Origin of the sequence: Aeromonas sp. QDB23 (assembly GCF_027707745.1) — a bacterium.
GTDB lineage: Bacteria > Pseudomonadota > Gammaproteobacteria > Enterobacterales > Aeromonadaceae > Aeromonas > Aeromonas allosaccharophila.
This window is the reverse complement of record NZ_JAPCJA010000003.1, coordinates 113,286-164,023: the sequence shown is the minus strand read 5'-3', so window position 1 is coordinate 164,023 and position 50,738 is coordinate 113,286. Positions and strand designations below refer to the sequence as shown.

At 55.8% G+C, this 50,738-nt stretch carries 52 protein-coding genes, 1 other RNA gene and 1 riboswitch (1 of these 54 only partly in view); of the genes, 35 read left to right on the top strand and 18 right to left on the bottom strand.

What is annotated here, in order from left to right; all coding sequences use genetic code 11:
• Positions 1–190 precede the first annotated feature (190 nt).
• Positions 191–466, bottom strand: a complete 276-nt coding sequence (locus PG888_RS02760) for a hypothetical protein (RefSeq protein WP_052815731.1) — start codon at positions 464–466, stop codon at positions 191–193.
• A 358-nt stretch (positions 467–824) separates the two neighbouring features.
• Here PG888_RS02760 and PG888_RS02755 point away from each other — a divergent pair, with 358 nt between their 5' ends.
• From PG888_RS02755 to PG888_RS02725, 7 genes are all read left to right on the top strand, one after another.
• Positions 825–1,742, top strand: coding sequence for an IS5 family transposase (locus PG888_RS02755; RefSeq protein ID WP_270694302.1), 918 nt, complete (start codon positions 825–827; stop codon positions 1,740–1,742).
• A 198-nt stretch (positions 1,743–1,940) separates the two neighbouring features.
• Positions 1,941–3,851 (top strand): hypothetical protein, encoded by a 1,911-nt coding sequence (locus tag PG888_RS02750; RefSeq protein WP_236376859.1) that lies wholly within the window; start codon positions 1,941–1,943, stop codon positions 3,849–3,851.
• A gap of 1,023 nt (positions 3,852–4,874) precedes the next feature.
• Positions 4,875–5,282: an H-NS family histone-like protein gene (locus PG888_RS02745; protein ID WP_103859261.1), complete on the top strand. Its 408-nt coding sequence runs from the start codon at positions 4,875–4,877 to the stop codon at positions 5,280–5,282.
• Positions 5,283–5,423: 141 nt separating this feature from the next.
• A complete protein-coding gene (locus PG888_RS02740; protein WP_270694304.1) occupies positions 5,424–5,723 on the top strand; it encodes a hypothetical protein in 300 nt (99 codons plus the stop codon).
• A 433-nt stretch (positions 5,724–6,156) separates the two neighbouring features.
• Positions 6,157–6,573: a hypothetical protein gene (locus PG888_RS02735; protein ID WP_139127941.1), complete on the top strand. Its 417-nt coding sequence runs from the start codon at positions 6,157–6,159 to the stop codon at positions 6,571–6,573.
• A complete protein-coding gene (locus PG888_RS02730) occupies positions 6,570–7,919 on the top strand; it encodes a relaxase/mobilization nuclease domain-containing protein (protein ID WP_270694305.1) in 1,350 nt (449 codons plus the stop codon). Before PG888_RS02735 ends, PG888_RS02730 begins: the two co-directional genes overlap by 4 nt.
• Positions 7,920–7,941: 22 nt before the next feature.
• The gene (locus tag PG888_RS02725) at positions 7,942–8,652 is read left to right on the top strand and encodes a hypothetical protein (protein ID WP_270694306.1); all 711 of its coding nucleotides are present in this window, start codon (positions 7,942–7,944) and stop codon (positions 8,650–8,652) included.
• Positions 8,653–8,787: 135 nt separating this feature from the next.
• Here the strand turns inward: PG888_RS02725 and PG888_RS02720 are convergent, their stop codons facing one another.
• The 4 genes from PG888_RS02720 to PG888_RS02705 all read right to left on the bottom strand — a co-directional run bounded on the left by PG888_RS02720 (position 8,788) and on the right by PG888_RS02705 (position 11,473).
• Positions 8,788–9,507: a hypothetical protein gene (locus PG888_RS02720; RefSeq protein WP_236271813.1), complete on the bottom strand. Its 720-nt coding sequence runs from the start codon at positions 9,505–9,507 to the stop codon at positions 8,788–8,790.
• 269 nt (positions 9,508–9,776) lie between these two features.
• Positions 9,777–10,076 carry a cyclic-phosphate processing receiver domain-containing protein gene (locus tag PG888_RS02715; RefSeq protein WP_069785060.1) on the bottom strand — a complete coding sequence of 100 codons (300 nt, stop codon included), beginning with the start codon at positions 10,074–10,076 and terminating at the stop codon, positions 9,777–9,779.
• Positions 10,073–10,858 (bottom strand): SIR2 family NAD-dependent protein deacylase, encoded by a 786-nt coding sequence (locus PG888_RS02710; protein WP_010676212.1) that lies wholly within the window; start codon positions 10,856–10,858, stop codon positions 10,073–10,075. Before PG888_RS02710 ends, PG888_RS02715 begins: the two co-directional genes overlap by 4 nt.
• Positions 10,859–10,987: 129 nt before the next feature.
• Positions 10,988–11,473, bottom strand: a complete 486-nt coding sequence (locus PG888_RS02705) for a hypothetical protein (RefSeq protein WP_270694307.1) — start codon at positions 11,471–11,473, stop codon at positions 10,988–10,990.
• A 225-nt stretch (positions 11,474–11,698) separates the two neighbouring features.
• Between PG888_RS02705 and PG888_RS02700 the strand changes: the two genes are divergently transcribed.
• Positions 11,699–12,106, top strand: a complete 408-nt coding sequence (locus PG888_RS02700; RefSeq protein WP_181497492.1) for a hypothetical protein — start codon at positions 11,699–11,701, stop codon at positions 12,104–12,106.
• Here PG888_RS02700 and umuC read toward each other — a convergent pair.
• Complete coding sequence (gene umuC / locus PG888_RS02695; RefSeq protein WP_270694308.1) at positions 12,089–13,360, bottom strand: translesion error-prone DNA polymerase V subunit UmuC; 1,272 nt, start codon at positions 13,358–13,360, stop codon at positions 12,089–12,091. The genes PG888_RS02700 and umuC overlap by 18 nt on opposite strands.
• 3 nt (positions 13,361–13,363) lie before the next feature.
• Positions 13,364–13,786 carry a translesion error-prone DNA polymerase V autoproteolytic subunit gene (gene umuD, locus PG888_RS02690; protein ID WP_010676201.1) on the bottom strand — a complete coding sequence of 141 codons (423 nt, stop codon included), beginning with the start codon at positions 13,784–13,786 and terminating at the stop codon, positions 13,364–13,366.
• A 92-nt stretch (positions 13,787–13,878) separates the two neighbouring features.
• On the opposite strand from umuD, the gene vapB reads away from it, so the two are divergent.
• A complete protein-coding gene (vapB, locus tag PG888_RS02685) occupies positions 13,879–14,145 on the top strand; it encodes a type II toxin-antitoxin system VapB family antitoxin (protein ID WP_307772348.1) in 267 nt (88 codons plus the stop codon).
• A 705-nt stretch (positions 14,146–14,850) separates the two neighbouring features.
• On the opposite strand, the gene PG888_RS02680 is transcribed toward vapB, so the two are convergent.
• The 3 genes from PG888_RS02680 to smpB form a co-directional block, all read right to left on the bottom strand.
• Positions 14,851–16,101 (bottom strand): integrase domain-containing protein, encoded by a 1,251-nt coding sequence (locus tag PG888_RS02680; protein WP_270692786.1) that lies wholly within the window; start codon positions 16,099–16,101, stop codon positions 14,851–14,853.
• A gap of 172 nt (positions 16,102–16,273) precedes the next feature.
• Positions 16,274–16,633, bottom strand: a transfer-messenger RNA (tmRNA) gene (ssrA, locus tag PG888_RS02675).
• A gap of 164 nt (positions 16,634–16,797) precedes the next feature.
• A complete protein-coding gene (gene smpB, locus PG888_RS02670) occupies positions 16,798–17,286 on the bottom strand; it encodes an SsrA-binding protein SmpB (RefSeq protein ID WP_042062518.1) in 489 nt (162 codons plus the stop codon).
• A gap of 169 nt (positions 17,287–17,455) precedes the next feature.
• Here smpB and PG888_RS02665 point away from each other — a divergent pair, with 169 nt between their 5' ends.
• Together PG888_RS02665 and PG888_RS02660 are read left to right on the top strand one after the other, a co-directional pair.
• Complete coding sequence (locus PG888_RS02665) at positions 17,456–17,890, top strand: SRPBCC family protein (protein ID WP_042062520.1); 435 nt, start codon at positions 17,456–17,458, stop codon at positions 17,888–17,890.
• Positions 17,883–18,230: an RnfH family protein gene (locus PG888_RS02660; protein ID WP_182937886.1), complete on the top strand. Its 348-nt coding sequence runs from the start codon at positions 17,883–17,885 to the stop codon at positions 18,228–18,230. The genes PG888_RS02665 and PG888_RS02660 overlap by 8 nt, the downstream gene beginning before the upstream one ends.
• 97 nt (positions 18,231–18,327) lie before the next feature.
• Here the strand turns inward: PG888_RS02660 and PG888_RS02655 are convergent, their stop codons facing one another.
• Positions 18,328–19,602, bottom strand: coding sequence for an amidohydrolase (locus PG888_RS02655; protein ID WP_182937885.1), 1,275 nt, complete (start codon positions 19,600–19,602; stop codon positions 18,328–18,330).
• A 179-nt stretch (positions 19,603–19,781) separates the two neighbouring features.
• Positions 19,782–22,238: an acyl-CoA dehydrogenase FadE gene (gene fadE, locus PG888_RS02650; protein WP_182937884.1), complete on the bottom strand. Its 2,457-nt coding sequence runs from the start codon at positions 22,236–22,238 to the stop codon at positions 19,782–19,784.
• Positions 22,239–22,493: 255 nt separating this feature from the next.
• Between fadE and lpcA the strand changes: the two genes are divergently transcribed.
• From lpcA to PG888_RS02635, 3 genes are all read left to right on the top strand, one after another.
• Positions 22,494–23,072: a D-sedoheptulose 7-phosphate isomerase gene (gene lpcA / locus PG888_RS02645; RefSeq protein WP_005334485.1), complete on the top strand. Its 579-nt coding sequence runs from the start codon at positions 22,494–22,496 to the stop codon at positions 23,070–23,072.
• A gap of 164 nt (positions 23,073–23,236) precedes the next feature.
• Positions 23,237–24,046, top strand: a complete 810-nt coding sequence (locus tag PG888_RS02640) for a class II glutamine amidotransferase (RefSeq protein WP_182937883.1) — start codon at positions 23,237–23,239, stop codon at positions 24,044–24,046.
• A gap of 292 nt (positions 24,047–24,338) precedes the next feature.
• Positions 24,339–24,674: an Hpt domain-containing protein gene (locus tag PG888_RS02635; protein ID WP_042058094.1), complete on the top strand. Its 336-nt coding sequence runs from the start codon at positions 24,339–24,341 to the stop codon at positions 24,672–24,674.
• A gap of 39 nt (positions 24,675–24,713) precedes the next feature.
• Here the strand turns inward: PG888_RS02635 and PG888_RS02630 are convergent, their stop codons facing one another.
• Complete coding sequence (locus tag PG888_RS02630; protein WP_042058092.1) at positions 24,714–25,628, bottom strand: gluconeogenesis factor YvcK family protein; 915 nt, start codon at positions 25,626–25,628, stop codon at positions 24,714–24,716.
• 113 nt (positions 25,629–25,741) lie between these two features.
• On the opposite strand from PG888_RS02630, the gene PG888_RS02625 reads away from it, so the two are divergent.
• Positions 25,742–26,926 carry an FIST signal transduction protein gene (locus tag PG888_RS02625; protein WP_182937882.1) on the top strand — a complete coding sequence of 395 codons (1,185 nt, stop codon included), beginning with the start codon at positions 25,742–25,744 and terminating at the stop codon, positions 26,924–26,926.
• Between the two features lie 31 nt (positions 26,927–26,957).
• On the top strand, positions 26,958–29,054 hold the full coding sequence (locus PG888_RS02620) for a hybrid sensor histidine kinase/response regulator (RefSeq protein WP_182937881.1): 2,097 nt from the start codon (positions 26,958–26,960) through the stop codon (positions 29,052–29,054).
• 249 nt (positions 29,055–29,303) lie between these two features.
• Here the strand turns inward: PG888_RS02620 and PG888_RS02615 are convergent, their stop codons facing one another.
• The 3 genes from PG888_RS02615 to narQ all read right to left on the bottom strand — a co-directional run bounded on the left by PG888_RS02615 (position 29,304) and on the right by narQ (position 32,333).
• Positions 29,304–29,879: an LON peptidase substrate-binding domain-containing protein gene (locus tag PG888_RS02615; RefSeq protein WP_005334473.1), complete on the bottom strand. Its 576-nt coding sequence runs from the start codon at positions 29,877–29,879 to the stop codon at positions 29,304–29,306.
• 103 nt (positions 29,880–29,982) lie between these two features.
• Positions 29,983–30,621, bottom strand: a complete 639-nt coding sequence (gene narL / locus PG888_RS02610; protein ID WP_058052140.1) for a two-component system response regulator NarL — start codon at positions 30,619–30,621, stop codon at positions 29,983–29,985.
• The gene (narQ, locus tag PG888_RS02605) at positions 30,621–32,333 is read right to left on the bottom strand and encodes a nitrate/nitrite two-component system sensor histidine kinase NarQ (RefSeq protein ID WP_042655933.1); all 1,713 of its coding nucleotides are present in this window, start codon (positions 32,331–32,333) and stop codon (positions 30,621–30,623) included. Before narQ ends, narL begins: the two co-directional genes overlap by 1 nt.
• A gap of 78 nt (positions 32,334–32,411) precedes the next feature.
• Positions 32,412–32,565, top strand: a riboswitch (molybdenum cofactor riboswitch).
• Here narQ and moaA point away from each other — a divergent pair.
• The 17 genes from moaA to PG888_RS02520 all read left to right on the top strand — a co-directional run bounded on the left by moaA (position 32,553) and on the right by PG888_RS02520 (position 45,926).
• Positions 32,553–33,548, top strand: coding sequence for a GTP 3',8-cyclase MoaA (gene moaA / locus PG888_RS02600; protein ID WP_182937880.1), 996 nt, complete (start codon positions 32,553–32,555; stop codon positions 33,546–33,548). It overlaps the preceding riboswitch by 13 nt.
• 239 nt (positions 33,549–33,787) lie before the next feature.
• Positions 33,788–34,330: a ferredoxin-type protein NapF gene (gene napF, locus PG888_RS02595; RefSeq protein ID WP_182937879.1), complete on the top strand. Its 543-nt coding sequence runs from the start codon at positions 33,788–33,790 to the stop codon at positions 34,328–34,330.
• 29 nt (positions 34,331–34,359) lie between these two features.
• Positions 34,360–34,614 carry a chaperone NapD gene (locus tag PG888_RS02590; protein ID WP_031227438.1) on the top strand — a complete coding sequence of 85 codons (255 nt, stop codon included), beginning with the start codon at positions 34,360–34,362 and terminating at the stop codon, positions 34,612–34,614.
• Positions 34,615–34,716: 102 nt separating this feature from the next.
• The gene (gene napA, locus PG888_RS02585; RefSeq protein ID WP_182937878.1) at positions 34,717–37,206 is read left to right on the top strand and encodes a nitrate reductase catalytic subunit NapA; all 2,490 of its coding nucleotides are present in this window, start codon (positions 34,717–34,719) and stop codon (positions 37,204–37,206) included.
• A 16-nt stretch (positions 37,207–37,222) separates the two neighbouring features.
• Positions 37,223–37,960 carry a ferredoxin-type protein NapG gene (gene napG, locus PG888_RS02580; RefSeq protein WP_005353463.1) on the top strand — a complete coding sequence of 246 codons (738 nt, stop codon included), beginning with the start codon at positions 37,223–37,225 and terminating at the stop codon, positions 37,958–37,960.
• The gene (napH, locus tag PG888_RS02575) at positions 37,957–38,832 is read left to right on the top strand and encodes a quinol dehydrogenase ferredoxin subunit NapH (protein ID WP_182937877.1); all 876 of its coding nucleotides are present in this window, start codon (positions 37,957–37,959) and stop codon (positions 38,830–38,832) included. Before napG ends, napH begins: the two co-directional genes overlap by 4 nt.
• Entirely contained in the window at positions 38,832–39,287 is a 456-nt protein-coding gene (locus PG888_RS02570) for a nitrate reductase cytochrome c-type subunit (RefSeq protein WP_042058072.1), read from the top strand. The genes napH and PG888_RS02570 overlap by 1 nt, the downstream gene beginning before the upstream one ends.
• Positions 39,288–39,298: 11 nt before the next feature.
• On the top strand, positions 39,299–39,892 hold the full coding sequence (locus PG888_RS02565; RefSeq protein WP_042058070.1) for a cytochrome c3 family protein: 594 nt from the start codon (positions 39,299–39,301) through the stop codon (positions 39,890–39,892).
• A gap of 242 nt (positions 39,893–40,134) precedes the next feature.
• Positions 40,135–40,641 carry a molybdenum cofactor biosynthesis protein B gene (moaB, locus tag PG888_RS02560; RefSeq protein ID WP_075112564.1) on the top strand — a complete coding sequence of 169 codons (507 nt, stop codon included), beginning with the start codon at positions 40,135–40,137 and terminating at the stop codon, positions 40,639–40,641.
• 9 nt (positions 40,642–40,650) lie between these two features.
• The gene (moaC, locus tag PG888_RS02555; RefSeq protein WP_182937876.1) at positions 40,651–41,175 is read left to right on the top strand and encodes a cyclic pyranopterin monophosphate synthase MoaC; all 525 of its coding nucleotides are present in this window, start codon (positions 40,651–40,653) and stop codon (positions 41,173–41,175) included.
• On the top strand, positions 41,172–41,417 hold the full coding sequence (gene moaD, locus PG888_RS02550; RefSeq protein WP_042655941.1) for a molybdopterin synthase sulfur carrier subunit: 246 nt from the start codon (positions 41,172–41,174) through the stop codon (positions 41,415–41,417). The genes moaC and moaD overlap by 4 nt, the downstream gene beginning before the upstream one ends.
• Positions 41,418–41,419: 2 nt before the next feature.
• The gene (moaE, locus tag PG888_RS02545) at positions 41,420–41,893 is read left to right on the top strand and encodes a molybdopterin synthase catalytic subunit MoaE (protein ID WP_042655942.1); all 474 of its coding nucleotides are present in this window, start codon (positions 41,420–41,422) and stop codon (positions 41,891–41,893) included.
• A gap of 87 nt (positions 41,894–41,980) precedes the next feature.
• Entirely contained in the window at positions 41,981–42,709 is a 729-nt protein-coding gene (modA, locus tag PG888_RS02540; protein WP_042655943.1) for a molybdate ABC transporter substrate-binding protein, read from the top strand.
• 111 nt (positions 42,710–42,820) lie between these two features.
• Positions 42,821–43,501: a molybdate ABC transporter permease subunit gene (gene modB, locus PG888_RS02535; RefSeq protein ID WP_005361814.1), complete on the top strand. Its 681-nt coding sequence runs from the start codon at positions 42,821–42,823 to the stop codon at positions 43,499–43,501.
• Positions 43,498–44,583 carry a molybdenum ABC transporter ATP-binding protein gene (gene modC / locus PG888_RS02530; protein WP_182937875.1) on the top strand — a complete coding sequence of 362 codons (1,086 nt, stop codon included), beginning with the start codon at positions 43,498–43,500 and terminating at the stop codon, positions 44,581–44,583. The genes modB and modC overlap by 4 nt, the downstream gene beginning before the upstream one ends.
• Positions 44,584–44,674: 91 nt before the next feature.
• Complete coding sequence (locus tag PG888_RS02525; protein WP_182937874.1) at positions 44,675–45,451, top strand: alpha/beta fold hydrolase; 777 nt, start codon at positions 44,675–44,677, stop codon at positions 45,449–45,451.
• Positions 45,452–45,635: 184 nt separating this feature from the next.
• Positions 45,636–45,926 carry a Bor family protein gene (locus PG888_RS02520; RefSeq protein WP_182937873.1) on the top strand — a complete coding sequence of 97 codons (291 nt, stop codon included), beginning with the start codon at positions 45,636–45,638 and terminating at the stop codon, positions 45,924–45,926.
• A gap of 66 nt (positions 45,927–45,992) precedes the next feature.
• Here the strand turns inward: PG888_RS02520 and moeB are convergent, their stop codons facing one another.
• On the bottom strand, positions 45,993–46,748 hold the full coding sequence (gene moeB, locus PG888_RS02515; protein ID WP_182937872.1) for a molybdopterin-synthase adenylyltransferase MoeB: 756 nt from the start codon (positions 46,746–46,748) through the stop codon (positions 45,993–45,995).
• Positions 46,745–47,971: a molybdopterin molybdotransferase MoeA gene (moeA, locus tag PG888_RS02510; RefSeq protein WP_197970775.1), complete on the bottom strand. Its 1,227-nt coding sequence runs from the start codon at positions 47,969–47,971 to the stop codon at positions 46,745–46,747. Before moeA ends, moeB begins: the two co-directional genes overlap by 4 nt.
• 308 nt (positions 47,972–48,279) lie before the next feature.
• Between moeA and folE the strand changes: the two genes are divergently transcribed.
• Together folE and PG888_RS02500 are read left to right on the top strand one after the other, a co-directional pair.
• Positions 48,280–48,936, top strand: a complete 657-nt coding sequence (folE, locus tag PG888_RS02505; protein ID WP_075112573.1) for a GTP cyclohydrolase I FolE — start codon at positions 48,280–48,282, stop codon at positions 48,934–48,936.
• Positions 48,937–49,346: 410 nt separating this feature from the next.
• Positions 49,347–50,738, top strand: partial view of a methyl-accepting chemotaxis protein gene (locus PG888_RS02500; protein ID WP_182937870.1) — the 5' portion only. It continues 264 nt past the right edge of the window; the window shows 1,392 of its 1,656 coding nt (coding positions 1–1,392); its start codon is at positions 49,347–49,349; its stop codon lies beyond the right edge, outside the window.

Below are 50,738 nucleotides of genomic sequence, written 5' to 3'. Positions count from 1 at the left end.
ACACTACCGATAACGCCAATGCCTGATGGTTCTGATGAGCTGATCACCCCGTTGTCAGCTGACAATCGAGTTCGCTGAAGCCAGATTTCCATTTCACGATACCTATAATGCCAATGCCAGCGGGCCCTGATGAGTTGATCATTCCGTTGTCAGCCGACAATTGCTACGGTGTTCTGAGATCCATATTTAGTTAAACGGCAAACGAGATCTGAGATCCGTTTGGCATTTCAACATTGAGCTGTAGTTTTCCCCCAGCAGCCTCGACCCAGCGTTTAAGATCCATCAGTGTAACGTCCTGTACTGATGGTGTTTGATCGCAAATCATGGGTTCGGTGCCAGCCTGGGTCAGCATTTCACGCAGTTGGGTGAGATGAATCTCCAGTCGCATTTGCTCTGCTTTTTCCCTGGCCTGAGTGACAACGTCGGGCATTTCTGTGGTCAATATTTCGTCAAGCGTGCGTGCCATGGCTACCTCAAAAGAACATTCGATGGACTGGGTCCTGACAAAGTCATTTTGCGCTGAACGTAAGTGGCTAAGTTCCGAGCAATATGAATATGATCAGTATCACCTGTGTGGGCTGAGGTGTCTATGCAGGGGCTCCAATGGCGCTTTTTTGTGTTTGCTGCGGCTATGCCGCCAGCAGCTGTACCAGTAGTTGTGGGCTATGCATAAAACCGATATTTCGCTGCTTGATGGTGTGGGTCTGGGATTGTATGGCTACAGCGCTCCTGTTTTGCGAGCTCTATGGCCTTGTTGCTCAAATCGGGGAACTATCTGTCATCTCGGTGATCTGATCCTGTAGCGCAGTCTCCGAGAGCATCAGATGGGCAAGTCCAAGCACAAGATCAGCAACTGGCAGCAGTACAACCAAGCCTTGGTGCAACGCGGTTCGTTGACCATCTGGATGGACGAACAAGCCATTAAGCAGTGGCATTGCCTGGTCCACCATGGCCGCCGAGGGAGAGGTTTCCACTACAGTGACACCGCCATTGAGACGGCCCTGATGCTAAAAGGCTTGTTCAAGTTGCCGCTGCGGGCGCTAGAAGGCTTCATTAACTCGTTGTTCCAACTGATGGCGGTGCCTTTGCAGTCGCCGGACTATAGCTGTATCAGCAAGCGCACCAAGACCGTCGAGATCAAGTACCGCGTCCCCAGCCAAGGCCCGGTGGCTCACTTGGTCATTGATGCCACCGGCCACAAGGTCTATGGCGAAGGCGAATGGAAAATTCGCAAACACGGCAAGGAGAAGCGACGAGTGTGGCGCAAGCTCCACTTGGCGGTGGATGCCACAACCCATGCGGTCATCGCTGCCGAAGTCAGCCTGGAGACGGTGGCGGATAACGAGGTGTTACCGACGTTGCTCAACCCCTTACGACGCAAGATAAAACAGGTTAGCGCCGATGGTGCGTATGACACCAAGGCCTGTCATGCGCTACTGAAGAAGAAGGGGGCGAAAGCCACCATACCGCCGAGAAAAAATGCGGCACCGTGGGAGGAAGGCCATCCCCGCAACGAGGCGGTGACGGCGCTCAAGGCCGGTGAACTGAAGCAATGGAAGAAAGACTCCGGCTATCACCAGCGCTCGATAGCCGAGACCGCCATGTACCGGTTCAAGCAACTCATCGGGCCAACGCTGAGCCTGCGGAACTACAACGCCCAGGTGGGCGAAATCCTGGCTGGCGTGAAGGTGATGAACAAGCTGATAGGGCTTGGTATGCCTGTTCGCCAGCCAGTGAATTGAGTGGTATCAACGGGTTGGGGAACGGCCATCCAGCGACGGATTTGATCAACAACGCCGAAGCTCTATCTGACTATGGGTCAAATTTACTCTACTGCAAATGAGGTATGTGGCTGTTATTAATTACCAAATCCTATTGTGAGTTGCCTAGATACTTGGTATAGCATGACGTATTCACTAGGGTCTCTATGGGGTTGTTAAATGAACAATGTGAAAGATACCGAAGCCGAAAAGGAATGCGTAGATGGTCATGGCGCATTAATTCGAAGCGAAACATCTCTTCTATACAGTGAAAATATAAAGTTACAAGGTTCACAGGGGCATGGGTTTGCAGCAGAAAAAATAAATGACTTGGCTGACCATTTATTGATGAGGGATGCTCAGATTGTCGGTGATGATAACATGAAGGATGGGCCAGATCGGTTGGTTAATGGCACCTATTATCAAACTAAATACTACCAAACTCCCAGCGCAACGGTAAGTGCTGCTATCGAAAATAAACGTTGGCGGTACAGAAATCCTGATGGGAAGCCAATGTCGATTGAAGTACCAAGTGATCAATACGATAAAGCCAAATTACTGCTTAATGAGCGAATTTTGAATGGTGAGATTGAGGGGATTCCTCCTGGCTATGATGCGGATAGTTTGATTAAAAAAGGCCACTTCAGCTATGAACAGGCCAAGAAGGTCGTGAAATTCGGCACATTGGAAAGTCTTGCCTTCGACTCGGTGAATGGAATTATTACTTCCAGTTCAACGATGGGTATATCGGCCACCATGGCGTTTGCCAAAGAAATATGGGATGGCAAAGATTACAAGGCGGCATTAAGTTCAGCCATTGACGTCAGTTTAAGCGTCGGCGCAGATACCTATGTGAATTCACTGCTTGTGTCCCAGTTACAAAAGGCTGGAGCTGATAAATTATTTAAAGCTGGTGCAAATGCGATCACCAAGCAACTTGGTTCTGAACTGTCAGCCAAACTAATTAATTCAGTCAGTGGCAGTAGCCTGAGCGGTGCGGCCGCCAAAAATGCTGCCAGTAAGTACCTCCGAGGGACTGCTCTTGGTATTGCGGTCGGCGTGGGTTGGTCATCTAGAAAGCATTTCTCAGACCTGTTCAATGACCGTATATCTGGTGGTCAATTCAGCAAAAAAATAATCACTTCAGCGGGCGAGGCTGTGGGTGGGACGGCTGGTTTTATGTCTGGTGCCTCTACTGGAGCATCATTAGGAAGCGTTATTCCAGTAGTTGGGACGGTAATAGGTGGCGTACTTGGCGGGGTTGTTGGCTCTAGCCTAGGTAGCGGCATTATGCGCTTCCTCGTTTCTGGTGCTATCGACGGAATTGTCGATGATGATTCCCTTGCGCTTAGGCACTACATTCATGATGCTTTTACAGAAATCTGTGATGAGCATGGTCTAACTGATAATGAGGCAGCTCTTGTTTTTAAAAAATTCACTGAGTTAGATCAGAATATTGTGATCAAAGACCTCTATAAACGTCAGAAACAAAGTGAACGAGCGGCTATAAACTACGTCTATGAAATAATGCGGGTTAAAGTATTACAGCTGATACAGCAACGTGCTTTTATCCAAGATCCAATTTCTTTCGAACCCTCCGAATTGCCCACTTTGAATAATGAGCAGCCCTTATTAGTTAGCGACAGCAAGGCTGTAGAAGAAAAAAACTATAATCAGCCCAAAAAAATCATCGACTTTGATGACATATTCTACCCCTATGTTGAATATCTTAGTGAAGGTAAGAAGATTGTCCATGGTATGGACCTCATCGGCACAAAACAAGGAGAAAAGATGGGTGACAAAACCGGTTACTATAACTGTCAGATGCTTTTTGATACCACTTTGTTCAAGAGTGGTAGCTCAGGTTTTGCTGTGCTAGATAATGGTCTTATCTCATATGGACATGCAGGAAGCGATACTGAGGTTTGCTTCCAAGAAATTAAAAAGATAGAGCTCTCCTCTGCAAACTATGTTGATGTAACAATTAACACAGGAGAGGTAATAAGCATGAAGTTTATTCATTCCGAATACCGGAGTAAAATGAAGGTTGTTGTCGATTGCGTTCAGCAATACATCGAGCAGCTTAAATAATGAAACGGACTAAGTGTGTGCTCTAATTGAGCTCAATCTTGCCGAGAGCCTAACTATATAGGACTTCCCGGTAATACCGTGGAAAATCATAGTGTCACTACGGTTGGCCTCAAGTGAGAGTCATTGCTTGGGGCTACCTTGTGGTTCAACATCTCTTTCGGTGCGTATTCCGGCGAAGTGGCACAGCCATTCTGGCCAACGTAAACGCCTTGCTCCTTATCGCACTCACCTCATCCCATTTCTAACATTACCGGGGAACGGGTTCGAGATGAGCTGCTGATACAGACCGTTGTCAGCTGACAATGACTGATGTTGGTCTGCTGAGTTTGATTTCATTTCACCGCAAATGCACTGTTCGAGACCTAGAGGATCTCGATTGTCGTGCCACAACAGCATCATACGAGGGATGATTAGATCGTGGTAGTATTACAGCAGTGTCTCTCGGCAAGTCAGATAATACGTGCTCCACAACTCGCTAGCGGGTCGTCCATGCATTTTAATACCGATATCCAGTAACAACAGCTCCCACTGCCGTATATCGCGAAAAGCCATCTCACGAGCCTGTTCGATGCTATGGGTAGAATAGGCACGGAGCAATTTGTCTGATGTCGTCGAAAACAACCGTTCAAAAAACGTTAGATCTTTCGCAGCCATAACTTGTGAGCGCAATGTTTTAAGATGTATTTTATCCATTTGTGAATACCGAACTGCATCATCAATAAATGCATCACAAACCTCATATGGCATCTCATGGGACCTCCCATGAGTACTGAGGGCTACGATTAGCAGAATGATTGTCGTCATCACCAGGTCCCTGCCAGCATGAATAAACTAGTCTAGCAGTAACTAATGGAACCCGTTGAAGGTCGATCTCCGGTGAGAGGATTGCATACAGTACACATTGAACGAACAAACATACCCTCCCTGTGCAACTCAAATAATTTATCGAAAAATATTGGCACCAAACTACAGCTAGGAGATAATGCTAGGCGATAAACAAATAACTTTTTAGGCGTGATATCCATGAACGATTTTATCAAAACACTGCTGAATATTCGTAGTCTCCGGGCTGCTCTGCGTGAACTACCATTCGAACAGTTGGTCGAGATTAAGGCAAAATTTGATGAGGTGTTTACAGAGCGTGAGGCTGCTGAGCTCCGATATCAGGAAGAAAACGCCGAACGTCTGCGTAAGCTGGCGGAGTTCAGCGAGATGCTGAAAAACGCAGGGATTGACCCCAGCGAACTGGTTGGTAGTGCTGCTCCGTCGAAAGCTGACGGAATGGAAAAGTCCAAGCGAGCGCCGCGCCCCGCAAAGTACAAGTATCACGAAGATGGCCAGGAAAAAACCTGGACTGGTCAGGGCCGTATGCCGAAAGCCATCGCTGAGGGCGTTGCTAGCGGAAAGTCCTTAGAGGATTATCTGATCTAATCCACAATTATAGTGGTATTGAAAGCAGCCGTAAGGCTGCTTTTTTTATTCATTCTACTATAATAAATTTTGTTTAGGGTGGCATGAGACATTTTTGTTAATGCTATTCGTCCATTACTCTACATGTATCGCGAGTGTTCGATGAAAATAATGACCACAAAAGAGGTTGAGGTTATAGCTGATATTCAGTGTGACGTATGCCATAAAAGCACAACCCCACATATGAACCCAAATTTGTATAATCCTCAGTTTGGAGCCCTGACTGCAAAATGGGGTTATGGTTCGAAAAATGATGGTGCGGCATATGAGGTGCATCTACGTGAGGAGTGCTTTTTTACTGTGCTGAGTCAGATAAAAAATATGCGTAAAAATGATCATGCGGGTTATATTGATGATCAATCATTTGGGAGGGTTTTATCTCACAGTCTTGAGCTTATATGACATCATTGGTTCGGCTAGATCTAGAAAAGGTATGTCTGTCATAGGATGAGAGCATGCCTTTTTATATAACTTTAATCAGCCTATGTCATAGTTTTAATTTCACGGAAGAAAATTAAATTCACCATGTAAGTCTAGTTAATTTCATATTTTAAATATTAACTTTCGCCAATGCCATTGATAACATTAGTCGTTAAATTAATAATTTAGCTCAAAAAGTTGTTGATATTATATTTAGTGTTTGCAATACTATAATTAGAGTGAGCATTAAATATCACCGAATAATTTAGCTCATATCTGAATGTGACTTCGTATAAATTTATTGTATATTTTTTGAAAAAACTCTAAACCAGCTATGTTTTAATGTCTATTAAATAGGTTGGTTGGAAAAATAAAACGCATAACACTACTAATAATTATTATAAAGGTGCGCATAATGAACATAAAACCACGCTCAGGTAGGCCCCAAAAATCAGCTGACGAAAAACGCAGTTTAATACTCCGAATCTCATTTAATGCCGCTGAGCAACGAGTTTTAACTAAGCATAGTAAAACCTATGGTATTCCCAAAAAGTCTAGCCTGATTCGTTTTTTGGCTCTCAGGGAACCAGATAGTAATATCTCACCAGATTTTTCATATGATGATCGTGTGAGATTGCTAGAGGATCTATACAAAGTATCCTTGACTTTAAATGAAGTAATTTTATTCATTCAACAGATTGAAGCTGGCAATGATATCTCTAGCTATATTACTGACAGTAGTGAAGACTCGCGTTTGATGTTTTATTTATCATCTATCAATTCTAGGCTAGCTAGCTTTGAAAAAGCCCTCATTGGAGGGATTTTGAAATGAACTTTGAAAAGCATCGGAATAGCCAGAATTTCCAGTACAGACTGTCTTATATTTATCGTTCGATACAAATTGGTAAGAAGCGAAAGTCAAGGCCATCACAAGTTATTCATCTCGGTGGTGGTGTAATTAATATACCAAACGTTGAACGTAATCAAATAGGTGAAATCTCTGATTATGACATCGGGCCACTACTCACGGAGTTGAATATGCAGGCATCATTGTATGCAGGCACAGGAAACCAACTATGTGCACATTATTCACTGTCATTAAGCCCCAATGAATCATTAACGCCATTTCAATGTTTAGTTGCAGCTAGGTTGCTAATGATTGAACTGGGATATGGTAGCGATACTCGATGGACATCTGTTATACACCGCGATACAAGGTCTCTACATGTACATGTTGTGGCGTGTAGAGTCAAACTTGACAGAACTTTGGTTGATGATAGTAATGACTACGCTCGTGGAGTTGACGCTGCTCGGAAAATAGAAATTAAATTGGGATTGTCGATCTGTAAAAGCCCTGAAAATAATTTCGGTCATGAGTATAGCATAGTAAATATTAAAAATGGCCGTGGTAGAGGGAGCTTTCATGCTATGCATGATCCCGCCTGTATAATTAGGGATGCAATGGACGTGGTTTTTAAAAACCAGCCAAACAATATGACTGAATTTGTCACTGGGTTGCGTGAGCATAATGTAATGGTCAGGGTGAGGAGAGCAGATAATCACGAACCAAAAGGTATTTGTTATAGTATAGACGGTAAGAAATGGATATCAGGGTCTAAGGTTAAGAGATTGCGTGCTACTTGGTTTAAGCTGCTCGAGCAGGGCATTGAATATTCACCACGGCGAGATGATTTAAATTTTCAATTAGGTGAATCAAATCAATTAAGCGAGCTTAAGGTTATACTATTTACTGCATTGATTCGTTGTACTAAAAATCAATATGCCAAGATGAAAAAAGTGGTGCCGTCATTTGTGGATAAAAAAACATATTGTACATCGTCATTCTTTTTCCGGCTTCTAAGATTGGATTTTGTTTTGCTATCAATCGAAGAACCATCAGATAGTTTTATATCAAATGCACGATCACTGTTGAAAGACGTTTTGGCTACAATTTTTAGGAAAGGGCTGGAGGGAGTTCATGCAGGATCAAACGCATTGATTCCTGATGGATATGTCCCAGATATTAACTCAGGGAAAGATACTATTGATAAGCCAAACATGTTTTTCTTAGACAGAGACAAGCTTAAGAATGAAATTTTGACGAACAATGAATGGATTGCTGATTGGTATGGGGATCCCATATCACATGAACAAACTAAAGAAAAAAACATAAAATAACAATAATAATGAGAGGTGTGGCATGGCTAACATGAGGTTGAATGCAAATCTTAGAACAGTATCATTTAGCAAAACCGTGAGTGTACTGGAAGAGCTGGAGCTCAGTTCAGGTAAATGTGTTCGTAGGTATAGGGCTGTAAATGTTCACCTAGGTACAGTTGATGTGAATTCTGATTTTTCCCTTATAAAAGAGTTAACCGAGGCTGACGCAAAAAATGCAAAGCTTTGGGTCCAGGAGCAGCAACGACTGGTCCAGTATGCTTACATGGATAATCAGAAAAAAGGACTAATTGGCGGGTGTCCTGTTATCAAACGTAATAAGAGCGACGATGATAAGTATCGAGATCATTATGGGTATATTCCAGATTGCAGGGTTGGTGAATTTATTGGTGTAATCATCAATCAAATCCCACTGTCGTCACCCATACAATCTGTTGAGTCTAACAACTCGTTATATGAAAATATTATTGAGTTGAGAAAGAAAGGTCGTTTGTCTGACGTGTTTAAGGATATTTTTAATGCGCTAATTAAAATTCATAAAATAAATCCTTTCACAAAGAATGAATGGTTTTCTCTTTTCTTGGGGGAAAAAGATTGTTTTTACTTGATTACAGCGGCTTCTGGTTATAAACAAAGCATTTTTGAAAAAATGCTTCCACTTAATCACAGAGCAACAATATTGTCGCAGATAAATAAGACTCTGAAAAATCGAGTTACCAGCAAAACGTGTTGATAGAGGCTGATCCAGGCTTTTACCAGCGGTAATGAAATAACGATAGATATGACTGTACAGATATAGTGATAACCTGACACCGGCCTCAAACCGGTGTCATATTTCAAGTCGTCCTCGATTGATTATGATTGACAGTCATTTTATAGCTTTATAAATCTCGGACTTAATTCTATCTATTGCAGGTTGACATGCTGCACGACTAAATATTTTGTATGTTGACAAATGAGGGAGGCGTACAAGCAAGGAAACTTGATCCCCCCTTTCGTAACGCTGAATTTGGTATCTGACTCTCCCCCAGCCAATCTGTTCATTGATTTTATCAACCATCTGGAAACCATGCTTGGTTAAATGGCCATCTAGTTCATCAAATACGATTTTCGAAATCGCGATATAGAGTTTACAGTGGACCTGTTTTATACGCTCATCCCATATTTGACGTGCATGTTCAAGCCACTCATCCTTTCCTTTTAATGTATGCCAATTTCGTGAGCGAGCGGGAATATAGTTTGTCATCAGAGAGCCATCCATGAGCTGTTTGTATGATACACCCAGTTCATCGCCAATCATTGTATATAAGGCTCTCATCTGCTGTTGTAGCGGTGCTTCACCCTCCTCGCAGCCCTTCCAAGGTTCACTGTAGTATGCACATTCAGACTCCACTGAAATTGCATTGGTATCACATGGTCCACCACCTGGATTTATACCAAAGAATGCGACAGGATACTGAGGAGATAGCATGTTATCATACCTACAGAAAAGCAGGTCCCACCCCATATCATTCTTTAAGTTATCATATTTGTTTTGGATGAACGCAAACAGATTCTCTTTACACAAGAAATTGATATCCGTACTCATACATTGTCCATTACATCGTCAAAGTGGAAGTTAGATTGTCATTCTGAATTAAATAAAAGTCAACAAGATAGCGTTTTTACCATTTATGTTTTAAAAGGAAAATATCATTACTCGTACTTGTCGATTTTAGAAGCCTTTTTATTTTTCAGGGGGGGCTTTTAACTGTTGAAAGTTCATTGCAGATATCAATTCTTCCCCAAGTTCCAGAGGGCTTTATACATAGTGACATGATTTACTATCTCTGGAGTTTAGCCACAGCTCTGGACTTGTCATGTTGAATTCCCTAAAAAGCCATTTATGGCCATAATGCCCAGTCCCATTTTTATTCTTGCGGAGACATTTGCTGAATGAATATTAATTTGGGGAGGGATGAAGTTATTTGTCATTACCTCATTTTCTATCCAGAGAATCACGTCGTATCCGGTTCCTCTATCATCATCACCGAGGTCATGATCAAGACTAATTTCAGTCACCATCTCTGTTTTTAGCCATGCAATCGCCTCCTCCGGCCAAAAGACACGAACCCACCCTACCGGAGTTTTTCTTTCATCATCCAGATATAACTTCATGCCATTTTTTCCAGGTTCAGTTCCAATACGTGAGCAATCCCGCGATTGGCCCCATCAACAATCAACTCACCGGGAAACGGTAGTCTGGATGACAAACCAAGATCGGGATCGATGTAGTAGACACATGCGCCAGGGTTGATGTTTTGTAACAGAGAGCTCGCAGGCTCAACAAGCAAACTGGTGCCGACAACTACTACGGTATCAGCCTCGCAGAGCCAGCGACGAGCTTGTTGATATTCATAAATCTTTTCACCAAACAGCACGATATCTGGACGCAATTGAGAGCCAGTGGATGGGCTGCGATCACCGACCTTCACATCTTCATGCCAAGGCTGGCGATATTTTTTGCTACGGAAACCGATGGGGACCAAAAACTGGATTGAACCATGCAGATGAAGGACATCACGGCTACCTGCTCTCTCATGTAAGTCATCAATATTTTGGGTTATGACCCTAACAGTACATTTCTGTTGTAGCAGGGCTATCAGATAATGCGCTTGTGAGGGGGCGGCTTCTAACATGGTTTGACGCCGTTTGTTGTGAAAGTCCAAGAAGCCAGCCAGATCCGTACTCATGCTACTAGCGTGGGAATAGCGCCAGTTCTTATGATTACGCCAAATACCTTCACTTCTAAACGTGGGCACACCGCTTTCCGCTGACAAACCCGCCCCGGTAAAGAAGAGGATTGTGGGATGGTAGTGTTGGCCCGTTATCGCGGCTTGTACTTTTTTTTCTCTATGACGGCGCTGATGTCTTCGAGCACGGGAAGCTATTGGTTGCATACGACCACCTTTCGTTATGGCACGACCAGTCCACCCGATTGATTTGTTTCTGAACCAGGGCGGTTGGGGTCACACCTCATTGCTATGTTTCTGCTCACCTCATCGAGGTAAGAATGAGGGGAGCGGCAGTTACCAGTTGAGATCAAACAAGCTGCGACTAATGGATGTAATTGCACTAGCAGACCTGGCACTTTGTTTACTGATGGGCTCGCTATGCATGAAAAACCAGTAGCGGTACTCCTGAGCAAAATGGTCACTTGCCTGCAAAACCAGTTCCCGGTAATCGCGTCTTATGCGCTCCGTTATGACCCGCTGTTCATCCAGATGCAGATCTTTGAGGCCAAAGCCATGTTGTCGGACACACCAGTCGACAACACACAAAGCGGTTAACTGGTTGTATCGCCTAAACGGTCGGATTGAACTAATCAGATAAAACAGTTCAGCCCCTCTGGCAAAGATACAGGGATAGGCCTCCTCCCGGATTTGGTTTTGCTGCACGCGCATGATGGTCCAGTCCAAGATTTGAACCATACCCTGGGTGGTCATGGAGGGGGGGTGATCAATGGCACGACTGACGAAACGATGGATTTGCAGGACTTTTCTTGTGGAAATCATGGTTGCTTACTCACACATTATTTAGCGCAAAGCACACTCGTGTAAGGAAGGTTTAGAAGCCTTGAAATAAGGTTTGAGTAGTGGAAGCCCAGTGGGTGCACAAAATTTTTCATGCACTAGCGTGTGTTTTATGCAGGATTTGGAATGTATATACTGAGCGACTCGGGTTGTATTTTGAGGCAATCCCCGCCTCATACTGGGCCTTTATAGAGGATAGAGTGTGTAATGAGTAAACCATTTGGTTCCGGCAGCGTTACTGTGCAACCATCTCGTGGCCTGTGGCAGGCAAGCTACTTAGGGCAGAAAGTCACCTATAGCGAAGCGCGGTTTGGTGCAATGGCAGAGACCCTTGCTCACCGGGCTTTGTTAAAATTGCAGGCTGGAAACTTTGACCCTGTGTCCGACGATCTGCAATTTAAGCAGTCATGGCGAATGGTGGATGCTGCCAGGCAATTGGGGCTCTCATTGGGCCAACTGCGGCAGTGGATGCTAACTGGAATGCTCAACGGACATGTGATTAAACCACCAATGCGTGACGTGAAAGGCGTTGACCGAATCACCGGTTGCGAATTGATGATGGCGCAAGAGCGCCTTGCTGAGTGCAAATCCGGGTTGTCACTTTGCAATGGGTAATTCGTCTAATGCCGTGGTATAGCGGGGACTGAGTTTTTCACGCCTCATAATCCAATCACTGTTGTCTCTCCCACAAGATCCAAAATGAATTTTTCCTAATCGTCCCTGGTTGATTCGGTCGATCATCTGCATTAGGTCCTGACTGCGGGGCTTATGTTGATGATGGTCGAACAAATCACCCTGCTGGCTGCCGATAGGAGTGAAGTCGGCTAGCATCACGCCCCCTTTTTGGTAGCGGTGCCCATCCCGCCAGATACGAGAGAGCAGTGAGTGGATCACTCCCAGCAGCTCCCTGGTATCGTTGGTAGGCACAGCCAGCTTGGTGCTCACGTGGTTGCCGTAGTAGGGCTCTTTGTCATTGAAGGGGCTGGTACGAACGAATAGGGCGACATGGCGACAGCACATTCCCTCTGCCCGGAGTTTTTCAGCTGCACGTTCCATATATCCTGTGAGCGCTTGATGCATGGAATTCATGTGTGTGATCCGTTCACCGAATGATCGGGAGCAGATGATCTGCTGTTTGGCTTGTGTGTCCTGCTCCAGGTTGGCGCATGGATAGCCGCGTAGCTCTAGCACGGTTCGCTCAACAACGACCCCATAACGATGCCGTAGGTTTTTACCATCGACAGCGACTAGGTCCGCCACACTATTGATCCCGTGCGCTTCGAGCCTGGTGGTCAGTTTTCTACCTATTCCCCATATTTCCCCGACCGGAGTGATAGCCATCAAACGCGCTCGACGTGCCTCATCACGCAAATCAACCACTCCACCAGTCGCAGGCCACTTCTTCGCGGCGTAGTTTGCCAGCTTGGCGAGTGTTTTGGTTGGCCCGATCCCGACGCCGACTGTGAGTCCAGTCCATTGCTGTATTCGTTCACGGATCTGACGACCATATGCTGTTAGGTCTCCCGCCCATGATTCGTTCAGTTCAACAAACGCCTCATCAACACTGTACACCTCGACAGTTGGCACCATGCCTTCCAGCGTGGTCATTACGCGCTGTGACATATCACCATAGAGGGCGTAGTTGCTCGAGAACCAAACACCGCCTACGGCCTCGAAGAACTGACGGATCTGGAAGTAGGGAACACCCATCTTGATGCCAAGCGCCTTGGCTTCTGCCGAGCGAGCCACAACGCAGCCGTCGTTGTTCGATAGCACCACGATCGGGCGCCCCTTGAGGTCTGGCCTAAACAGGCGCTCGCAGGACGCATAGAAGTTGTTCACATCGACGAGGGCAATGGCGTTGGGCATGGTTTACCCCAGTTTGGTCTTGTGGAGCACATAGGTTACGACGCCAAAAATTTCTAGTTCCTGCCCGTCCAATAGATGGATTGGCTGGAAATCCGGATTGGCGGGTAGCAGGGCAGGGAACGGGCGTTCTTGCAGCTGTTTGACAGTGAATTCTCCATCAAGGCAGGCTAGAACGATAGCGCCGTGGCGGGCCTTGAGCGCCCTATCTACGATCAAAAGATCCCCGTCATTGATGCCCTTTTCCACCATGCTGTGGCCACTGGCCCTGACATAGAAGGTGGCAGCGGGATGCTCAATACAGATCTGGTTCAGATCTATGGTTTGCTCAATATAGTCCTGTGCTGGACTAGGAAAGCCGCAAACCACAGGGGACAGAAAAAGCGGCAGCTCTAGAGCGTCCGGGGTTGGATGTGGGATGGCGAACATGGTGGCTCACTGGTTACTGTTTTTATATACAGTATAGCCGTATTGCATAACGTGTGCATCCGGTGTCAGTTGACATACCGGGCCCATTAGCTATGTTCGGTTCACATGGTACTGTGTTCATAGGACGCGTGATGGAATCAACAGTTTTTAGGTGTGGTCGTGGCCAGGGGGTATACCTGCCCGAGGCAGTGGCCCTGCCAGATGAGGTCACGCATGTTGAGATCGTCGTGGTTGGTCGTACTCGCATAATCACACCTGTAGGTGAGTCCTGGGATAGGTGGTTTGATGAGCCTTGTATGAGCGCCGACTTCATGGCCGAACGTGAGCAGCCAACCGCCCAGGAGCGAGAGAAACTCTGAGGTCCAGCAGGGTAACTGAGTTGCGTAGCTGAGAGGGATTGTTTTTATATATATAGATAAAGCGTATCCCTCTCACCTGAAAAGGTGAATAGCTATGGCTATCATTCTCGCGTAGCGAGGATTGTTCATAGATCTGTCGGTACTCGCCCACCAGGCAGGATAGCTAAGTAGCCATTTTTTCAAGGTTGCACCACTGGTCGTGGTGCATGTGATCCAGTTATCTACCCGTGGTTTCCATTGGACCATTCATTGACTGTGTTTTGGTGGCACTAGAGCTGAGGTGCACAGCTGAGAGGGATTGTTTTTATATATATATAGATAAAGCGCACCCCTCTCACCTAACAGGTAACGATGTGGCTACATCATTCTCGCATAGCGAGGATTGTCCATAGATCTTTCGGCGCTGGCTCTCCCAGGTAGACAGGATAGCTCGATAGCAATTTTCAATGTTGCACCACTGGCGTGGTGCATCTGATCCAGTTATCTATCTGGCCAAGTATTCCACCGGGAGCTTGTCAAATGGGGTATTCCACTTGCTGCAATCCACGGACTACCTGGCACATGTCGAGCACTATCATGGCTGTGTCCCTGCATAGGAGCAACCTCAACACTGGCTGACGAAAACTGTACTAGGGAAGGTGCGAATAAGTCATATGGCACGAGAGCATTTACTGGTAACCCATTGATATTAAATGACTAAAATTTTCATTTTTTGTTCGTGGGATACTTGTTCGCACTTTCCCTAGCCTGTTCAATGTGGTTGCTCCACCACATCATCATTATCACTCGTTGCTCAAAGTAATCTGCACGATTATAGGCACGGCGGATCTCGTTCTCGTCTGCGTGAGACAGTGCTGCCTCGATGGCATCAGGGTTGAATCCCTGTTCGTTTAGAGTGGTGCTACCCAGCGAGCGCAAACCGTGGGCCACCAGTCGTCCGCCATAGCCCAGTCGCTTGAGGGCGGCATTCGCGCTCTGGTCGTTGATGTGGCCGAGTGGATCACGGTAGCCAGGGAACACGAAGGGGCGGTGGCCACTAATCGGTTTCATCCGTTCCAGCAGGGATATTGCTTGTGGTGTCAGAGGGACTCGGTGCGGACGTTCCTTCTTCATCCGATCTTCAGGGATGTTCCAGACTTTGGCATCGATATCGATCTCATCCCAGCGAGTACCTGCGGATTCGCCTGGGCGAACCAAGGTATGCAAGCTCCATTCAATTTGGCAGCGTGTTGTGAGGTCTAACCTCCCATTTGCAATGTCTGCCATCAGATGTGGCAACTCGGCTGGCTTGAGGGTCGGCATGTGCTTTTTGGTGGGTTTCTTGAATACCTTACGAATGGCAGAGCAAGGATTAGCCTGGAGAAGGCCATGATTGACGCTATAGTCGAGAATTTCGTTAATCCTCTGGCAGAGGCGACGTACAGTCTCATGTTTGCCATCTGCTTCAATTGGGCGAAGAATTTCAATAACTTTAGGCGCACGTATCTGGTCTATGGGCATTGAGCCAATGAAGGGCAACACATAGAGTTCAAGGGAGCGCCACGAATCGGTGGCATAGGCGTCTGTCACATTGTGGCGTTTCAATTCCAGCCATTTGCACGCCATGCGTTCGAACGTGTTGGCACTGGCTTCTCGCTTGGCTTGAGCTGTGGCGATCTGTTCTTCTTTATGGAGCTTGGGATCAATGCCTTGGGCCAGTAGGGTGCGGACTTCTCGCCGCCGCTCTCTAGCAGCGGCAAGGGAGACTTCTGGATAAGTACCAAATCCCATGTTGGTGCGCTTTTTATCGGCTGGTTTTTGGTACTTGAAAACCCATCTTTTCCCTCCGTTAGGCTTAACTCTCAGCTCTAACCCTTCCCCATCAGGCAAGGTTAACTCTTTGATGTCTGCTTTGGCTGTTTTCACTTTAGTGTCAGAAAGCCGGTTTGTTCCTGTCTTACGCGTCTTCTTGTCCATGCCGCCTCTTAGTACCACTGAATTTAGTACCATCGCCCTTGTGGTACTAGTAATGGTACTAAATGAGCTGGTTTCTGGCGACTTCCTCGGACTACTGAGGACAACAAAAAACCCGCAAAGCCTTTGGCAATGCGGGTTTCTGTACTTCTTCGTTCCCGGCCGGAACATGATTTGGTGGAGCTGGGGGGATTTGAACCCCCGTCCAAAATTACTACATCCTTGGTACTACATGCTTAGTCACTCTTTACATTCGCCAACCCGCTGCGGAGAGACACGCCACGAATTGACTAGCTCGATTGGTTTTAATGCTTCCGCCCCGAGCAGGACTTCCACACGATCCTGTGAAGGATGACCTTCCGATTCCCTAGGACACAGGCAAGCTAGGGTAGAAGGGCTCAGCGCAGGTTATTAAGCTGCGAGTGCGTAGTTTTCGTCGTTTGCGACTATTTTTTTGCGGTTTGTTAACGAGGCCTACCGCACCTCGGCATGCACCTTGGGTTTCGTGAATCTTGTCGAATCCAGAATCAGCCCCAAGTTGTCAAAAGTGATTGTACGCAAAAATGTTGTGATAGCAAGGCGTTGATGCCCATTCCCTCTGGCAACCACACTGTTTGCCGATTTATTGTGCGCAGCTGAGCCAGGGGGCCGCTGCGCTGGGGGAAGGTGAACTGGTGTATGGAACCTGTGGGCGGCAGATTAGCCGCGATTCTTGTTCTTCATGATGCGGGCTTTTTCCCGATCCCATTCGCGGGCCTTGGTATCTTCGCGCTTGTCGTGTTCTTTCTTGCCCTTCACCAGACCGATCTCGACCTTGACCCAGCACTCTTTCCAGTAGAGGGCCAGCGGCACTATGGTGTAACCCTGACGGGCGGTCAGGCTTTCGAGTTTGTCGAGCTCGCGACGGCTCAGCAGCAGTTTGCGGGTGCGGGTCGGATCACAGACCACATGGCTGGATGCCGCGTTCAGTGGCAGGAAGGTGGAGCCAAACAGGAAGGCTTCTCCTTGCAAGAAGATGACATAGGCTTCGCTGATGTTGGCCTTGCCCGCCCGTAGGGATTTGACTTCCCACCCTTGCAGGGACAGACCGGCTTCCACTCTCTCTTCGATGAAGTATTCGTGGCGGGCGGTTCTGTTGAGTGCAATGGTGCTGGACCCGGCTTTGTTTTTACTGTTTTTTTTGCTCATGACGGGCGATTTCCGGCAATGACTAGGAGGCTCGTATTATACGTAGGCGTGAGCGGCTGTAAAACGCGCAGCAGGTCAAGTGGTGGCTTTGTGAGCGGTTTGGTTGAGGTTTTACCTCCACAACCCGAAACATGATGATAAAATCGCGCCGATTGGATGAGGAAAAGCCATGCCCCGAATTACGCGCAGTGCCCTGGTGATGTTCAGTGCAGAACAGATGTTCAAGTTGGTTAACGATGTGGATGCCTATCCGCAGTTTTTGCCCGGCTGTGTCGGCAGCCGTGTCCACGAGGCTGGCGATGACTACATGATGGCGTCGGTCGATGTGGCCAAGGCGGGCATCGCCAAGACCTTTACCACCCGCAATCAGCTGGATGTGAACCGTCAGATCAGGATGGAGCTGGTGGATGGCCCGTTCCGCAAGCTGGCGGGTTGGTGGACCTTTACCCCGCTCGATGTGGACGCCTGCAAGGTGGAGTTTGATCTCGATTTCGAATTCACCTCCAAGCTTATCGAGGTGGCCTTTGGTCAGGTGTTCCGCGATCTGGTGAGCTCCATGGTCTCTGCCTTCTCAAACCGCGCCAAGGTGGTATACGGTGTCTGACCAGCTCAATATCGAAGTCGTTTATGCCTTGCCGCAGCAGCAGACGGTGATTGCGCTGCGGGTGGCGCCCGAGACCTCTGTGCAGGCGGCCATCGAGCAGTCCGGCATCGTGCAAAAGCACCCCGAGATCGATCTGGCGGTCAACAAGTTCGGCATCTACAGCCGCCCGGTGAAAGGGAGCGAGCCGCTGCACGACGGCGATCGCATCGAGATCTACCGCCCGCTCATCGCCGATCCGCGCGAGATGCGCAAGAAGCGCGCCGAGAAGGCCAAAGAGGAGGGGCGAGCCGACAGCGTGACCGGCGGCCGCCCCGATGTGCATCGCAAGTTCCGCGAATAGCGCTCAGGTTTTTATTGCAGAAAAAGGCGCCGAGGCGCCTTTTTTTGATCCCGTGAGCCGGTCATCTGGTCGAACGGGATATCAAGGTCGGGCCGCGTCAGCCCTGAGCTGGCTCTGTCACGCCCAGCCGAGCGCGCGCCCAGGCTGCCAGCAGCTCGACGCCGCTTTGCATCACCCGCTCATCGAAATCAAATTCGTTATGGTGGTGCGGCGCCGCCAGATCGGCCCCGAGGATCAGGTAAGCTGCTTCGCCCCCCTGCTTTTGCACCCGCTCCATCAGAAAACCGGCATCTTCGCTGGCGCCAAAGCGGCGAGTCTGGATGGTGGCTAGCCCCTGCTTGCGGGCCAGCGCCGCCAGCTCGGCTTGCAGCGCCGGGCTGTTGTCGAGCGCAATTGCCTCACCCTGTTTGATGATGCGGTAGGTGACGCCGTGGGCGAGGGCCGTGCCTTCGACGATGCGCTGCACCTGACTGAACATGTAGTCGTTGAGGGTGCTGTCGGCGCCACGGGTTTCACCGTGCAGCTCGGCATGATCGGGGATGACGTTGCGCCCGCTGCCGCCGTGAAGCTGGCCGACGTTGATGCGGGTCATGCCGTCGCGGTGGCGGGGAATGCCGAGCATGGCGGTGGTGGCCATGCAGGCGGCGGCCAGCGCATTGCTGCCAGCGTTGGGCTCGAGCCCGGCGTGAGCCGCAGTGCCCATAAAGTGGACGTCGAACTTGGTGGAGCAGAGAAACTCGGTGGGGTTGATCACCAGCTCGCCACTACCGGCGTGAATGCCGATATGGAGCGAGAGCAGGGCATCCACGTCATCGAGCGCCCCACCGGCGGCCAGCGCCTTGCCACCGCGACACCCCTCTTCGGCGGGTTGGAAGAAGAGCTTGATGCGACCGCACAGCTGCTCCTTCATCGCCATCAACTGGCTGGCCAGCCCCATGCCGATGGCGGTGTGGCCATCGTGAGCGCAGGCGTGCATCCACCCCTTGTTGTGGGAGGCAAAGCCCTCCTGCTGCGGCTGGTGCTGTTCGGCGTCGGACTCTTCTACCTCCACCGCGTCGATATCGAAGCGAAAGGCCAGGGTCGGGCCGGGACGGCCGGTATCCAGCTCTCCCATCAGTCCGGTGACATCGCCGATCCGCTCCAGCCAGTCGGGATGGGCTCCCTGACGGCGGGCGCGAGCCTTCTCGGTCGCCACATCCACATCACGCCCCATCATCAGATTGCTGGCCAGCAGCTTGTCGCCGAGCACGATGCGATAACCGAGCTCGCTCAGGTGGTGGGCAATCAGGCTGGTGGTGCGAAACTCTTTCCAGGCGGCTTCCGGCAGGCGGTGCAGGTCGCGGCGCCACAGGATCAGGTGCTCAAGGGTCATCTTGGCTTCCTTGGTGATTCGATTTGTCGGCTATTGTGCCTTTTTTCCCGGCAGACCACACGGGGCCAGCAGCTGGTCGGGGGAGCTTTGAGTGCAAGTAGTGGCAGTGGGGGTCGAGAATGGGGGTGAGCGCGCATAAAAAACGCCTCCACAAGGGAGGCGTTGTCGAGATGTGGTTATCAGGCCGCGTGATGGTAAGCGGAGGCTTCAAACAGCTTCTTGTTGGCCACCAGATCGATGGGGTCAAAATCATCGACGTTGATGGTGCGCAGGCGACTCACTTCGGCGCGGCGCAGCAGCTCCGCTTCGCTCTGGGTCAGGACGCCAGCGGCCAGACCCATGTCGGCCACCTTGTCCAGTGCCATGAAGGGGCGCTTGATGCCATCGCTCTTGCAGACTTTCTCGAACAGCGGCTCGGCAGCCAGCACGTCATCGAGCGCCTGCTCCAGCAGACCGAAGGGGTTGCCCTCTTCGCGGGTCAGATACTGCCCCTTGGCCAGGCGGCTGCGGGTTTCGCTCGGGGTTTGCAGCAGACGGGCAACCTGTTGGTCCAGCTTGTCGCACGGACGATTGAGGTCACGACCGAGCGGCAGCACCACGGCGCGCAGGGCAAGGCCAATCCAGCGGTTCGGGAAGTTGCGCAGCAGCTCGTCGATCGCCTCTTGTGCCTTGAACATGGCGTCTTGCAGTGCCCAGTGCAGCAGCGGCAGATCGGCCTGCTGGCGTCCCTCGTCCTGATAGCGCTTGAGGGCGCTGGAGGCGAGGTAGAGCTGGCTCAATACGTCGCCAAGACGGGCGGATACCCGCTCCTTGCGTTTGAGCTCGCCACCCAGGGTGCCCATCGCCATGTCTGACAGGAATGCCAGGTTGGCCGAGAGGCGGGAGAGCTGCTGGTAGTAGCCCTTGGTTTGGTCCTTGTACGGCGCCGCGGCAAAGCGGGCGCCGGTGATACCGAGCCAGAAACTGCGTACCAGGTTGCTGATGGCAAAGCCGACGTGGCTGAACACCGCTTTGTCGAAATCCTTCAGCGCCTGCTCCTTGTCAGGATGGCTGGCGGCCAGCATCTCCGGCAGTACATACGGGTGGCAGCGGATAGCGCCTTGACCGTAGATGATCATGCTGCGGGTCAGGATGTTGGCCCCTTCCACCGTGACGGCGATGGGGGCACCCTGATAGCCGCGGGCCAGATAGTTGTTGGGGCCCATGCAGATCGCCTTGCCGCCGTGGATGTCCATGGCATCGATGATGCACTTCTGGGCTCGGTCGGTGAGGTGGTATTTGACGATGGCGGAGATGACCGACGGCTTCTCGCCAAGATCGATACCGGTCACGGTCAGGTTCGCTGCGGCGCCCATGATATAGGCGTTGCCGCCGATGCGGGCCAGCGGCTCTTCAATCCCTTCCATCTTGCCGATGGGCAGCTTGAACTGGCGACGGATGCGGCTGTAGGCACCGCTCGCCAGGGCCAGCATCTTGACGCCACCTGTGCTGTTGGAGGGCAATGTGATGCCGCGACCGACTGACAGACACTCGACCAGCATACGCCAGCCCTGACCGGCCATGGCCGGGCCACCGATGATGAAATCGAGCGGGACGAATACATCCTTGCCCTGGGTCGGACCGTTCTGGAACGGCACGTTGAGCGGGAAGTGGCGACGGCCAATGCCGACCCCCTTGATGTGGGTGGGGATCAGGGCGCAGGTGATGCCGAGCTCTTCCTCGTCACCCAGCAGGTGCTCGGGGTCACGCAGTTTGAAGGCGAGACCCAAGACAGTAGCGATAGGGGCCAGAGTGATGTAGCGCTTGTTCCAGGTGAGGCGCATACCGAGCACCTCTTTTCCTTCCCACTCGCCCTTGCAGACGATACCGAAGTCGGGGATGGAGCCGGCGTCAGAACCCGCCTCCGGGCTGGTCAGGGCGAAGCAGGGGATCTCTTTACCTACCGCCAGACGGGGCAGGTAGTAATCCTTCTGCTCGTCGGTGCCATAGTGCTGCAGCAGTTCGCCCGGGCCCAGCGAGTTGGGTACGCCGACGGTGGAAGCGAGCACGGCGCTGGCGCCGCACAGCTTTTGCAGGACGCAGGACTGGGCATAGGCCGAGAACTCCAGACCGCCATATTTCTTCTTGATGATCATGGCGAAGAACTTGTTGTCCTTCAGGTATTGCCATACCTCGGGGGAGAGATCCGCGCGCTCGTGGGTCACTTCCCAGTCGCTCACCATGCGGCACACTTCCTCGACCGGACCATCCATAAAGGCCTGCTCTTCGGCAGAGAGGGTGCTGACCGGGATGGCGTGCAGCTTTTTCCAGTCCGGGTTGCCCGCGAACAGATCGGCTTCCCACCAGGTGGTGCCCGCTTCAATCGCCTCTTTTTCGGTGCGCGACATCTCCGGCATGATCGATTTGTAGATCTTGAACAGCGGCTTGGTTATTTGATTGCGGCGAAATTCCACCAGATTGAGCGGGATGGCGATCACCGCGAACAGCGCCCATACCAGCAAGGGCACATGACCATAGATGGCGCCAAGCACCAGGGCGGCGCCGGTGATCAGGGTGGAGATGAACAGGGATGCCCGGCGATAGGCCAGGGCTCCGATAACCAGGATCACCCCGAGCAGAGTGAGGGTCGTCGTCATTGCTTGCTCCTTGCGTGGTTAGGTTGCCAACGTGGCGTAACTGATCCAGAGGTCTGACCTGTTGGATATGGCCCCTGTTGTAATTCATACGCACAAAGTTATCAAGCTGTTTACATCTTCATTACCTTCTCTCTGTGATCCCCATAACGCTCACGCGCCGCCAGCGCTGTGGCTCGCAGGGGGGCGACTGTGCGATTCGCTTGTGCGAGAATAGCCGCGATCTACACGCACACTAAAAACAGTGGAAGAGACATCATGTACCAAGAATTGATCCGCAATGAACTGACCGAAGCTGCCAGCGTGCTGCAGGCCTTCCTGGCTGATGAGCAGAACCTGAAAAACATCGAAGCGGCCGCCAAACTGCTGGCTGACTCTTTCAAAGAAGAGGGCAAGGTGCTCTCTTGTGGCAACGGTGGCTCCCACTGTGACGCCATGCACTTCGCCGAAGAGCTGACCGGTCGCTATCGCGAGAACCGCCCGGGTTACGCCGGTATCGCCATCTCCGATCCGAGCCACCTCTCCTGCGTCTCCAACGACTTTGGCTATGACTATGTCTTCTCCCGTTACGTAGAAGCGGTCGGCCGCCGTGGCGACGTGCTGCTTGGTATCTCCACCAGTGGCAACTCCGGCAACATCCTGAAAGCCATCGAGGCTGCCCGCGCCAAAGGGATGAAAGTGATCGCCCTGACCGGCAAGGATGGCGGCAAGATGGCGGGTCTGGCGGATGTCGAGATCCGGGTGCCGCACTTTGGCTATGCCGACCGTATTCAGGAAGTGCACATCAAGGTGATCCACATCCTGATCCAGCTGGTCGAAAAAGAGATGGCCAAGTAATCAGGCCACCTCTACCAGACAAGGGCAGCACAGGTAGCATGGTTCGCCATCGGCCGGTTGTTGCCAGTCACAGGGGAAGGGATTGCGCCTTCCCCTGCGCTCTGTCGAACCAGCGTGCTGGTCGAACATGACACAAGCCAAATCATGAAAGGAGTCTGCCGGATATGTGCGAACTGCTCGGCATGAGTGCCAATGTGCCGACCGATATCTGCTTCAGCTTTACCGGGTTGATGCTGCGCGGCGGCAAGACAGGGCCCCACAAGGATGGCTGGGGGATCACCTTTTACGAGGGGAAGGGCTTTCGCACCTTCAAGGATCCCGAGCCCAGCGCCCAATCTCCCATCGCCAGACTGGTACAGGCGCTGCCCATCAAGAGCTGCGCCGTGGTCAGCCACATTCGGCAGGCCAACCGTGGCTGCGTGTCACTGGAAAATACCCACCCCTTTACCCGTGAGCTGTGGGGCCGTTACTGGACCTTCGCCCACAACGGTCAGCTGACCGGCTACAAGAAGCTGCCAACCGGCCGTCACCGTCCGGTGGGGGATACCGACAGTGAGCACGCCTTCTGCTGGTTGCTCGATCGGCTGGAGCAAAAATATCCCAAGCGTCCTGCCAACTTTCCCGCCATGTTTCGCTATATGGCCACCTTGTGTGATGAGCTCAGAGGGCTGGGAGTATTCAACATGCTGCTCTCGGACGGGGAGTATGTGATGAGCTACTGCAGCAACAACCTGCACTGGCTGACCCGCTGCGCGCCCTTTGGCGAGGCGAGCCTGCTGGATGAGGAGGTGGTGATCGACTTTCAAAGCGAGACCACCCCCAACGATGTGGTGACCCTGATCACCACCCGTCCGCTGACCGGCAATGAGAACTGGGTCAGGATGGCACCCGGCGAATTCAATCTGTTTCGCATGGGGGAGCGGGTGGCGACCAATCAGGTCGTGCCTGAGCGAGATAAAAAAATACCAGGGTAGATTCCTACCCTGGTTCTTCGCAGCAGCCATAAAAGGCAAAAGGGATGAGAGGTGTTGCTGAGCATCATCACTCTGACGGAATTGAGTGTTGAGCAATTGTTAATATTTGGCAATGAAGTTGTTGTCTTGACGGGCATTTCTGCATCGCTATTTCGATACCGATCACATTTTTTTTCCACTTCATTCCCCGAGCTATCCAGTCGGATGGGTCATCACTGTCTGGCCGTGAGCCACGACATCGAAAACTATCTATAGTATGGTCTGTTTGAATACCGTTCTGGAGGAGCCTCGCATGGAGTGGGTGGATCGCAAGGTGTTGCAGCAGCTGGCAGAGGATATTGGTCAGGATATGCTGCCCGTGGTCATCGCAGTATTTATTGAAGAGGTGGGAGAGCAGCTGAGTCAGCTCAGGCCCCTCTATGAGCAGGGAGAGTGGGAGGCGCTGGCCCGAGTGGCGCACAGCATGAAATCATCCTGTGGCAGCTACGGCGCCATGCCGAGCTATCAGCAGGTGATGGCGCTGGAGATGGCCTGCAAGCAGGCGGATGTGGCCGAGGCAGAGCGCCAGTTGCAACTGCTGGAGGCCTCCTTGCCCCAAGTGCTGGCGTTTCTGTCCGATTATCAGTAGCGGCGCCATGCAGGGATGCCGGGCCGCCGTGGCCGTTGCCTAACGCTGGTTGAGCAGGTGCTGGATGATCCGGTCCAGCGCCAGTTTCAGCTTCAACCGATCGTGCCGATGGGGCAATTCGAGCTCACCCAGATCGGCGTCGATCAACCGACCCTGCCAGGCTCCCGCATCACCCGCGCCCCGGGGGGCCAGGATGGCATCCAGCCGACCCTGACCGACCCGGGACTCCAGCCAGCGACACTGACTCATCAGATCCAGCTGGCTGGCAGGGCCGTTTTCCGCCACCAGATTGCAGACAAAGACCAGCATGGCGCTGCTCTCGTTGATGGCCTGGGCAATCTCGGCCAGCAGCAGTGGCGGCATGATGGAGGTGAGAAAACTGCCTGGCCCCAGAATGATCATGTCCGCCTGCTGCAGTGCCAGCACCGCTTCCCGGGTTGCTTGCACCTCCGGCATCAGGCCGAGGGAGAGGGGCGGCGTGGCCAGTTGATCGATGGAGACTTCTCCCAGGATCTGGGTGCCACACTCCATATGGGCGCAGAGGTCGGTGGGAAATTCAGACATGGGTAGCAATTGTGACTCGATTTTGAGCATGTCACTGATCAGCTTGATAGCATCAAGAGGACGGACACAGAGATTATCGAGCGCCAGCAGCATCAGGTTGCCAAGGTTGTGGCCCGCCAGCTCGCCTTTGCCGGCGAAGCGGTATTCGAACAACAGGCTGCCGATACTGGGATCGGTCACCAGCTGGTTCAGGCAGTTGCGCAGATCGCCCCAGGCGATGCACTCCTGACTCTTGCGTAAGCGTCCGGTCGAGCCACCATCATCTGTGGTGGTGACGATGCCGGTGAGCCGTTGACCGAGGAACGAGAGGGACGAGAGTACGCGACCCATGCCGTGGCCACCACCGATGGCAACGACCCGATCGAAGTCATTGATGTTTTTTTGCCACATGTGGGCATCCTGTCATTGGTCTCAGTTGACCGCTATGTTAGCAAGTGAAGCGAGATAATTGTTTGATAAGGGTATGATTTTTGCTTGCGACTGCTATCCGATAAAACAAGGAGATGGTGTTGAAATTTCTGACCGTTCACTCCCTCGCCCGGAATTCATCGCTGGCGGCCCAAGAGATCTGCACGCAGCTGCGCCACCATGCCGATCAGGCGCCCTCCCTGCTGCTGCTCTATTTTACCCAAGCTCATGACGGGGCGATACTGCGCGACGCGCTCAAACGCCAGTTCCCGACCACCCGTCTGCTTGGGTGCAGCTCCTGCGGCGGCGTCATGACCGAGATGGGACACCACGCCATAGAGGGGTTCGGAGTGGCGGTGGCAGCTTTTTATGACGAGAAAGGGGCCTTCGGGGTGGCCGGTGCCAGCGGTGACGGGGTGGATGTGCGGCAGTTGCTGCGTAGCGCCATGAGCGATTGCGGTCGACCGGGCGAGTTGCCCCAGCTGATCCTGTTTCACGCCAGTCCCGGCAAGGAGGAGGGGCTGCTGGCCGGTATCGAGGCCGAGCTCGGTGCCTCGGTGCCAGTGGTTGGTGGATCCGCGGCAGACAACAGCGTCAGCGGCGAGTGGCAACTCTGCTGGGATGAGGCGGTGAGTCAGGATGGCATCGCGTTGGCGGTGCTCTATCCCGATTGCCAGCTGGCCTTTCAGTTTCATTCTGGGTATGTCCCTGCCGAATTCAGTGGCGAGATCACCGCCTGCGACGGGCGAGAGGTGTTCACCATCGATCACCAGCCCGCCGCCGAGGTTTATGCCCGCTGGTGTGGACGCGAGCAGTCCTGGCCGGTGGGGGCGATTTTGCGGGAGACCACGCTCACCCCGCTGGCCCGTCAGGTGGGATCGCTGGATGGCATTCCCTACTACAAGCTATCCCATCCCGAGGCGGTGACCGAACAGGGCGGGCTGCGGCTCTTTACCGATGTAGTGCAGGGGGAGCGCCTGCTGCTGATGTACAGCAGTCAGGAGGGGTTGTTGCAGCGCAGCCTCAATGCCATGCGCATTGAGCCGGGCTATGGAGTCGATGTGGAATGGCAGCCGATCGGCGCCCTCATCATCTTTTGTGCTGGTTGCCGTTTGGCGCTAGGTGATATGTTGTGCCAATTTGTCGAGCAGAGCCAGGCTCGTCTCGGCAAGATCCCGTTTATCACCCCCTTTACCTTCGGCGAGCAGGGGCGGCTGCCCAATGGCGAGCTGGCTCACGGTAACCTGATGGTATCGAGCGTGATTTTTCTGACCCGCTGAGTCGGCAGAACATAACAGAGCAGGCAACAAGATGATTGGCAGCAGTGAACTGGAAGCCCTCGGCGACAAATTGCAGACCACCCTGGTCGATCTTATGCGTTGCCGCGAGCGCGAGGCCAGGTATCGTCACGAGTCCCAGACCCTGCTGGGCGGGGTTGCCACCCTCGCCGATGCCAAGACGCTGGAGCAGGTACTGGAGAGCCTTATCCAGGTGCTCAAACCCTTTATCGGCTTTGAGCACGCGGATGTGGTGGCCTGGGAAGGGGAGCGGGGGAGTACCCACCTCAGTACCGAGCCGATGCGCGCTGCCCGCAGCTGGCACATGACCCCGGCCTTTGCCCGCGCCATCGCCGGTGAAACCCTGGTGATTTACGATCCCTCCCAACTGCCCGAGCTGGCGCCACTGGCGAACGAGCCGGGCTGGGCCAGCGTGATGCTGACCGGGCTGCAGGCCCCCGGTTTTACCGCCACCCTCATCTGCCGCCACGCCCGGGCGGGAACGTTCGATCTCACCAGCAAGGCGGCCATGGAGCGCTGCCGCCCACTCATCGCCCAGGCGCTGGTCAACATCACCTATCGCGCCCGCTTGCAGGAGCAGGTGGCGGTGAAGACCGAGGCGTTGCAGGCCAGCGAACGCCGTTTTCGCAGCTTCGCCGCCATGGCCTCCGACTGGTTCTGGGAGACCGATGCCGAGCATCGCCTCAGTTATGCCTCCGAACCGGGTTATCTGGATGAGCTGACCCCGCAGGCGATCCGGCCGACCCTCTATGACTATGTCTGCAACAAGCAGAGCTGCGAGGCGCAGCAATACCTGCGGTTGCTGGAACAGCGCCAGCCGGTGCGAGGGGTGCGGATGCAGGTGGCGCTGCTTGATGGCCCCTGCTGGATGGAGGTGAGCGCCGAGCCCTGTTTCGACCATGAAGGTCTCTTTACCGGCTATCGCGGCACTGCCCGGGATATCAGCTCCCAAATTCGCCGTGAAGAGGAGCTGGCGCGGGCACGGGATGAGGCCGAAGCGGCCAACCGTGCCAAGTCCCAGTTTCTGGCCATGATGACCCACGAGATCCGCTCGCCCATGAATGCGGTGCTGGGGATGCTCGATCTGGTGCAGCATGCCGAGCTGGCGCCGGAGCAACAGAGCCTGCTGCGCCATGCCACCCACTCGGCCAGATTGCTGCAAACCATCATCGATGACGTGCTCGATTTTTCGAAAATCGAGTCGCAAACCCTGGTGTTTCACTGCGAGACCTTGCAGCCAGTCCAGCTTTGCCAATCCCTGGTCGAGCCGCTGCAGGCCCGTGCCACCGCCAAGGGGATTGCGCTGGTTTATCGGGTTGATGAGTCCGTCCCTCTAGAGTTGCAGGGGGACCCGATGCGTCTGTCGCAGGTGATGGGCAATCTGCTGGACAACGCCCTCAAATTTACCGAGCAGGGGCAGGTCACACTGCACCTTGGCTGGCAGGATGAGAAGTTGCGGATCTCGGTCTCCGACACCGGGATCGGGATCGCCGACGCGGATCAGGCGCGGCTGTTTGAACCCTTCTCCCAGGTTGATAACTCGGCCACCCGGCGTTTTTCCGGAACCGGCCTTGGCCTTGCCATCAGCAAGCGTCTGGTCGCCCTGATGGGGGGGGAGATCCACCTGAAGAGCGAGCCGGGCAAGGGAAGCTGCTTCTGGTTCGAGCTATCGGATATGGCGCTGCCTTGCCATTGTCAACCACAGCGGGAAGAGAGCGTTGCTACGTTGCTGCCGCTGGATGTGCTGGTGGTGGAGGATAGTCCGGTCAACCAGCTGGTGGTGTCGCTGATGCTGCAAAAGCTGGTAGGCAAGGTGCGGCTGGCCGCCAATGGTCTGGAGGCGCTGGCGCAGGTGGATGAGCAGCTCCCGGATCTGATCCTGATGGATATGCGGATGCCTCTGATGGACGGGCTGGAAGCGACCCGACGGTTGCGGGAGCTGGGATGCACCATGCCTATCGTCGCCCTGACGGCCAATGCGATGGCGGAGGACAAGGCGTGCTGTCTGGCGCAGGGGATGGATGATTTCCTCGCCAAGCCCATCACCTTGTCACGGCTGAGAGAGTGTTTGCAGCGTCACTTTGGTCAGCGGTTGCCGACGCGCGGATAAAAAAAATGGTCAACTTTGTGGGTTGACCAGTTCTTCAGCAAATACTGAAGAGAGCACGGGATAAATCGGGTTGTATCAATCTATATGAAAAATCTGTGCCAACTTTTTTGGGACTCTTTCGTGTTCAATTTTGGCCGTTTAGCGCATCGGCTCTCGTTTGTAATGCTTTGTTGTTGTTTTTGTTAATTGCAAAATGCGAATTTCATATTTTCATTATTGGAATAATTGCAATTTGCAACGCTGTGTCTGTCATTGTGAAATCAGGCGATGCAGGAATTTACGGGCTGCTTCGCTGTTTTGTTTGGCAATCAACATCTGCTTTTCATAAATCGGCATCGGCAATATCTCGAGCCAGCGCTGGCAGAGCCAGGCGGCATCTTCAAAGCGCTTGTCCGGATAGAGCTCATCAAGCTCCGGATACTGCTCGAACACTTCCCGCAGACGATTGACCAGCAGCTTGTCGTTGAAATCGGAGTGGGTGCTCGGCCAGTTCGGCAGCATCTCCACCTTGGCCCGGCGCAGCCCCATCTCATCTGTTTCCATCTCGTGGATGCAGAAGCGCTCCAGTCCCAGCACCGTCACCCCCAGCAGGCCATCATTAAGGGTGTAGAAGTCGGTCACCTTGACCCGGGTGCCCACCGGCAGAATGCGGCCGGATTGTCCCGAGGTGGTGGACTCTTCCATCACGATGCCAAAGCCCTGATCGTTGATGAACGACTCCTTGAGCATCTGCAGGTGGCGTGGCTCGAACAGACGCAGAGGAAGCTTGCCGCCCGGCAGTATGTGGGAAGGCAAGGGGAACAGTGCCAAAGGTTGTAGTTTCATGTTCCATCCTCCATTGAGTAGTTGCTGAATAGGACAATGCAGCGACTGTGCCAGAGAATGAAAAAAGCCACCGGATGGTGGCTTTTCGGCAGGAAGAGGGCGCTTAGTTGCGCTGCTCCAGATACATGACAGCCGCTTCCACGCGGCTTTGCGCCTCGAGTTTCTTCAGCAGGCTCTTCACGTGAACCTTGACCGTTCCCTCGGAGATATGGAGTACCGAGGCGACCTGTTTGTTGGAGAGGCCTTTTGCAATTTCGCGCAGGATTTGCATTTCGCGACGCGTTAAGCTTTCCAGCTTCTGCTGCAGGTGATCCAGCTCGTAGATGTTTTCGAGATAGGGGCGCAGCGGTTCGCTCAGGATCTGTTTGCCGGTCATTACATCTGCCAGCTGGGCCAGCAGCAGATCAGGCTCGGTATCCTTGAGCAGGTAGCCATCGGCACCGGCCTTGAGCAGAGCCACCACATCCTGGCGCGCATCGGAGACGGTGAGGATCACCACCCGGGAGGTGATCTCCTCGGCCCGCAGTGCCTTGAGGGTATCGAGGCCGGAGAGCCCTTTCATATTGAGGTCGAGCAGGATCAGATCCGGCTCGGCCTCTTTGGCCAGTGCTACGGCATCTGTGCCGTTGGAGGCTTCACCGGTCACCTCCATGTTCTCTTCCAGAGCCAGCAACTGCACAATCCCTTTGCGCATGAGGGGATGGTCATCTACGACCAGAACAGTGTATTTCATCTCGTCCATCAGGCGTCTCTCGTTAGGCTGGTGGGAAAGGTCAGATGCACGCGGGTGCCTTGTGGTTGCTGCTCGTTGATGGTCAGCAGACCATGCAGTTTGCTGGCGCGCTCGTTCATGATGCTCAAACCGTAATGGTTGATCGCCGAGCTGGCGAGTCCGATCCCGACCCCGTCATCTGAAATCTGAACCTCGATGTTACCACTGGCGAGGGTCTCACAGCTAACATCAATCACTTGCGCGTTGGCATGTTTGATGGCATTGAGCACCGCCTCACGGATCAGTTGCAGAATGTGGATATGCTGGCCCGCCTCCAGGTCGTTGTCGGCCAGCCCGTAATGGAACCGGATTTCGGCCTTGGTCTGGGGTTGCAGCTGATCGAGCATCACCCGGATTGCTTCCCCCAGATTGGCATCGCCAATGGTGAGACGGAAGGTGCCGAGCAGTTCGCGCAGCTGGGTATAGGCATTGCTGAGCCCTTCGTCGATCTGCTGCATCGCCTCCTGCGCTTTCTCCTGTTGCCCCTTGGCGTAGGAACGCTTGAGCAGGGTGGACTGGATCTTGAGGTAGGAGAGGGCCTGCGCCAGCGAGTCGTGCAGTTCCCGGGCGATCACCGCCCGCTCTTCCATCAGCAGCAGCCGCTGCTGTTGCAGCAGAGTCTGGTCTTTGTGCAGCACCTGGGCCAGCAGCATGGTGAAGTTCTTGATCAACCGCTCGTCGATGGGGTGCTGGCTGATGATGTCGAGTCGGCCAAACTCCTGCTCATCCATCTGCAGATAGAAGCTGGCGACCGCATCGAGATCGCCGGGCCAGCCGGTGCGTCCCGAGATATAGACCGGCATGGCGTTGTGCTCGAAGCGGGTCAGCCGGATGTGGTCGATATGCTGGTGGGCGGCGGCGCGGTCCAGCAATTTGATGAGGGTGCGAGTGCTGAGCGGGGCGGCGTGCAGCTTCTGGGCGGTCGAATAGAGAAACGAGAGGGTGTCGTTGGCCTGCTGCAGCTTGGCGGTTTTCTCCTCCACCTTGTTCTCCAGCTCCCGATAGAGCTTGCCCAATTCGTCGGCCATGGTGACAAAGGCGCGCGACAGCTCCCCCAGCTCATTTTCGCCGTGGGCGGGCAACTGGAGGTCGAAGTCTTGCCGCTGGATCTGGCGGGCACAATAGACCAGCTGGTTGAGGGGGGCGACCACCTGCTGGCGAGTGAAGCGCACCGTGAACCAGGCGATGGTGATAATGGCCAGCAGGCCGAGCCCCTCCGCCAGCGCCAGCATCCGCACCTTGAATTCCACGTGGTACTGCATCTGATTGACGAAATTGTCGATGGCTGCCACAAACTGCTCGGTGTTATCGGTGTACCGTCTGGGAGTGCGATCCTCGATGTGCTGGCGCATCACCTGCCACTGGCCGAGCACCTCGCCATAGGTGCGACGCAGGGAGGCGGGCGTGATCCAGCGCTGGGTCTCCTGCAGCTCTTCGGCGTGCAGGGTCTCTTCAAACTGGGAGAGGCGCCCCAGCACGCTGTCGCCCCGCTCGATTTCGTAGGCCATCCGGTAGGCCTGCATCCGCAGCGAACCGGAGAGGTTGATCGCCTTGGCATCGGGTACCGAGTAGAAGAGGGTGACCATGGCCACCAGCGCTATCAGGCTGGCCATGAAGAGGATCAACACCATGGCGCGGCCAATGGCGCTGCTGACCGAATGGACCCTGAGCCGTTTTCCCATACTGATGCGCACCTCTGGATAGTGATAAGGACCCCGCAAGATGCGTGGGAGTGTACTCCAACTTGTGTTAGCATCGAAAAACTAGATGAACTCCGAGCGGTTTTGCCTACGTCCTAGCGATAGGGGGAAACCAGCCGTCAGCCGACAGTTGAACACAATCGTCGAGCTGTAAGGGTCAGGAAAGAAATGCCCTGGCCTCCCGTATTTGGAAAGGTGTTTATGTTGCCACTTGAAGATGGTTTTTCCCGTCGTTTTTACTATTTGCGTCTGTCAGTGACCGATGTGTGCAATTTCCGTTGCACCTATTGCCTGCCAGATGGTTATCGCCCCCCCGAAGGTCACAAAGCGGGGCGTCAGCCCTTTCTCTCGATTGACGAGATCCGCCGCGTGGTCAGCGGTTTTGCCGCCATGGGCACCCGCAAGGTGCGTATCACGGGGGGCGAGCCCTCCCTGCGCCGCGATTTCACCGAGATCGTCAAGGTGATTGCCACCACCCCGGGTATCGAGAAGGTCGCCATGACCACCAACGGCTATCGCCTCAAGGAGCGGGCCCAGGAGTGGTTTGATGCCGGACTCAACGCACTGAATGTCAGTGTCGACAGTCTCGACCCGCGCCAGTTCCACCAGATCACCGGTGAAAACAAGCTGGCCGAGGTGATGGAGGGGATCGAAGCGGCACTGGCCGCCGGTTTCAAATCGGTGAAGATCAATGCGGTGCTGCTCAAGGGGCTCAACGACTACCAGCTCGATGCCTTTCTGGGCTGGATCAGGCACAAGCCCATCGAGCTGCGCTTTATCGAGCTGATGCAGACCGGCGAGATGGATACCTTGTTTCGTGACCACCATGTCAGTGGCGAGCAGATCAAGCAGCGTTTGCTGGAGAGCGGCTGGGTGCAGCAGTTGCGGGGCAAGGATGACGGCCCGGCGCAGGTCTTTATGCACCCCGATTCGCAGGGTGGCGTGGGTCTCATCATGCCCTACAGCAAGGATTTCTGTGCCGGTTGCAACCGGCTGCGGGTCTCCTCGCTGGGGAAGCTGCATCTGTGCCTGTTTGGCGACAACGGCATCGAGCTGCGGGATCTGCTCGGCGCAGATGCACAGTCCGATGAGCTGCAACAGCGCATTCGTGCCGCGCTGACGGGCAAGAGTGCCACCCATCGTCTCCATGAGGGCAATGCCGGCATCACCCCTCATCTCGCCTCGATCGGCGGATAACCGCAAAAAATCGCCAACGATTAAATAGCAATCCTCACATGGAGGTATTTTAACCGATACCTCCATTTTTATTGCGCTGCAAGGCTTTGATCTGGCGCAAGAATCCCCCCTGTTTATCTCCCTGGTGGTATATCCCTGACCTTGTCAGGGCCGCAATATACACCCACTCTTATAATTGGTATCAAGAATGCCAATCATGGACTCGCACTGTCCCCTTCTTCACCAGAACAGGAGTCAATATGCCGGATGAGATCGATCTTGCCCGCCGCGGCCTGTTCCGGGGGCGGTTGAGAACTGCCGAACCGCCGGTGCAGTTGCCCTGGTCAGTCAACTGGTCGGCATTTGTCGCCGACTGCACCCGCTGCGGCGACTGTCTGGCCGCCTGCCCTGAGCAGATCCTGGTGAATGGCGAGGGCGGTTTTCCGGTGGTCGATTTCCAGCGTGGCGAGTGCACCTTCTGCACCGAGTGCGTCACGGTCTGCAAGGCGCCGCTGTTTCGCCCGACCAGCGAGTCCCCCTGGCACTACAAGGCCCATATCGAGGCCAACTGTCTGGCCAATGGTCAGGTGTTCTGCCAGCGTTGTCAGGACAGCTGCGAGCCCAATGCAATTCGTTTTATTCCGGTGCTGGGGCGCGTGCCCACCCCGACGGTGGAGCCGGATCGTTGTAACGGCTGCGGCGCTTGCGTGCAGGATTGTCCGGTTGGCAGCATCAAGGTCGACGGGCGAGTCGCATCATCCGGTGGTGCGAGCCAGCCCACCCTCAAGCAGGAGTCAGAATGAGTCAGAAACCGTGTGACACAGAAGCCACTATGGATCAGGAGTTCCATGTATCGAGTCTGGTGGTGCTGACCCAGCCCCCCTTGCGCCATCAGCTCGCCGAGCAGATTGGTGCCCTTGAAGGGGCCGAGATCCACGCCGTCAGTGACGAGGGCAAGCTGGTCGTGACCCTGGAAGGTCCGAGCCAGAGGCCGATCATGGCGGCCATTGATGCGATACAGGCGATGCCGGGCGTGCTCTCTGCCGCCCTGATTTACCACCAGTTCGATGAACTGGGCGGTCACTGAAAAAGAGTGATGGGATGCCGGGCGTGCCCTCTGCCGCTGATGGTTGGCTCCCGTTCGACAGATTCGACAACTATTACGCGATAAGCAATGTGAGGATATGCCATGAAGCTGAGTCGACGCGACTTTATGAAGGCCAACGCGGTGGCAGCTGCCGCTGCCGTGGCCGGTGTCAGTGCCCCCACGCTGGCAGCCAATCTCATCACCAGTACCGACAAGACTGCCATCCATTGGGATAAGGCTCCCTGCCGCTTCTGCGGTACCGGCTGCTCCGTGCTGGTGGGCTCTCAGGATGGTCGGGTCGTGGCGACTCAGGGCGACCCCGATGCGCCGGTCAACCGTGGCCTCAACTGCATCAAGGGTTACTTCCTCTCCAAGATCATGTACGGCCAGGATCGCCTGACCCAGCCGATGCTGCGGATGAAGAACGGCCAGTTCGACAAGGATGGCGACTTCGCCCCCATCAGCTGGGATCAGGCGTTCGACATCATGGCCGATAAGTTCAAGGAAACTCTGAAAGAGAAGGGGCCGACCGCCGTCGGCATGTTCGGCTCCGGCCAGTGGACCGTCTGGGAAGGCTATGCCGCCGCCAAGCTGATGAAGGCCGGTTTCCGCTCCAACAACATTGACCCCAACGCCCGGCACTGTATGGCCTCTGCGGTCGTCGGCTTCATGCGTACCTTCGGCATGGACGAACCGATGGGCTGCTACGACGATATCGAGCAGGCCGATGCGTTCGTGCTGTGGGGCTCCAATATGGCCGAGATGCACCCCATCCTCTGGTCGCGGATGTCTGATCGCCGCCTCTCCAACCCGGATGTGCAGGTGCACGTGCTCTCGACCTTCGAGCACCGCAGCTTCGAGCTGGCGGACAACGGCATGGTGTTCACCCCGCAGACCGATCTGGCGATCCTCAACTATGTCGCCAACTACATCATCCAGAATGACAAGGTGAACTGGGACTTCGTCAACAAGCACACAGTGTTCAAGAAGGGGGCCACCGACATCGGTTACGGCCTGCGCCCGACCGATCCGCTGCAGCAGAAAGCGAAGAACCCGGACAGCGGCGATGCCACTCCGATGACCTTCGAGGAGTTTGCCAAGTTCGTGGCGGATTACGATGTGGAGTCGGTCTCCAAGCTCTCCGGTGTCTCCAAAGAGAAGCTGGAAAAGCTGGCCAAGCTCTATGCCGATCCGGGCAAGAAGGTGGTCTCTTACTGGACCATGGGCTTCAACCAGCATACTCGCGGTGTCTGGGCCAACAACCTCTGCTACAACATCCACTTGCTGACCGGCAAGATCTCCGAGCCGGGTAATGGTCCTTTCTCACTGACCGGTCAGCCCTCTGCCTGTGGCACCGCGCGTGAAGTGGGTACCTTTGCCCACCGTCTGCCTGCCGACATGGTGGTGACCGAGCCCAAGCACCGCGCTATCGCCGAGCAGATCTGGAAACTGCCGGAGGGGACCATTCCTGACAAGGTGGGTTTCCACGCTGTGCTGCAAGACCGCATGCTCAAAGATGGCAAGCTCAACGCCTACTGGGTGATGTGCAACAACAACATGCAGGCCGGCCCCAACATGAATACCGATCGCCTGCCTGGCTATCGCGACCCGCGCAACTTCATCGTGGTCTCCGATCCGTACCCGACCGTCACTGCCCAGGCCGCTGATCTCATCCTGCCCACAGCCATGTGGGTGGAGAAAGAGGGAGCCTATGGCAACGCCGAGCGCCGCACCCAGTTCTGGCACCAGCAGGTGAAAGCGCCGGAAGGGGCCAAGTCCGACTTGTGGCAGCTGATGGAGTTCTCCACGCGCTTCAAGGTCGAGGAAGTGTGGCCGGCTGAACTGATTGCCAAAATGCCGGAAGTGAAGGGCAAAACCCTGTTCGACGTGCTCTATGCCAACGGTCAGGTCAACCAGTTCCCGAAAGAGCAGAGCAAGGGGCTGCTGAACGACGAAGCCGAGCACTTCGGTTTCTACGTCCAGAAGGGGTTGTTCGAGGAGTATGCCACCTTCGGTCGCGGTCACGGTCACGATCTGGCGCCGTTCGATCAGTATCACGAAGCGCGCGGTCTGCGCTGGCCGGTAGTAGATGGCAAGGAGACCCTGTGGCGCTATCGCGAAGGGTTTGACCCCTATGTGAAAGCGGGCGAGGGGGTACGTTTTTATGGCAAACCCGATGGCAAGGCGGTCATCTTCGCCCTGCCGTTCGAGCCCGCCGCCGAGTCACCGGATAAAGAGTACGATCTGTGGCTCTCCACCGGTCGCGTGTTGGAACACTGGCACACCGGCACCATGACCCGTCGGGTGCCCGAGCTCTATCGCGCCTTCCCGGATGCGGTGCTGTTTATGCACCCGGACGATGCCAAGGCCCGCGGCGTGCGTCGTGGTGAAGAGGTGATCGTCTCTTCCCGCCGTGGCGAGGTGAAGACCCGTGTCGAGACCCGTGGTCGCAATAAACCGCCCAAAGGTCTGGTCTTTATGCCCTTCTTCGATGCGAGCCAGTTGGTCAACAAGCTGACCCTGGACGCCACCGATCCGCTCTCGAAAGAGACCGATTACAAGAAGTGCGCCGTCAAGGTGATGAAGGCTTAAGGCGGGGGAGCACGAGATGAGTCGTAGTCGTCGCCAGTTTCTGGCCGACATGGCCAAGGGGGCCTGCGGTGTGGGCCTGCTTGGCGTAGGGCTCGGTGGCGTGGCCCGCCAGCAGGCACAAGCGGTGCCTGCCCAGGCGCTGCGTCCGCCCGCCGCTCTCGATGAAACAGAGTTTCTCGGCGCCTGCGTGCGTTGCGGACTTTGCGTCGAGGCATGCCCCTACGACACCCTCAAGCTCGCCCGGCTGTTTGACCCTGTGACCACCGGCACCCCTTATTTCAAGGCGCGTGCCGTGCCCTGTGAGATGTGTGATGACATCCCTTGCGTGGTGGCCTGCCCGAGCGGGGCGCTGGATCAGCAGATGACTGACATCGATCAGGCCCGCATGGGAGTGGCAGTGCTCATCGATCACGAGACCTGCCTCAACTATCTGGGTCTGCGCTGCGATGTCTGTTATCGGGTCTGCCCGCTGATTGACAAGGCGATCACCCTGGAGTTGCAGCACAACCAGCGCACCGGCAAGCATGCCATGTTCCTGCCCACGGTACACAGCGATGTCTGTACCGGTTGCGGCAAGTGCGAGCATGCCTGCGTGTTGGAGGAAGCGGCCATCAAGGTGGTGCCACGCCAGCTCGCCAAAGGTGAGCTGGGTCATCACTACCGGCTTGGTTGGGAAGAGAAGGCCAAGGCGGGGAACAAGTCGCTCATCGGCGACAGGCTCACCCTGCCCACCCGCAAACCGGAGGGGTTATGAGTCGTTATCCGGGGGAAGAGGCTCGCATCAAGCTGGGGTGGTGGCGTTCCCACCGCTTCCTGCTGCTGCGTCGCCTCAGCCAATTCAGCGTACTCGGGCTGTTTTTGCTGGGGCCGCTGGCGGGCATCTGGATCCTCAAGGGCAACCTCTCCAGTTCGCTGTTGCTGGATACAGTGCCGCTGACCGATCCCCTCACGCTGTTGCAGTCGCTGGCGGCGGGCCACTGGCCCATCACCACCCTCTGGCTGGGGGCGGCAGTGGTGCTGGTCGGTTACTGGCTGGTCGGAGGGCGGGTGTTCTGCTCCTGGGTCTGTCCGGTCAACCTCATCACGGATGCGGCGGCCTGGCTCAGGGGGCGCCTTGGCCTCAAGGGCAATGGCCAGTTCAGCCGTGCGACCCGCTATTGGCTACTGGCCATGGTGCTGGTGGTGCCTGCGGTGGTCGGGGTGATGGCGTGGGAGCTGGTCAATCCGGTGTCGCTCGCCATGCGCGGTCTGCTGTTTGGCATGGGGGCGGGCTGGGCCCTGCTGGTGGCGCTGTTCCTGTTCGATCTGTTCGTGGTTGAGCGGGGCTGGTGCGGGCATCTCTGTCCGGTGGGGGCCTTCTATGCCCTGGTCAACCGGGTCGGGTTTATCAAGATTTCTGCCAAGGGGCGCGAGCGGTGCAACAACTGCATGGATTGTTATGCGGTCTGCCCGGAGCGTCCCATCCTGCGTGGGCCTGTTCACGGTGCCAAGCGCGGTCACGGGCCCTTGATTGCGGCTCAGGAGTGTACCAACTGTGGCCGCTGCATCGATGTCTGCGCGGAACAAGTTTTTGAAATCACTGTAGGTTTTGCCGTCAAGGCAGAAAAAACGTCGGAGAACAAATAATGAAAAAGCTGATTGGAGCAATGCTGGCCTGCCTGATGGCGGGATCCTTGATGGCTGCGGCCCCCGAGATCACCAACAGTACCGGTGGCCTCAAGTCCGAGCGTGGCGCCACCGATCTGGTGACCGAAGACACCGCTGCGCCGCTGAAAAATTTCCGCAAGGATGGCGCGCCCTATGATCGTCAGTACATGCATCAGCCGCCGCTGATCCCCCACGACATTCGCAACTACGAGGTGGATACCAAGGTCAACAAGTGCCTGGCCTGCCATAGCTTCAAGAATGCCAGCGCCATGAAGGCCCCCAAGATCAGCCCGACCCACTTCGAGACCCGCGACGGCATGACCCTGGGTGAAGTGTCGCCGCGTCGCTACTTCTGTCTGCAGTGCCATGTGCCGCAAGCGGATGCCAAGCCGCTGGTGGAAAATACCTTTAAACCGGTTGAAGCGCTGAACTGAGGAGCCTATCGATGAAATTACCCGGCTTTATCCAGCGTCTGTGGACCACCTTCAAGTCTCCGTCGAAGGCGGCCCTCTGGGTGCTGCTGCTGATGGGCTTCTTCGGTGGCGTGATTTTCTGGGGTGGCTTCAACACCGCCATGGAAGCGTCCAACACCGAGGCCTTCTGCACCAGCTGTCACGAGATGAAGGACAACGTGTTCGAGGAGTACCGCGACACCATCCACTACGCCAACCGCTCCGGCGTGCGGGCCAGCTGCCCGGATTGCCACGTGCCGCATGAGTGGACCTACAAGATCATCCGCAAGGTGCAGGCTTCCAAGGAGCTGTGGGGCATGATCACCGGCAAGGTGGATACCCGCGAGAAGTTCGAGTCGCACCGGCGCGAGATGGCGGAGCGGGAGTGGCAACGAATGAAAGAGACCGATTCGCGCGAGTGCCGCAACTGCCACAACTTCGAGTACATGGACTTCTCCCTGCAGGGGCAGCGTGCCGCCAAGATGCACTCGGCTAACCTCGGCAAGGAGGGGCAGGGCACCTGCATCGACTGTCACAAGGGGATTGCTCACCAGCTGCCCGACATGACCGGGGTGAAAGGGTTCTGATCCTGCAACGACAGGCCGGGTTTTCCCGGCCTGCGTTTTGTTCATATCTGGGACAAGCATCAGATTTGTGTGTCTTTTAAATCCCATATCTCGTGAAACCTTTGATAGAATCAGCCCGCCGTCACACGCTTGAGCAAGTTGGTCACTCCTGTCTGCGTCAGTTTTTGCGCCCTGACAGCCGGCCTCTCATACCCCTTCTCTTCCTGCCTCGTTGACGGCCCATAGCCACAAGGAGCTGCCCGATGGGACAGAAAAACAACGCATTTATTCCCCTCAAGATCGCCGTGCTGACGGTCTCCGACAGCCGCACCGCCGCCGATGACAGCTCGGGCGACTATCTGGTCTCGGCCCTTACCGACGCGGGCCATCAGCTGGCCGATCGGGCGCTCTGCCCGGATAACCTGTTTCGCATCCGGGCGCGGGTGAGCGAGTGGATCGCCGATGAGGGGGTGCAGGTGGTGCTGATTAACGGCGGCACCGGCTTCAACGAGCAGAACCGGGTGCCGGAAGCGGTCGGCGTGCTGTTCGAGCGCACCGTACAGGGCTTTGGCGAGATGTTCCGTCAGCTCTCTTTTGCCGAGATTAAAGGCTCCGCCATGCAGAGCCGTGCCCTGGCGGGACTCGCCAATCGCACCCTGATCTGCTGCCTGCCGGGCTCCACCGGTGCCTGCCAGCTGGGTTGGGAGCAACTGATCCGCGATCAGCTCGATGCCCGCACCAAGCCGTGCAACTTTGTCTCCCACCTCTGAGAGCAAACGATGAACCAGACCGATCCCAAGCAGACCCAGCCCAACCTGACGCATCTTAACCAGAGCGGCGAAGCCCATATGGTGGATGTGACCGACAAGCAGGTGACCGAGCGCGAAGCCCGTGCCGAGGCGTTTGTTGCCATGGCCCCCGAGACGCTGGCGCTGATCCTGAGCGGCCAGCATCACAAGGGTGACGTGTTCGCCACCGCCCGCATCGCCGGCATCATGGCAGCCAAGAAGACCTCCGATCTTATCCCCCTCTGCCATCCACTGGCATTGACCAAAGTCGAGGTGGAGATAGTGCCGCTGCCCGAGCAGCACAAGGTGCATATCCGCACTCTCTGCAAACTCTCCGGCAAGACAGGGGTGGAGATGGAGGCGCTGACGGCGGCATCGGTAGCAGCGCTGACCATCTACGACATGTGCAAGGCGGTGCAAAAGGACATGGTGATCGAGCAGGTGCGACTGGTCGAGAAGAGGGGCGGCAAGTCCGGCCATTTTCAGTTGGGGTCAAATAGCGGGGAGCAAGCATGATCAAGGTACTGTTTTTTGCGCAAGTAAGAGAGCTGGTGGCTTGCGACGAGCTGAGTCTGCCGTGTGACTATGCCACCGCCGAACAACTGCGTGCGGCGCTCTGTGAGCGCGGCGACAAGTGGGCGCTGGCGCTGGAGGCTGGCAAACTGCTGGTGGCGGTCAACCAGACCCTGGTACCCCTCGACACGCCCCTCAATGATGGCGATGAAGTGGCCTTTTTCCCGCCGGTGACCGGAGGCTGACGATGAGCGACGCAACCATCACAGATCGCATTCTGGTGCAGCGGGCCGATTTCTCGCTGGCGGACGAATATGCCCGCCTCGCCACCCGCGCTGACAGTGGCGCCATTGTCACTTTCGTTGGCAAGGTGCGCGACTTCAATCAGGGGGAGGAGGTGAAGGGGTTGGCCCTCGAACACTACCCCGGCATGACCGAGAAGGCGCTGGCCGATATTGTGCAAGAGGCCCGTCGCCGCTGGCCGCTGCAGGAGTGCACCCTGATCCACCGCATCGGCGAGCTGTGGCTTGGCGATCAGATCGTGCTGGTGGCGGTGAGCAGTGCCCACCGCGACGCGGCCTTTGATGCCTGTCACTTCATCATGGATTTCTTGAAAACCCGGGCGCCGTTCTGGAAAAAAGAGCTGACCGCCGAGGGTGTGCAACGCTGGGTCGAGGCCAAGGAGAGCGACAACGCCGCCGCCGCCCGCTGGCAAGCCTGACCTGTTCATCACGAGGGGCGCAGGTTCAACGGGAACCACGGCCCCGTTTCGGGGCGCGGATGTGCGGGCCCCATCAGGAGAAAGGGAATGAAACCGCTGTTATCTGTTGTGATCGCCGGCATTTGCGCCGCCACCTTGCATACCGGTGCCGTGCAGGCCGATGAAGTGAAGGTGGCCGTGGCCGCCAACTTCAAGGGCACTATCGAGCGTATCGGCAAGGAGTTTACCGCCAAGACCGGCCATACCCTGGCCATCTCGTCTGCCGCCACCGGAGTGCTCTACACCCAGATCAGTCACGGCGCACCGTTTGATCTCTTCCTCTCCGCCGATGTGGCGACCCCCGAGAAGCTGGAAAAAGAGGGCAAGGGGAGCGATCGCTTCACCTACGCCATCGGCCAGCTGGGGCTGTGGAAGAAAGGGGGCCCAACCCCTGACGAGGCGACTCTGCGCAGCTGGAAAGGCAACCTCGCCATCGCCAATGCCCGCACTGCACCCTATGGTGCTGCCGCCATGGCGACCCTCACCCATCTCAAGATCGATCCCAAGCAGTACCGGTTGCTGACTGGCGCCAACATCGGCCAGACCTGGCAATTTGTCGACACCGGCAATGCCGAACTGGGCTTCGTCGCCTGGGCCAATCTGGTGGAAGCGGGCAAGACCGGCGAAGCCTGGGCGGTACCGGCTGACTTCTATCCCCCCATCGAGCAGCAGGGGCTGGTATTGAAGAAAGGTGCTGCGGTCGAGGCGCTGGTCGCCTGGCTCAAGGGGCCGGGTCAGGCACAGATCAAGGCTGCGGGTTATGCCCTGCCCCAATAAGGGGATGGGCCGGATGCGATACCCTGAGTGGTCGGCCTTCGGGTCGGCCACTCTTTGCAATGAGGATGGAGACCATGCCGTTGGGGGCATTTATCAACCGGGAGGTCGGCAATGAGTGAAGGGGATCTGCTGGCGGTCTGGCTCACCCTGAAGCTCGCGGCCTGTACCACCGCGATTTTGCTGTTGCTGGCGCCGCCGCTGGCCTGGTGGCTGTCGCGCAGTCAGAACCGACTGCGGCCGCTGGTGGAGGCGCTGGTGGCGCTGCCGCTGGTGCTGCCCCCCACTGTGCTGGGGTTTTACCTGCTACTCGCCTTCTCGCCCGAATATGGTTTCGGTGCCTGGTGGCGCGACACCTTTGGCGCCCCCCTTGCCTTCAGCTTTCTCGGCCTGCTGTTTGCCTCCATCCTCTATTCGCTGCCGTTCGTGGTGCAGCCGCTCACCTCCGCTTTCGTCAATATGGGCAACAAGGAGCTGGAGGCAGCTGCTACCCTGGGGCTCGGCCCGCTGGAGCGCTTCTTCCACATCATCTTGCCGATGACCCTGCCCAGCTTCGTGATGGCGGCGGCCCTCGGCTTTGCCCATACATTGGGAGAGTTTGGCGTGGTGCTGATGATTGGCGGCAATATCCCCGGCGAAACCCAGGTGCTCTCCATCGCCCTGTTTGATCATGTGGAGGCGATGGATTACCAGAACGCACATATTCTGGCGGGCGGCCTGATGGCCTTCTCGCTGGTGATGCTGGTGCTGGTCTACGGGGTGCTGCAGCGCAGACAGCGGAGAGTGTTTGGATGAACCAAGCAGCCACTATTCCGCAAGACAACGCCCTGAGCATCAATGCTCGGCGCGAGTTTGGCCCCTTTACCCTCGATTGCGCACTGACCCTCGAGCTGGGGGGGATCCTCGGCCTGTTTGGTCCCTCCGGCTGCGGCAAGAGCACCCTGCTGCGCATCATCGCCGGGCTCGATCGCCAAAGCGGGGATCGCTTGCTGTGGCGCGATAGGGAGTGCGCCGCTCTGCTGCCCGAAGCGCGCCGGATCGGGCTGGTGTTTCAGGACGCGCGCCTCTTTCCCCATCTGACGGTGCTCGGCAATCTGCAACTGGCGGCCCGCAAGGGGCGAGGGCGCTGGCAACCCGAGGCGCTGGCGGCGCGGCTTGGCTTTGCCGATCTGCTGGGGCAGCCTGCCCATGCCCTATCTGGCGGTCAACGCCAGCGAGTGGCGCTGGGGCGGGCGCTGCTGGCCGAGCCTGATCTGCTGCTGCTCGATGAGCCTTTTTCGGCGCTGGATCGGCGCAGCCGCATCCATCAGGCCCATGTGCTCAAAGGCTTGCAGCAGGAGAGCGGCATTCCCATGATCTTCGTCAGCCACGCCATGGAGGAGGTGAGCCTGCTCTGCGATCAGCTGGTGTTGCTGGAAAGTGGCAGGGTAGAGGCGCAAGGCCAGCCGAGCGAGATCTTCGCCCGTACCGATCTCTCGCTCGCCAGCCGTGACGATGCCGGGGTGATGCTGGATGCGACCTTGGCTCACTACGATGACGACGAACAGATGGCGACCCTGCAGCTCGGCGAGCAGCGACTGCGGGTCACCATGACCCATGTGCCGGACGAGAGTGGCCCCTTGCAGATCAAGGTGGCGGGGCGCGATGTGGTGATCGCCACCGCCCCCATCGAGCACTCCAGTCTCTCCAACTGTCTCGTCACCCGTCTGCTGGCGGTGCGCGAGGTGCGCCCCGGCCAGACCCTGTTGCAGTTGGCTCTGGGTGAGCAGATACTGCTGGCCCGGATCACCAGCCGCTCAGCCAGGCGGCTGGCGCTGGCGCCGCAGCAGCAGATCTACGCTTATATCAAGGCGGTTAGTCTGGTCAGCGAAGGCTGATTGGGCGCCGTGCTGATAACGTGGCAGGATGGCCACGGGCAACATAGCAACAAGAGATGGTTCAGGTGATGAGTCGAGAGGCAATACACTGATGCGCCGCAATCAGGTGATGAAATTCAATGGTCTTGCCCTGCGCAGTGCGGGGGAGGGCCCCTTGCTGTTGCTGCTGCACGGGCTGGGCTCCTCCAGCCTCGACTGGCAGGCGCAGATCGAACGGTTTTCCGAACACTACCGGGTGGTGGCGCTGGATCTGCGCGGCCACGGCCAGAGTATGCAGGAGGGGCCGTTCGACGTCTCAACCCTGGCAGCCGATGTGGTGAGCTGGCTCGATGCACAGCCAGAGCCCGCCTGGGTGGTGGGATTGTCACTGGGGGCCATGGTGGCGCTGGAGCTGGCGCTGCAACTGCCCCACAAGGTACAGGGGCTGGTGCTGGTCAACGGTGTTAGCGAGTTTCTGCTGGAAACACCCAAAGAGCAGGAGCGTTACGCCCAGCGCCTCAAGTGGCTGCGCTGGTTTGGCATGCGCCCGCTCGCATGGTGGCTGGGACGCGAGCTCTTCCCGGGCCCGGATCTGGCGCAGGTGCGCCACACCTTCAGGTTGCGTTTCGTGCGCAATAAAAAGAAGGTTTACAAAGCGCTACTGGAGGCGCTCCCCGGCTGGTCGGTACGCGCCCGGCTTGGCACCATCTGGCAGCCGGTGGCCATCATCTCCACCAGTCACGACTACCTGCCGCTCGCCAAACGGGTGGAGCAGTTTGCCGCCCTGCCCAACGCCACCATCCATACCCCCAATGGCCACCACGCCTGGCCAGCGGAAGATCCTTCCGGATTTAATCATTTGCTTCACCGGATATTGACCACCCATTAAAACTGAGCTTTGCCATGATCTGGACTCGTCGCATTTTGAAACAATTGCCATGTTGCAGTAGCTGATTAATCTCATTAACTTGGGTGGTGTAAGAGGGGGATGTTTACACCGTGTTGACTGTAAAAAACTCGCCTCTTTTCATCCGGTTAGAACGGGAAATAATAATGTTGTCAGGGACAGTAAAATGAAAAAAATGATATTGACTGCAGCGGTAGCGCTGATGATGGCTGGTTGTGCCCAGCAAGGTTTCACGGTTCATCCGGGTACTGCGGTTGCACCGACCAAAGAGGTAACTCATCACTTCTTCATCTCTGGTCTGGGTCAGAGCAAAGACATCGATGCTGCTACCGTGTGCAATGGTGCTGACAAAGTTGTACGGGTTGAAGCCCAGCACACCTTCGTCAATGGACTGCTTGGTGCGATTACGTTTGGAATCTACACCCCGCGCGAGGCTCGGGTCTACTGCGCCGGTTAATCTGCGCAAGCTCGATGCAAAAAGCCGAACCACAGGGTTCGGCTTTTTTGTGGATATCATTCGGGTTCAAGGATGGGAGCAGACCGGGCAGTCGGGGCGCTTGGGCAGCTTCATCTCGCGGAAGGTGCCGCTGAGGCCGTCGATCATCAGCAGGCGGCCACTGTAGCTTTTGCCCATGCCGGCCAAGAGCTTGATGGCTTCCAGTGCCTGCAGGCTACCCACCAGCCCGACCACGGGGGCGAGTACCCCCGCCTCGACACAGGTGAGGGCCTGCTCGCCAAACAGGGCGCTGAGGCAGGCGTAGCAGGGCTCATCTTCCTGCCAGGTGAAGCTGCAGAGCTGGCCCTCCAGCCGGATGGCGGCGCCGCTGACCAGTGGTACCCTGTGCTGGCGCGCCTTTTGGTTGAGCTGGTTGCGAATGGCCAGATTATCGGTGCAATCGAGCACCAGCTGATGTTGGGGCAGCAGGGTATCGAGCAGCGCCTCATCGGCTATGGCCGCGTGGGTCTCCACCTTGAGCCAGGGATTGAGGGCACGCAGCGACTGGGCGGCAGAGTCCACCTTGTAGTGACCGATGCGCTCATCGCTGTGCAGCACCTGACGCTGCAGGTTGGAGAGCTCCACCTTGTCGAAATCGACCAGGGTGAGCTGGCCAACCCCGGCCACCGTCAGATACTGGCTGGCGGCGCAGCCAAGGCCACCGGCGCCGATCACCAGCACCCTGGCCTGCTTGAGCGCCTCCTGTCCCTCGAAGTCGAAGGATTTGAGGATGATCTGACGGTTGTAGCGCAGCAGTTCGGCGTCGCTCAGGATCTCGCTCACAGCAGTAATCCCCCGAATGGCTCCACGGTCACTGTCTCGCCCGCGGCGACGCGGCCCCGTTCCAGTTCAAGAACGATGTAGCAGTTGGCTCGCGACAGGGAGCTGAACACGGCGGAGTCCTGCGAGCCGGTGCTGCGCACCTCGAGGCCGTTCGGTCCCTGACTCAGAATGCCGCGCTGGAAGTCGAGTCGGCCGGGGCTCTTTTTGAGTGGCTCGGCGGCAATGGCCTGTAGCTGGAGCGGCCGCTCGAACTGCTGGCCTGCCAGCTTGGCCAGCGCCGGCTGCACCAGCTGATCGAAGGTGACCATGGCGGAGACCGGGTTGCCCGGCAGGCCGAAGAACCAGGCGCGGGGCAGACGGCCGAAGGCAAACGGCTTGCCCGGCTTGATGGCTAGCTTCCAAAAGCCAATCTCGCCGAGCTCGTCCAGCAGCTGTTTGGTGAAGTCCGCTTCTCCCACCGAGACGCCGCCGGTGGTGATCAGCACGTCGGCCTCTTCATCGGCGCGGATAAAGGCGGCACGCAGTTGGGCCGGATCGTCCGGGATGATGCCAAGGTCGAGGCAGTCGCAGCCCATGCGTGCCAGCATGGCCCGCACGCCGTAACGGTTGGAGTCATAGATATCGCCGTGGGCAAGCGGGGTACCGACCGGTTTGAGTTCGTCACCGGTGCTGAAAATAGCCACTTTCAGTGGGCGGCGCACTGCGACGGTGGCCACGCCAAGGGAGGCCAGCAGTGGCATCTCTCTTGGGGTGAGGCGAGTACCGGCTGGCAGCACGCAGGCCCCCTTGCCGATATCGCTGCCGGCGCGGCGGATATTCTGGCCCAGTTCGGGTTGCGCCAGAAAAGTGATCCGATCGCCATCGGCCTGCGTTTCTTCCTGCATAACCACCGCATCTGTGCCTGGGGGGACCGGAGCACCAGTCATGATCCGCACGCAGTGGCCTGCGGGCCATTCGCCCTGATAGGGCTGACCGGCAAAGGCTTTGCCCGCCATGATGAGCGGGGTGCCGGTGGCGAGATCGGCCAACCGCACGGCGTAACCGTCCATGGCGGAGTTGTCGAAGGGGGGCACGGCGAGGGGGGAGGCGATATCGCTGGCAAGTACCCGGCCAAGGGCCTCTGGCAGGGGCAGCTGCTCGCTGGCGCAGCAGCAGGCGAGTTGTTCCAGCATCCCTTGCAGGGCATCGCTTAAGGGGAGTAGTCCGCTGGTATCAAATCCCATCGTCATGACCTCTTTTATGATTGAAGGCGGGATTATCACAAAATTCCCCGGGGATGGGCAGGTTATCTCAAGGGAATCTCGAGGTAATCGGCGCTGAAACGGGGTGAGATGGTCATAAAGTATGAGGTGACGCACAAGTTGACTTGAATCTTGGCGGCAATGGCCGTTTACTATGCCGCCATAACAGATGGCCACCACATCTCATGTGGCTACCATTACAGCGATGCCGTCGGCCCTGTGCGCCGCTATAACATAAGGGGTTGCTCCTTGAGCGGCCCTCACCGTCCCTGAGCGTGGGAGAGAAGATAATGACAACCTTAAGTCCGGAAGCCTTGCTGGTCAGGGCTGCCCTCGAAGCCCAGGGACTGGAAACCCCCCTGGTCGCCAACGAGCTGAACAGCCAGCAGAAGCGGGAGAAGATCGAAGGCCATATGCGTTCCATCATGGAGACGCTGGGGCTGGATCTGGCCGATGACAGCTTGGCCGAGACGCCGCACCGTATCGCCAAGATGTACGTCAACGAGATCTTCTCCGGCCTCGATTACTCCACCTTCCCCAAGGTGACGGTGATCGAGAACAAGATGCAGGTGGACGAGATGATCATGGTGCGGGACATCAGCCTCACCAGCACCTGCGAACACCACTTCGTCACCATCGACGGGCTGGCCCACGTGGCCTATATCCCTCGCGGCAAGGTGATTGGCCTGTCGAAGATCAACCGCATCGTGCAGTTCTTTGCCCGCCGTCCCCAAGTGCAGGAGCGGCTGACCCAGCAGATCTTGCTGGCGCTGCAGACCCTGCTTGGCACCAAAGACGTGGCCATCAACATCAGGGCGACCCACTACTGCGTCAAGGCACGCGGGGTGATGGATTCGACTTCTTACACCACTACCACCTCCCTCGGTGGGGTGTTCAAGACCCAGCCCGATACCCGCGCCGAGTTTCTCGGTGGCCTGCGCGGATAAAAAGGCGGTTATTTTGTAACCGCTACGCTGAATAAACGAGACGCCAGCAGTCATTGCTGGCGTTTTTCATCGGCCGTGGATGAGAGCAGCGGCCCGCAACGGCTTGGCCATCAAGGGGAGATGTCGCAAACGTTGTGCCGAGCTTCGATTTATTCATCTGAGCGGTATATTTAATCGAACACGAAAAAAAACTCGCTTTTACCTTACAAAAAGTAACCAGGCAGACTCTTTCCGAACCGCCACAATCCGGTTACTCTAGCGTCCCCTCACGGCTCTCGCTGCCGCTCATGGAATTCAGAGTTATTCATCAAGGTTGGATGGTGCGCCACTGAACAAGTGGCCAGATAGTTCATGCCAGGAGGGCGTGAACCGGACGAGTGCAACGAATTTAACGACCACCAGGATACGCCATGAATACCAGTTCCATGACCATAGGCAAAAAACTCACCGCCGGCTTTGCCGTGCTCGGTTTGATGGTCGCCTTTATCGGCGGCTTCGCCCTTGTCCAGTTTGGCAACATGAATGATGTTGCGATTCGCTTTACCGACAGCATCTTGCCTGCGGTCAATCGCACCAGCGCGATTGGCGACACCATTAGTGAGCTGCGCCGCTATGAGCTGGGCTACTTCGTGGTGGCGGCTGACCCGGTAAAGAGAAGTGAATACCGTGATGTCGCCAATCAAAAGCTCAACCAGATTGCGCAACAGTTGGCCGCCCATGACAAGACTATCTGGGCTGAGGATGTGGCGGAACGCCGCACTTTCGATACCGTCAAGTCTAACTGGGATCGTTATGTGGCACTGCATCAGCGCGTCAAGCAGCTGCAAGACAGCGATCAGCTCGCAGAAGCCCAGCGTATCTTTCTGGCTGAAGGTATCCCAATTTATACCGAACTTAACAAGTCGGTGGCCGATCTTATCCAGATCAACCACGGTTATGCGTCTGAATCCCGTGATGACGTGGTGGAGTCTTACCAATCCGCCAAGCTGAGCGTTACCATCGCGCTGGTGTTTGGCCTGGTACTGGTGGTGGTGCTCTCCATGGTACTGACCCGCCAGATCCGCGATCCGCTGATCATGCTGGCCCGTCAGGCCCAGCGTATTGCCAATGGCGAGCTGGGTCAGGGCGAACTGCAGCAGTGGATCCGTGACAGCCGCTTCAACCGCGACGAACTGGGTCAGCTGGGCTCCGCCATCAACCGGATGCAGGGTTCCCTCTCCGATCTGGTGAGCGAGATCGCCGGTTCCGTGAGCCAGCTCAGCAGCGCGGTGGAGGAGGTGAGCGCCATCTCCAGCCAGTCTGCCAGCGGCATGGCCATCCAGCAGAACGAAGTCTCCCAGGTGGCGACTGCCATGAACGAGATGCAGTCCACCGTTAACGAAGTGGCCCGCAACACTACGGATGCCATGAGCGCCGCCAAGGATGCTTCCCGCACCTCCGCTGCCGGCAGCGAAGTGGTGCGCAGCTCCATCGCCAGCATCGAAGAGGTGTCGGTCAAGATTGAACAGGCGGGCACCGTGGTGCAGCAGCTGGAGGCCGACAGCGCCAACATCAGTGTAGTGCTGGATGTGATCCGCGATATCGCCGGTCAGACCAACCTGCTGGCGCTCAACGCCGCCATCGAAGCGGCCCGTGCCGGTGAGCAGGGTCGTGGTTTTGCGGTCGTTGCCGATGAAGTGCGATCCTTGGCCCAGCGTACCCAGGACTCCACTGCCGAGATCAGCAAGATGATCGAGCTGCTGCAGGGCCGCGCCGCCGAGGCGGGCAACGCCATGCAACTGAGCCGTCATCAGATGCAGGAG

Coding starts and splice junctions, on each gene's coding strand:
- PG888_RS02760 (WP_052815731.1), bottom strand. CDS start 466: ATGGCACGCACGCTTGACGAAATATTGACCACAGAAATGCCCGACGTT.
- PG888_RS02755 (WP_270694302.1), top strand. CDS start 825: ATGGGCAAGTCCAAGCACAAGATCAGCAACTGGCAGCAGTACAACCAA.
- PG888_RS02750 (WP_236376859.1), top strand. CDS start 1,941: ATGAACAATGTGAAAGATACCGAAGCCGAAAAGGAATGCGTAGATGGT.
- PG888_RS02745 (WP_103859261.1), top strand. CDS start 4,875: ATGAACGATTTTATCAAAACACTGCTGAATATTCGTAGTCTCCGGGCT.
- PG888_RS02740 (WP_270694304.1), top strand. CDS start 5,424: ATGAAAATAATGACCACAAAAGAGGTTGAGGTTATAGCTGATATTCAG.
- PG888_RS02735 (WP_139127941.1), top strand. CDS start 6,157: ATGAACATAAAACCACGCTCAGGTAGGCCCCAAAAATCAGCTGACGAA.
- PG888_RS02730 (WP_270694305.1), top strand. CDS start 6,570: ATGAACTTTGAAAAGCATCGGAATAGCCAGAATTTCCAGTACAGACTG.
- PG888_RS02725 (WP_270694306.1), top strand. CDS start 7,942: ATGGCTAACATGAGGTTGAATGCAAATCTTAGAACAGTATCATTTAGC.
- PG888_RS02720 (WP_236271813.1), bottom strand. CDS start 9,507: ATGAGTACGGATATCAATTTCTTGTGTAAAGAGAATCTGTTTGCGTTC.
- PG888_RS02715 (WP_069785060.1), bottom strand. CDS start 10,076: ATGAAGTTATATCTGGATGATGAAAGAAAAACTCCGGTAGGGTGGGTT.
- PG888_RS02710 (WP_010676212.1), bottom strand. CDS start 10,858: ATGCAACCAATAGCTTCCCGTGCTCGAAGACATCAGCGCCGTCATAGA.
- PG888_RS02705 (WP_270694307.1), bottom strand. CDS start 11,473: ATGATTTCCACAAGAAAAGTCCTGCAAATCCATCGTTTCGTCAGTCGT.
- PG888_RS02700 (WP_181497492.1), top strand. CDS start 11,699: ATGAGTAAACCATTTGGTTCCGGCAGCGTTACTGTGCAACCATCTCGT.
- umuC (WP_270694308.1), bottom strand. CDS start 13,360: ATGCCCAACGCCATTGCCCTCGTCGATGTGAACAACTTCTATGCGTCC.
- umuD (WP_010676201.1), bottom strand. CDS start 13,786: ATGTTCGCCATCCCACATCCAACCCCGGACGCTCTAGAGCTGCCGCTT.
- vapB (WP_307772348.1), top strand. CDS start 13,879: ATGTTCGGTTCACATGGTACTGTGTTCATAGGACGCGTGATGGAATCA.
- PG888_RS02680 (WP_270692786.1), bottom strand. CDS start 16,101: ATGGACAAGAAGACGCGTAAGACAGGAACAAACCGGCTTTCTGACACT.
- smpB (WP_042062518.1), bottom strand. CDS start 17,286: ATGAGCAAAAAAAACAGTAAAAACAAAGCCGGGTCCAGCACCATTGCA.
- PG888_RS02665 (WP_042062520.1), top strand. CDS start 17,456: ATGCCCCGAATTACGCGCAGTGCCCTGGTGATGTTCAGTGCAGAACAG.
- PG888_RS02655 (WP_182937885.1), bottom strand. CDS start 19,602: ATGACCCTTGAGCACCTGATCCTGTGGCGCCGCGACCTGCACCGCCTG.
- fadE (WP_182937884.1), bottom strand. CDS start 22,238: ATGACGACGACCCTCACTCTGCTCGGGGTGATCCTGGTTATCGGAGCC.
- lpcA (WP_005334485.1), top strand. CDS start 22,494: ATGTACCAAGAATTGATCCGCAATGAACTGACCGAAGCTGCCAGCGTG.
- PG888_RS02640 (WP_182937883.1), top strand. CDS start 23,237: ATGTGCGAACTGCTCGGCATGAGTGCCAATGTGCCGACCGATATCTGC.
- PG888_RS02635 (WP_042058094.1), top strand. CDS start 24,339: ATGGAGTGGGTGGATCGCAAGGTGTTGCAGCAGCTGGCAGAGGATATT.
- PG888_RS02630 (WP_042058092.1), bottom strand. CDS start 25,628: ATGTGGCAAAAAAACATCAATGACTTCGATCGGGTCGTTGCCATCGGT.
- PG888_RS02625 (WP_182937882.1), top strand. CDS start 25,742: ATGGTGTTGAAATTTCTGACCGTTCACTCCCTCGCCCGGAATTCATCG.
- PG888_RS02620 (WP_182937881.1), top strand. CDS start 26,958: ATGATTGGCAGCAGTGAACTGGAAGCCCTCGGCGACAAATTGCAGACC.
- PG888_RS02615 (WP_005334473.1), bottom strand. CDS start 29,879: ATGAAACTACAACCTTTGGCACTGTTCCCCTTGCCTTCCCACATACTG.
- narL (WP_058052140.1), bottom strand. CDS start 30,621: ATGGACGAGATGAAATACACTGTTCTGGTCGTAGATGACCATCCCCTC.
- narQ (WP_042655933.1), bottom strand. CDS start 32,333: ATGGGAAAACGGCTCAGGGTCCATTCGGTCAGCAGCGCCATTGGCCGC.
- moaA (WP_182937880.1), top strand. CDS start 32,553: ATGTTGCCACTTGAAGATGGTTTTTCCCGTCGTTTTTACTATTTGCGT.
- napF (WP_182937879.1), top strand. CDS start 33,788: ATGCCGGATGAGATCGATCTTGCCCGCCGCGGCCTGTTCCGGGGGCGG.
- PG888_RS02590 (WP_031227438.1), top strand. CDS start 34,360: ATGGATCAGGAGTTCCATGTATCGAGTCTGGTGGTGCTGACCCAGCCC.
- napA (WP_182937878.1), top strand. CDS start 34,717: ATGAAGCTGAGTCGACGCGACTTTATGAAGGCCAACGCGGTGGCAGCT.
- napG (WP_005353463.1), top strand. CDS start 37,223: ATGAGTCGTAGTCGTCGCCAGTTTCTGGCCGACATGGCCAAGGGGGCC.
- napH (WP_182937877.1), top strand. CDS start 37,957: ATGAGTCGTTATCCGGGGGAAGAGGCTCGCATCAAGCTGGGGTGGTGG.
- PG888_RS02570 (WP_042058072.1), top strand. CDS start 38,832: ATGAAAAAGCTGATTGGAGCAATGCTGGCCTGCCTGATGGCGGGATCC.
- PG888_RS02565 (WP_042058070.1), top strand. CDS start 39,299: ATGAAATTACCCGGCTTTATCCAGCGTCTGTGGACCACCTTCAAGTCT.
- moaB (WP_075112564.1), top strand. CDS start 40,135: ATGGGACAGAAAAACAACGCATTTATTCCCCTCAAGATCGCCGTGCTG.
- moaC (WP_182937876.1), top strand. CDS start 40,651: ATGAACCAGACCGATCCCAAGCAGACCCAGCCCAACCTGACGCATCTT.
- moaD (WP_042655941.1), top strand. CDS start 41,172: ATGATCAAGGTACTGTTTTTTGCGCAAGTAAGAGAGCTGGTGGCTTGC.
- moaE (WP_042655942.1), top strand. CDS start 41,420: ATGAGCGACGCAACCATCACAGATCGCATTCTGGTGCAGCGGGCCGAT.
- modA (WP_042655943.1), top strand. CDS start 41,981: ATGAAACCGCTGTTATCTGTTGTGATCGCCGGCATTTGCGCCGCCACC.
- modB (WP_005361814.1), top strand. CDS start 42,821: ATGAGTGAAGGGGATCTGCTGGCGGTCTGGCTCACCCTGAAGCTCGCG.
- modC (WP_182937875.1), top strand. CDS start 43,498: ATGAACCAAGCAGCCACTATTCCGCAAGACAACGCCCTGAGCATCAAT.
- PG888_RS02525 (WP_182937874.1), top strand. CDS start 44,675: ATGCGCCGCAATCAGGTGATGAAATTCAATGGTCTTGCCCTGCGCAGT.
- PG888_RS02520 (WP_182937873.1), top strand. CDS start 45,636: ATGAAAAAAATGATATTGACTGCAGCGGTAGCGCTGATGATGGCTGGT.
- moeA (WP_197970775.1), bottom strand. CDS start 47,971: ATGGGATTTGATACCAGCGGACTACTCCCCTTAAGCGATGCCCTGCAA.
- folE (WP_075112573.1), top strand. CDS start 48,280: ATGACAACCTTAAGTCCGGAAGCCTTGCTGGTCAGGGCTGCCCTCGAA.